The organism is Microcoleus vaginatus FACHB-2002 (assembly GCF_040004035.1).
Taxonomy (GTDB): Bacteria; Cyanobacteriota; Cyanobacteriia; order Cyanobacteriales; family Microcoleaceae; genus Microcoleus; species Microcoleus vaginatus_C.
In genome coordinates this window covers 115,344-171,731 of sequence record NZ_JAMPLN010000011.1, presented here as the reverse complement: position 1 = coordinate 171,731, position 56,388 = coordinate 115,344, and the positions used below count along the sequence as shown (strand labels likewise).

General features: G+C 45.8%; 48 protein-coding genes and 1 pseudogene (1 of these 49 cut by a window edge). 26 read left to right on the top strand and 23 right to left on the bottom strand.

Going from position 1 to position 56,388, the window contains the following annotated elements:
• Positions 1 to 350 precede the first annotated feature (350 nt).
• Positions 351 to 2,579 (bottom strand): formate C-acetyltransferase, encoded by a 2,229-nt coding sequence (gene pflB / locus NDI35_RS12440; protein WP_445313000.1) that lies wholly within the window; start codon positions 2,577 to 2,579, stop codon positions 351 to 353.
• A gap of 267 nt (positions 2,580 to 2,846) precedes the next feature.
• Between pflB and NDI35_RS12435 the strand changes: the two genes are divergently transcribed.
• Positions 2,847 to 2,975 carry a hypothetical protein gene (locus tag NDI35_RS12435; RefSeq protein ID WP_445312999.1) on the top strand — a complete coding sequence of 43 codons (129 nt, stop codon included), beginning with the start codon at positions 2,847 to 2,849 and terminating at the stop codon, positions 2,973 to 2,975.
• Between the two features lie 15 nt (positions 2,976 to 2,990).
• The gene (locus NDI35_RS12430) at positions 2,991 to 5,726 is read left to right on the top strand and encodes a bifunctional acetate--CoA ligase family protein/GNAT family N-acetyltransferase (RefSeq protein ID WP_445312998.1); all 2,736 of its coding nucleotides are present in this window, start codon (positions 2,991 to 2,993) and stop codon (positions 5,724 to 5,726) included.
• Positions 5,727 to 5,828: 102 nt separating this feature from the next.
• Here NDI35_RS12430 and sodB read toward each other — a convergent pair whose 3' ends face one another.
• Entirely contained in the window at positions 5,829 to 6,431 is a 603-nt protein-coding gene (gene sodB, locus NDI35_RS12425; protein WP_445312997.1) for a superoxide dismutase [Fe], read from the bottom strand.
• A gap of 381 nt (positions 6,432 to 6,812) precedes the next feature.
• On the opposite strand from sodB, the gene NDI35_RS12420 reads away from it, so the two are divergent.
• Entirely contained in the window at positions 6,813 to 7,352 is a 540-nt protein-coding gene (locus NDI35_RS12420; RefSeq protein WP_445312996.1) for a phosphate-starvation-inducible PsiE family protein, read from the top strand.
• Positions 7,353 to 7,726: 374 nt separating this feature from the next.
• Here NDI35_RS12420 and NDI35_RS12415 read toward each other — a convergent pair whose 3' ends face one another.
• Entirely contained in the window at positions 7,727 to 8,278 is a 552-nt protein-coding gene (locus tag NDI35_RS12415) for a peroxiredoxin (protein WP_445312995.1), read from the bottom strand.
• 119 nt (positions 8,279 to 8,397) lie between these two features.
• Here NDI35_RS12415 and NDI35_RS12410 point away from each other — a divergent pair, with 119 nt between their 5' ends.
• Positions 8,398 to 9,747 (top strand): peptidylprolyl isomerase, encoded by a 1,350-nt coding sequence (locus NDI35_RS12410; RefSeq protein WP_445312994.1) that lies wholly within the window; start codon positions 8,398 to 8,400, stop codon positions 9,745 to 9,747.
• Positions 9,748 to 9,817: 70 nt separating this feature from the next.
• On the opposite strand, the gene NDI35_RS12405 is transcribed toward NDI35_RS12410, so the two are convergent.
• A complete protein-coding gene (locus NDI35_RS12405) occupies positions 9,818 to 9,997 on the bottom strand; it encodes a hypothetical protein (protein WP_445313002.1) in 180 nt (59 codons plus the stop codon).
• Positions 9,998 to 10,275: 278 nt separating this feature from the next.
• Between NDI35_RS12405 and NDI35_RS12400 the strand changes: the two genes are divergently transcribed.
• A complete protein-coding gene (locus tag NDI35_RS12400) occupies positions 10,276 to 11,616 on the top strand; it encodes a peptidylprolyl isomerase (RefSeq protein WP_445312993.1) in 1,341 nt (446 codons plus the stop codon).
• Between the two features lie 109 nt (positions 11,617 to 11,725).
• Here the strand turns inward: NDI35_RS12400 and NDI35_RS12395 are convergent, their stop codons facing one another.
• Positions 11,726 to 12,457, bottom strand: a complete 732-nt coding sequence (locus tag NDI35_RS12395) for a tetratricopeptide repeat protein (protein ID WP_445312992.1) — start codon at positions 12,455 to 12,457, stop codon at positions 11,726 to 11,728.
• 578 nt (positions 12,458 to 13,035) lie between these two features.
• On the opposite strand from NDI35_RS12395, the gene NDI35_RS12390 reads away from it, so the two are divergent.
• The 3 genes from NDI35_RS12390 to NDI35_RS12380 all read left to right on the top strand — a co-directional run bounded on the left by NDI35_RS12390 (position 13,036) and on the right by NDI35_RS12380 (position 16,796).
• Positions 13,036 to 13,752 carry a pentapeptide repeat-containing protein gene (locus NDI35_RS12390; protein ID WP_445312991.1) on the top strand — a complete coding sequence of 239 codons (717 nt, stop codon included), beginning with the start codon at positions 13,036 to 13,038 and terminating at the stop codon, positions 13,750 to 13,752.
• 566 nt (positions 13,753 to 14,318) lie between these two features.
• The gene (locus tag NDI35_RS12385) at positions 14,319 to 15,050 is read left to right on the top strand and encodes a cytochrome c biogenesis protein CcdA (protein ID WP_445251724.1); all 732 of its coding nucleotides are present in this window, start codon (positions 14,319 to 14,321) and stop codon (positions 15,048 to 15,050) included.
• 345 nt (positions 15,051 to 15,395) lie between these two features.
• The gene (locus NDI35_RS12380) at positions 15,396 to 16,796 is read left to right on the top strand and encodes a cytochrome c biogenesis protein (RefSeq protein WP_445312990.1); all 1,401 of its coding nucleotides are present in this window, start codon (positions 15,396 to 15,398) and stop codon (positions 16,794 to 16,796) included.
• Between the two features lie 486 nt (positions 16,797 to 17,282).
• Here the strand turns inward: NDI35_RS12380 and queF are convergent, their stop codons facing one another.
• Entirely contained in the window at positions 17,283 to 17,702 is a 420-nt protein-coding gene (gene queF, locus NDI35_RS12375) for a preQ(1) synthase (protein ID WP_445312989.1), read from the bottom strand.
• A gap of 145 nt (positions 17,703 to 17,847) precedes the next feature.
• Between queF and NDI35_RS12370 the strand changes: the two genes are divergently transcribed.
• Positions 17,848 to 18,444, top strand: a complete 597-nt coding sequence (locus tag NDI35_RS12370) for a hypothetical protein (RefSeq protein ID WP_445312988.1) — start codon at positions 17,848 to 17,850, stop codon at positions 18,442 to 18,444.
• A gap of 84 nt (positions 18,445 to 18,528) precedes the next feature.
• Here NDI35_RS12370 and speD read toward each other — a convergent pair whose 3' ends face one another.
• The 5 genes from speD to NDI35_RS12345 form a co-directional block, all read right to left on the bottom strand.
• Positions 18,529 to 18,951 (bottom strand): adenosylmethionine decarboxylase, encoded by a 423-nt coding sequence (gene speD, locus NDI35_RS12365; RefSeq protein WP_006633984.1) that lies wholly within the window; start codon positions 18,949 to 18,951, stop codon positions 18,529 to 18,531.
• 388 nt (positions 18,952 to 19,339) lie between these two features.
• Positions 19,340 to 20,401 carry a pentapeptide repeat-containing protein gene (locus NDI35_RS12360; protein ID WP_333077882.1) on the bottom strand — a complete coding sequence of 354 codons (1,062 nt, stop codon included), beginning with the start codon at positions 20,399 to 20,401 and terminating at the stop codon, positions 19,340 to 19,342.
• Positions 20,402 to 21,891: 1,490 nt separating this feature from the next.
• A complete protein-coding gene (locus NDI35_RS12355; RefSeq protein WP_445312987.1) occupies positions 21,892 to 23,118 on the bottom strand; it encodes a histidine kinase in 1,227 nt (408 codons plus the stop codon).
• 405 nt (positions 23,119 to 23,523) lie between these two features.
• Positions 23,524 to 24,012: a BON domain-containing protein gene (locus tag NDI35_RS12350; RefSeq protein WP_445312986.1), complete on the bottom strand. Its 489-nt coding sequence runs from the start codon at positions 24,010 to 24,012 to the stop codon at positions 23,524 to 23,526.
• 476 nt (positions 24,013 to 24,488) lie between these two features.
• Entirely contained in the window at positions 24,489 to 25,043 is a 555-nt protein-coding gene (locus tag NDI35_RS12345; protein WP_445312985.1) for a hypothetical protein, read from the bottom strand.
• A gap of 69 nt (positions 25,044 to 25,112) precedes the next feature.
• Between NDI35_RS12345 and NDI35_RS12340 the strand changes: the two genes are divergently transcribed.
• The 3 genes from NDI35_RS12340 to NDI35_RS12330 all read left to right on the top strand — a co-directional run bounded on the left by NDI35_RS12340 (position 25,113) and on the right by NDI35_RS12330 (position 28,970).
• The gene (locus NDI35_RS12340) at positions 25,113 to 26,519 is read left to right on the top strand and encodes an S-layer homology domain-containing protein (RefSeq protein ID WP_445312984.1); all 1,407 of its coding nucleotides are present in this window, start codon (positions 25,113 to 25,115) and stop codon (positions 26,517 to 26,519) included.
• Positions 26,520 to 27,057: 538 nt separating this feature from the next.
• The gene (locus NDI35_RS12335) at positions 27,058 to 28,092 is read left to right on the top strand and encodes a histidine kinase (protein WP_445312983.1); all 1,035 of its coding nucleotides are present in this window, start codon (positions 27,058 to 27,060) and stop codon (positions 28,090 to 28,092) included.
• A gap of 620 nt (positions 28,093 to 28,712) precedes the next feature.
• A complete protein-coding gene (locus tag NDI35_RS12330) occupies positions 28,713 to 28,970 on the top strand; it encodes a DnaJ C-terminal domain-containing protein (protein WP_445312982.1) in 258 nt (85 codons plus the stop codon).
• Positions 28,971 to 29,202: 232 nt separating this feature from the next.
• Here the strand turns inward: NDI35_RS12330 and NDI35_RS12325 are convergent, their stop codons facing one another.
• Positions 29,203 to 29,448, bottom strand: a complete 246-nt coding sequence (locus NDI35_RS12325; RefSeq protein WP_445312981.1) for a hypothetical protein — start codon at positions 29,446 to 29,448, stop codon at positions 29,203 to 29,205.
• Between the two features lie 17 nt (positions 29,449 to 29,465).
• Complete coding sequence (locus NDI35_RS12320) at positions 29,466 to 29,999, bottom strand: HAD-IIIA family hydrolase (protein WP_445312980.1); 534 nt, start codon at positions 29,997 to 29,999, stop codon at positions 29,466 to 29,468.
• A gap of 825 nt (positions 30,000 to 30,824) precedes the next feature.
• Here NDI35_RS12320 and NDI35_RS12315 point away from each other — a divergent pair.
• The 3 genes from NDI35_RS12315 (at position 30,825) to NDI35_RS12305 (ending at position 35,540) form a co-directional block, all read left to right on the top strand.
• A complete protein-coding gene (locus tag NDI35_RS12315; RefSeq protein ID WP_445312979.1) occupies positions 30,825 to 32,357 on the top strand; it encodes an MFS transporter in 1,533 nt (510 codons plus the stop codon).
• 173 nt (positions 32,358 to 32,530) lie between these two features.
• Positions 32,531 to 33,826: an RNA-guided endonuclease InsQ/TnpB family protein gene (locus tag NDI35_RS12310; protein ID WP_445312978.1), complete on the top strand. Its 1,296-nt coding sequence runs from the start codon at positions 32,531 to 32,533 to the stop codon at positions 33,824 to 33,826.
• Positions 33,827 to 34,058: 232 nt separating this feature from the next.
• Positions 34,059 to 35,540 carry an MFS transporter gene (locus NDI35_RS12305; protein WP_445312977.1) on the top strand — a complete coding sequence of 494 codons (1,482 nt, stop codon included), beginning with the start codon at positions 34,059 to 34,061 and terminating at the stop codon, positions 35,538 to 35,540.
• Positions 35,541 to 35,686: 146 nt separating this feature from the next.
• On the opposite strand, the gene NDI35_RS12300 is transcribed toward NDI35_RS12305, so the two are convergent.
• On the bottom strand, positions 35,687 to 37,855 hold the full coding sequence (locus NDI35_RS12300; RefSeq protein WP_445312976.1) for a KAP family NTPase: 2,169 nt from the start codon (positions 37,853 to 37,855) through the stop codon (positions 35,687 to 35,689).
• Positions 37,856 to 38,562: 707 nt separating this feature from the next.
• On the opposite strand from NDI35_RS12300, the gene NDI35_RS12295 reads away from it, so the two are divergent.
• The 3 genes from NDI35_RS12295 (at position 38,563) to NDI35_RS12285 (ending at position 41,000) form a co-directional block, all read left to right on the top strand.
• Positions 38,563 to 38,919, top strand: a complete 357-nt coding sequence (locus NDI35_RS12295; protein WP_445312975.1) for a hypothetical protein — start codon at positions 38,563 to 38,565, stop codon at positions 38,917 to 38,919.
• 353 nt (positions 38,920 to 39,272) lie between these two features.
• Complete coding sequence (locus NDI35_RS12290) at positions 39,273 to 39,512, top strand: hypothetical protein (protein ID WP_445312974.1); 240 nt, start codon at positions 39,273 to 39,275, stop codon at positions 39,510 to 39,512.
• Positions 39,513 to 39,899: 387 nt separating this feature from the next.
• Complete coding sequence (locus NDI35_RS12285; protein ID WP_445312973.1) at positions 39,900 to 41,000, top strand: SDR family NAD(P)-dependent oxidoreductase; 1,101 nt, start codon at positions 39,900 to 39,902, stop codon at positions 40,998 to 41,000.
• Between the two features lie 469 nt (positions 41,001 to 41,469).
• On the opposite strand, the gene NDI35_RS12280 is transcribed toward NDI35_RS12285, so the two are convergent.
• Complete coding sequence (locus NDI35_RS12280; protein WP_445312972.1) at positions 41,470 to 43,254, bottom strand: ATP-dependent nuclease; 1,785 nt, start codon at positions 43,252 to 43,254, stop codon at positions 41,470 to 41,472.
• A gap of 220 nt (positions 43,255 to 43,474) precedes the next feature.
• Between NDI35_RS12280 and curA the strand changes: the two genes are divergently transcribed.
• Together curA and NDI35_RS12270 are read left to right on the top strand one after the other, a co-directional pair.
• Positions 43,475 to 44,497 (top strand): NADPH-dependent curcumin/dihydrocurcumin reductase, encoded by a 1,023-nt coding sequence (gene curA / locus NDI35_RS12275; RefSeq protein ID WP_445312971.1) that lies wholly within the window; start codon positions 43,475 to 43,477, stop codon positions 44,495 to 44,497.
• Between the two features lie 228 nt (positions 44,498 to 44,725).
• A complete protein-coding gene (locus tag NDI35_RS12270; RefSeq protein WP_445312970.1) occupies positions 44,726 to 45,688 on the top strand; it encodes an aldo/keto reductase in 963 nt (320 codons plus the stop codon).
• A 191-nt stretch (positions 45,689 to 45,879) separates the two neighbouring features.
• Here the strand turns inward: NDI35_RS12270 and NDI35_RS12265 are convergent.
• Positions 45,880 to 46,951: pseudogene (locus NDI35_RS12265) on the bottom strand (IS630 family transposase).
• 50 nt (positions 46,952 to 47,001) lie between these two features.
• On the opposite strand from NDI35_RS12265, the gene NDI35_RS12260 reads away from it, so the two are divergent.
• Positions 47,002 to 47,877, top strand: coding sequence for a histidine kinase (locus NDI35_RS12260; protein ID WP_445312969.1), 876 nt, complete (start codon positions 47,002 to 47,004; stop codon positions 47,875 to 47,877).
• A 70-nt stretch (positions 47,878 to 47,947) separates the two neighbouring features.
• Here the strand turns inward: NDI35_RS12260 and NDI35_RS12255 are convergent, their stop codons facing one another.
• The 3 genes from NDI35_RS12255 to NDI35_RS12245 form a co-directional block, all read right to left on the bottom strand.
• The gene (locus NDI35_RS12255; RefSeq protein WP_445312968.1) at positions 47,948 to 48,082 is read right to left on the bottom strand and encodes a hypothetical protein; all 135 of its coding nucleotides are present in this window, start codon (positions 48,080 to 48,082) and stop codon (positions 47,948 to 47,950) included.
• 342 nt (positions 48,083 to 48,424) lie between these two features.
• Positions 48,425 to 49,195: a class I SAM-dependent methyltransferase gene (locus NDI35_RS12250; RefSeq protein ID WP_445312967.1), complete on the bottom strand. Its 771-nt coding sequence runs from the start codon at positions 49,193 to 49,195 to the stop codon at positions 48,425 to 48,427.
• A gap of 59 nt (positions 49,196 to 49,254) precedes the next feature.
• The gene (locus NDI35_RS12245) at positions 49,255 to 49,743 is read right to left on the bottom strand and encodes a GNAT family N-acetyltransferase (protein WP_445312966.1); all 489 of its coding nucleotides are present in this window, start codon (positions 49,741 to 49,743) and stop codon (positions 49,255 to 49,257) included.
• 111 nt (positions 49,744 to 49,854) lie between these two features.
• On the opposite strand from NDI35_RS12245, the gene NDI35_RS12240 reads away from it, so the two are divergent.
• From NDI35_RS12240 to NDI35_RS12220, 5 genes are all read left to right on the top strand, one after another.
• Positions 49,855 to 50,742, top strand: a complete 888-nt coding sequence (locus NDI35_RS12240; protein WP_445312965.1) for a LysR family transcriptional regulator — start codon at positions 49,855 to 49,857, stop codon at positions 50,740 to 50,742.
• Between the two features lie 190 nt (positions 50,743 to 50,932).
• Positions 50,933 to 51,859: a geranylgeranyl diphosphate synthase CrtE gene (crtE, locus tag NDI35_RS12235; protein ID WP_333179856.1), complete on the top strand. Its 927-nt coding sequence runs from the start codon at positions 50,933 to 50,935 to the stop codon at positions 51,857 to 51,859.
• 14 nt (positions 51,860 to 51,873) lie between these two features.
• The gene (locus NDI35_RS12230; protein WP_190658220.1) at positions 51,874 to 52,332 is read left to right on the top strand and encodes a divergent PAP2 family protein; all 459 of its coding nucleotides are present in this window, start codon (positions 51,874 to 51,876) and stop codon (positions 52,330 to 52,332) included.
• A gap of 216 nt (positions 52,333 to 52,548) precedes the next feature.
• Positions 52,549 to 53,658: an AAA family ATPase gene (locus NDI35_RS12225; protein ID WP_445312964.1), complete on the top strand. Its 1,110-nt coding sequence runs from the start codon at positions 52,549 to 52,551 to the stop codon at positions 53,656 to 53,658.
• Positions 53,655 to 54,143: a hypothetical protein gene (locus NDI35_RS12220; protein WP_445312963.1), complete on the top strand. Its 489-nt coding sequence runs from the start codon at positions 53,655 to 53,657 to the stop codon at positions 54,141 to 54,143. The genes NDI35_RS12225 and NDI35_RS12220 overlap by 4 nt, the downstream gene beginning before the upstream one ends.
• Positions 54,144 to 54,241: 98 nt before the next feature.
• Here the strand turns inward: NDI35_RS12220 and NDI35_RS12215 are convergent, their stop codons facing one another.
• The 4 genes from NDI35_RS12215 to NDI35_RS12200 form a co-directional block, all read right to left on the bottom strand.
• Complete coding sequence (locus NDI35_RS12215; RefSeq protein ID WP_445312962.1) at positions 54,242 to 54,745, bottom strand: YbjN domain-containing protein; 504 nt, start codon at positions 54,743 to 54,745, stop codon at positions 54,242 to 54,244.
• A gap of 176 nt (positions 54,746 to 54,921) precedes the next feature.
• Positions 54,922 to 55,815 (bottom strand): ferritin-like domain-containing protein, encoded by an 894-nt coding sequence (locus NDI35_RS12210; protein WP_445312961.1) that lies wholly within the window; start codon positions 55,813 to 55,815, stop codon positions 54,922 to 54,924.
• Positions 55,816 to 56,117: 302 nt separating this feature from the next.
• Positions 56,118 to 56,351: a hypothetical protein gene (locus NDI35_RS12205; RefSeq protein WP_333084936.1), complete on the bottom strand. Its 234-nt coding sequence runs from the start codon at positions 56,349 to 56,351 to the stop codon at positions 56,118 to 56,120.
• Positions 56,348 to 56,388, bottom strand: the 3' end of a protein-coding gene (locus tag NDI35_RS12200) for a hypothetical protein (RefSeq protein WP_333084935.1). Its footprint extends 286 nt past the window's final position; 41 of the gene's 327 nt are visible here — the last part of the coding sequence; its start codon lies off the right edge, out of view; its stop codon occupies positions 56,348 to 56,350. The genes NDI35_RS12205 and NDI35_RS12200 overlap by 4 nt, the downstream gene beginning before the upstream one ends.

Sequence of the window (56,388 nt, the reverse complement as noted above, 5' to 3'; positions counted from 1 at the left end):
GCCATCAGCCGAGCGCCCGTCATCAGTCGAGCGCCCTGGTGCGACCGAGTGTCAAAATATCTCAAATGGGTTCCATATTACCTCGTTCGTTGTAAAAAACCTACACCTGTCAGAGCGGGAGGGCGGGGTTAACAATAGCCGGAAAAGTTTCGGAGCTCTTGTTTATAGCCGAGACTCGCTCCCCCTGGCATCTCCCTTAAGAAGGGGGATTTTCCGAGTTTCCGGTTCTCCCTTTCTTAAGGCTAGGGGGGATTGAGTTTAATTGTTTAACAGCTTGTTCAGTCCCCCTCTGTTCGGATGAAAGTTTGACTCTTGAGCGGTTTCAACCGCCGAGTTTTTTCTGCTGGGATTTAGACACGTTCGTGGAAAGTCCGTTTAATCACATCTAATTGCTGTTCGCGGGTAAGTTTGATGAAATTAACCGCATAACCGGAGACGCGAACTGTTAGCTGGGGATAGTTTTCTGGATGTTCCATCGCATCTAGTAATGTTTGCCGATCGAGCGCGTTAACATTGATGTGATGGCCGCCATCGTGGAAGTAACCGTCTATAAGACTAACTAGGTTGTTAGTCCGATCGCTCTCCATTCTGCCCAAGGCCTGCGGTAGAATCGAAAAAGTATTCGATATGCCATCTTGACAATCGCTGTAAGGCAGTTTTGCTACAGAAGATAAGGATGCGATCGCCCCACAGGAATCTCGGCCGTGCATCGGGTTAGCACCGGGAGCAAAGGGTTCACCTGCTTTACGTCCGTCGGGAGTGCTACCAGTTTTTTTGCCGTAAACTACGTTAGAGGTAATCGTGAGTACCGATTGAGTCGCTACAGCGCCGCGGTAGGTTTTGTGCTGGCGAATTTCGTTCATGAAGCTTTGCACGAGTTCGATGGCCAAACTGTCTACGCGATCGTCATTATTGCCGTATTTTGGATATTCCCCTTCGATCGAGTAATCTACGGCCAAACCTTGCTCGTTGCGAAGCACTTTAACTTTAGCGTGTTTAATCGCCGATAGGGAGTCCGCCACCACAGACAGTCCGGCAATTCCGCAGGCCATTGTCCGGTAAACATCGCGATCGTGCAGTGCCATTTCCAGGCGTTCGTAGCAGTATTTGTCGTGCATATAGTGAATGACATTCAGCGTATTGATATACGTTTTTGCCAACCACGCCATCATTTCTTGGAACCTGGCTCTTACCTCGTCATAATCGAGATATTCGGTAGTAATTGGTGCGAACTGCGGCGCGATTTGGTCGCCGGACTTCTCATCTTTACCGCCGTTAATCGCATAGAGCAAAGTCTTAGCCAAGTTAACTCGCGCACCGAAAAACTGCATTTGCTTGCCAATTCGCATCGCGGAGACACAACAGGCGATCGCGTAATCATCGCCGTATTGAGGACGCATCAAGTCGTCGTTTTCGTACTGAATCGAACTCGTATCGCTGGATACCTTTGCACAGAATTCTTTGAAGTTTTCCGGCAAGTTTTCCGACCACAAAACCGTGAGATTTGGTTCTGGTGCAGTACCGAGGTTTGAGAGGGTGTGCAAGAATCGGAAACTGTTACGAGTTACCAATGTTCTACCGTCAGTGCTTATACCGCCGATCGCCTCTGTTACCCAAGTTGGATCGCCTGAAAACAGATCGTTATAATCGGGAGTTCGCAAAAACCGCACCATGCGGAGTTTCATGACAAAATGGTCGATCAGTTCTTGCAATTCTTGTTCGGAACTCGCGCCACTTTGCAAATCGCGCTCGAAATAAATGTCTAAAAACGTCGATACGCGACCGAGAGACATCGCTGCCCCGTTTTGTTCTTTCACTGCTCCCAAGTAGCCAAAATACACCCACTGGACAGCTTCTCGTGCATTTGCCGCCGGACGACCAATATCAAAGCCGTAGCTAGCCGCCATTTCTTTTAACTCAAACAATGCCCGAATTTGCTCGGACAACTCTTCGCGCAAACGAATTGTTGCCTCGTCCATCGCGTCTAGTTCGAGTGATTCTTGCTGTGTTTTTTTATCATCAATTAGGCGATCTACACCGTACAAAGCAACGCGCCGATAGTCACCGATGATGCGCCCGCGTCCATAGGCATCTGGCAAACCTGTGATGATACCAGAACGTCTCGCCAGACGCATCGAGCGCGTGTAAACATCGAATACACCATCGTTATGAGTTTTGCGATATTTCGTAAATATTTCTTCTGTTTGCGGATCGAGCTGATAGCCGTAAGCTTCTAAACCGGCCTTGACCACGCGAATCCCGCCAAACGGCATAATCGCGCGTTTCAAAGGTCTATCGGTTTGCAAACCTACTATTTGTTCTAAGTCGCGATCGATGTATCCTGCTGCATGAGCCGTGATAGATGTGGGAACTTTTGTATCAACATCCAATACACCTTTTTCGCGCTCTTGCTTCATTAATTCCAGAACTTTTTGCCAAAGCTGCTGGGTTTTTTCGGTTGGTGCTGTGAGAAATTCTGCATTCCCTTCATAGGGGGTGTAATTCTTTTGGATGAAGTCTCTAACGTTGACTTCGTTTGTCCAGTTACCTTCAGTAAAGCTGTGCCATTCTGCAAACATAGCTGCTTTCACCTCAATCTTTTGTTAGCGATCGATCTTTTTCTCTTCGACCACTACATCTACTATATATTTAATCTCAATATTTTAACTACCCGGTTCGCTATTCGTTACAAAAATTGACTTGCTAATTCCCTGGAAAGAATTAAGATAAATAGTAGGCAGAACATCCTCGTGAATTGTTGAGGAAGCTCTGACCAAATGGGTTCCCGAACTAACACTTTGACAACCGAAATGTTGTTTAAGGGGGGGGTGGGTCGGAAACGCGCAATGAGATTTTTTTTCCGAAACCGCGAACACCCGAAGAAGATGAAGAAAAAGCAGAAAAAAGTAGAAAAAGAGTTCGGATTGGATGCGGTAATTGTTATCGAAAGCAGAGCAATATTAATTGCTGATTAATTGAAGTAGGGTATTATGCAGATAAATTCAAGAAATCAAAGCACTGCGAGCGATCCGGCTCACGATATTTGGAAAGAACAGCGTCATCCGCTCGATCGGATTTTTGCGCCTCGCTCGGTGGCTGTAATCGGCGCAACAGAGAGAGAAGGAAGCGTCGGACGAACTCTCCTGTGGAACTTGATTCGGAATCCGTTTGGCGGAACAGTTTTTCCAGTGAATCCGCAGCGCCGTAGCGTCTTGGGGCTCAAGTCTTATCCTGACATTGCTAGCGTCCCAGAAGTAGTGGATCTGGCAGTGATTGCTACGCCTGCTGCTGGGGTGCCGCAAGTGATCCGCGAATGTATTGCTGCTGGGGTGAAAGGGGCAATTATTGTTTCTGCTGGCTTTAAAGAGATTGGTGCGGCTGGGGAGGCTTTAGAACAGCAAGTTATCGCCCAAGCGCGTCTGGGCGGAATGCGGATTATCGGCCCAAATTGCCTCGGCGTGATGAATCCTGTGCTTGGGCTCAATGCTACTTTTGCAGGTACGATCGCCCGTCCAGGTAATGTCGCCTTCATCAGTCAAAGCGGCGCCCTCTGTACTTCGATTCTCGACTGGAGTTTAGGAGAAAATGTCGGTTTTAGTTCCTTTGTGTCGATCGGCTCTATGCTCGATGTCGGTTGGGGCGATCTGATCGAGTATTTCGGGGACGATCCCCATACTCACAGTATCGTTTTGTACATGGAATCTATGGGTGATGCTCGTTCGTTCCTGTCCGCCGCCCGCCCAGTGGCGATCGACAAACCGATCATCATTCTCAAGGTAGGACGTACCGCCGCCGCCGCCCAAGCCGCCGCTTCCCATACGGGAGCTTTGACCGGCAGCGATGACGTGCTTAACGCTGCTTTCCGCCGCTGTGGCGCGTTGCGCGTACATACGATTTCCGATTTGTTCGACATGGCAGAAATTCTGGCCAAGCAACCGCGACCGCAGGGCAACCGCCTATCGATCGTCACCAATGCAGGAGGCCCAGGGGCGATCGCCACTGATGCCTTAATTAGCGACGGCGGTGCGCTGGCAAATCTGGCACCGGAGACGCTGCAGCAGCTTGATGAGTTTTTGCCACCTCAGTGGAGTCATCACAACCCGATCGATATTTTGGGCGATGCTAGTAGCGATCGTTACGCCCAAACTCTAGAAGTTGTCGCTCCAGATCCCAATAGTGACGGATTGCTGGTCATCCTGACGCCACAAGCGATGACAAATCCCACCCAAACCGCAGAAAAACTCAAGTCTTACAGCCAACTCGGAAAGCCCTTATTAGCAAGCTGGATGGGCGGTGTGGAAGTGTCAGCGGGAACGCAAATTCTCAATCAGGCAAATATTCCGACTTTCCCGTATCCCGATACCGCCGTCAGGTTGTTCAACTATATGTGGCGGTACACGTACAACCTGCGCGCTATCTACGAAACGCCTTCTCTCCCCGCTGATTGCGAAATCGAGACTTCCGGGTGTGCGACTGCTGCGAAGATTTTGACTGCCGCCCGCCAAAACAATCGCACTCTATTAACCGAGTACGAATCAAAACAGTTGCTGGCAGCTTACGGCATTCCCACCGTAGCGACAGAAATTGCAGCGAGTGCGGCCGAAGCTGTGGAAATTGCCGAGATCCTCGGTTATCCAGTGGTGCTAAAACTCCATTCTGAGACGATTACTCACAAAACCGATGTGGGGGGCGTACAACTAAATTTAGGCGATGCTAAGGCTGTAATTAGTGCCTTTGAGGCGATCGCCAAGCGGGTACGGGCGATCGATCCTGCAGCGTTTCTTGGCGTAACTGTGCAGCCGATGGTGCATTTGGAAGGCTATGAACTAATTTTGGGTAGCAGTATCGACCCACAATTTGGGCCGGTGATGCTGTTTGGTTCCGGCGGACAATTAGTGGAAGTCTTTCAAGATCGATCGCTAGCACTTCCGCCTTTAAATACCACCCTAGCGCGGCGGATGATGGAGCAAACTCGCATCTATAAAGCTTTGCAAGGAGTGCGCGGCAGAGCGGCAATTGACCTGGTACAACTCGAACAGTTATTAGTTCGTTTCAGTCAACTGATTGTAGAGCAACCTAAAATTGCCGAGATTGATATTAATCCGCTGTTGGTTTCTCCTGAAGGTGCGATCGCTCTTGATGCCCGCGTTGTTCTCAAGACAACAGAAAACCCGATTTTACCCGCGATTCGCCCCTATCCTACGCAATACGTTCAAACATGGTCAACAAACGGCGATCGTCCCATCACGATCCGTCCGATTCGCCCAGAAGATGAGCCGCTGATGGTGCTGTTCCACAAAGAACTTTCCGAAGAGAGCGTGTATTTGCGCTACGCTCACATGGTAAAGTTAAAGCACCGCATCGCTCACGAACGTTTGACCCGGATTTGTTTTATTGACTACGATCGCGAAATGGTGTTAGTAGCCGATAATCAAGACCCAGAAACCTCAGAACACCGGATTTTGGGAGTAGCGCGTCTGAGCAAACTCCACGGCACAAACGAAGCCGAATTTGCGCTGATCGTTAGCGATAGCTATCAGCAGCACGGTTTGGGAACAGAATTATTGAGGCGGCTGCTGCAAATTGGTCAGGAAGAGAAATTAGAGGCGATCGTCGGCTACATTCTCAATAGCAACTACAAGATGCAGAGCCTCTGTAAAAAACTAGGATTTGAACTCCAACCAGACCGAGGCGAAGGAATGTTGAAAGCTGTTTTTGTTTGCTAATAGCAAGTTTGGTTAAATAATTCTCATTCATCATGACTTTAGTCCTCACTACAAACCGATAAAGTTTGTAGTGAGGACTAAAGTCCTCAAAGTTAGATGCTACTAAGCGGCAGCCAAATTTGCTGCTGCGAAATCCCAGTTAGCCAAATTATCCAAGAAATTAGTAATGTAGTCGGGACGGCGGTTTTGGAAATCCAAATAATAAGCGTGTTCCCAGACATCCAAAGTCAGCAACGGAGTTTGGCCGTGTGCTAGCGGGGTGTCGGCGTTAGCTGTTTTGGTGACTTTCAAAGTGCCGTTGTCCAAAACCAGCCAAGCCCAGCCGCTACCGAACTGAGTTGTCGCAGCAGTCTTGAATTCTTCTTTGAATTTGTCGAAGCTGCCGAAGTCGGCGTTGATTTTGTCAGCTAAAGCTCCTGTCGGAGTGCCGCCGCCACCCGGTTTGAGGGAATTCCAGAAAAAATTGTGGTTCCAAACTTGACCTGCATTGTTGAAAATGCCGGCTTTGGATGGGTCTTTAGCAGATGCCTTGACAATTTCTTCAAGGGATTTGCTGGCCATTTCAGTCCCTTCAATCAGTTTATTCAGATTGGTGACGTAAGCAGCGTGGTGCTTGTCGTGGTGGAACGAAAACGTGTTGGCCGACATATGAGCTGGTTCTAGGGCGTCAGCGGCGAAGGGTAATGGTGCAAGTTCAAATGCCATTGTGTTCAATCCTCTCTGGATTACTTTTGGTTTTTCGGTTGACTTTCCGGCTTTTGTATGATTAAAGCCGAGACTCACTAGCTTGAGTTTATCAAGCTGTGGTAAATAATTCTTTACAATTTTCCTATTTTATAGCAGTTGCAGCATTTCAGCATTCAGACTTCTATTTTTTAGATATCAAAGCTACTTATTGCAGGCTTCAAATAGCATAAAGGCTTGCTAAATGTCAAGCCACCTGGGAGGCAAATAAAAGGGTGTGTGAAATTGTCAACCGATCAAAATTTTATGAGACTGATAAATAGATTAAACCTGTAAATGGTCAAAGATTAACCTAAGTTCAATTAAGCTGTAAGAAAGCCAAAAAAGTTGCAGGATATGTCAATGGAAAAGCGTTTAAACAACTCGTCCAGTAACCCCCCTCAATGGTTAAATCTGCAATTAATCGTCACCGCTCTGGAAACAGTCCAAGACTTAATTGTAATTTCCCTATGTATTGGTTTGTTTTGTTTCATGGTGCTAGAACTGCGAGAAATGTTCTTCTCGCTGCTACCTCCTTTGAATTTCCAGGAAGTGACAGCAGATATTTTATTTCTATTAGTTTTAGTGGAATTATTTCGCTTGCTAATTATTTACTTGCAAGAAAAAAGAGTTTCGATAGGCGTAGCTGTGGAAGTTTGTATTGTATCAGTTTTGCGAGAAGTGATAGTGCGGGGATTCCTGGAAACTCCCTCGGTTCAAATATTATCCACAGGCGCATTTTTGCGGGTTTTGGCAGTGTTGTTGGTAGTCCGAGTTTGGTTGCCGCCAACCTTCGAGGGAATTGACCCGGAACGCCGCATGGCTAGCAGAAAGAGAAATTTTTCAGAGCCTGAATCTTCTTCCGAGCCTGTTGCAGTCAATAGCAAGTTTAATTTTCACTGAGTATGGCAGCACAGGCGATTTTAGATTTTAGATTTTAGATTTACTCTTATATCGCTTGTCACGTTACCAGCTATCATTTCCCGTAAAACTGAGATTTTGCACCATTGTCAAGAACGGGCTCTCCGGCCCGTTCCACAAAGAGTAGATTTTCTTGTGGGGAGTAGGGTTGGGCAGGAGAATCCACCCAAAAAAGGATTATTGAGAATGGTGCAAGATGTGAGTTCAAATCAACCTGATAACGTTTGCAGTGAAGACTACATTCCTCTGAAAATACAGAGGAATGTAGTCTTCACTACCAAGACTAAGGTTCATCAGTCATTCCCAATTATTCAAATCTAAAATCTAAAATCTAAAATCTAAAATCTAAAATGGTATTACCCGTTAGCCTGCAATTCCCCCAAACGAGCCAACACTTCTTTAGAATGAATCGCCGGATTAATCTTCACAAAAGTTTCGCGCAAAATCCCTTCAGGGTCAATAATAAAACTGTGTCGCGCCGAGATAAAACTCATCCAAGAACCGTAAGCTTTACTCACTTTACCATCCGTATCAGCTAACAGCGGAAACTTCAAACCTTCCGAATCGCAAAATTCCGCATGGGAATCGACATCATCAGCGCTAATGCCGATAATTTGAGTATTCTTTGCCAAGTATTTCGGCAAGTCTTGCTGAAATCTCCGTGCTTCGATCGTACAACCCGATGTAAAGTCTTTCGGATAGAAATAGACTACCAGCCACTTACCGCGATAATCGGACAGGGACACTTGTCCGTCGCCGCTGTTTGTCGGCAAACTAAAATCCGGTGCGGCTTCATTCAGCGTCGGAAGCTTGCCACCCAGGGCCAATGCAGGTGCGGCAAAATTGAAACTTAGAACAACTAGACAAATTGCCAATAAAGTGCTAAAAAACTTGCGACGGGACATCATAAATTTAGAAGTAGAACTGTACTTAAGACAAGTTTACAGTTTTCTGATTAAATGGGTAAGGGCAATTCGCGGATTGCTTCTAAAACCCAAAGCTCACTCACTCAAATAGCAATTTACCCATGAGCGCTGCACTCCCGTTAACAGGCAAAGCTATAGTAGTCCAGATAATTAACGGTCAACCCGTTACGATCGAAGTAGACGGCACTAATGCCCCGATTACTGGGGGAAATTTTGTTGACTTAGTTGAACGTGGCATTTACGACGGGGTGATGTTTCACCGAGTTGTGCGCCAGCCAGAGCCTTTTGTGGTGCAAGGAGGCGATCCGCGCAGCAGAGATACTACAATTCCAGCAAGTCAATTGGGAACAGGTAGTTTTATAGATCCGGATACCAATCAGCCGCGTTTTATTCCTTTGGAAATCAAGCCGCAAGGGGCCGCGCAACCTGTTTACAACCAAATTGTAACCCAGACGCCGCAGTTGCAGCACACTCGCGGGGCCGTGGCAATGGCTCGTTCTAATGCTTTGGATTCGGCTTCTTCGCAGTTTTATTTTGCTTTGGATGAGTTGCCATTTTTGGACGGTAGTTATGCTGTTTTTGGCAACGTTATTGGAGGTTTTGAAACGGTGAATGCGGTGCAGCAGGGCGATCGCATTTCGACTGCAAAAGTCATTGACGGAATCGTCCCCAGCCGGGTTTCTAGCATCATTACCGATGTTAATGTACTCAACGATTTAATTAATAGTACCAATTTCGTAAATCTATCTTTGCGAGCGCTCAGATTGCCAAACACCCCCAACAACTATCAAGTCACTCCCCAAGACTCTCAGCAAAATCCCAGTGGCGTACTCGGAGGTAGCGCAAACGATCGCATCCTCGGTGCACCGACGGATGATGCAATTAACGGCAGCCAAGGCAACGATACCATCACGGGCGAAGCAGGCGACGACTTTCTAAGAGGCGGCAAAGGTAACGACTCCATTAGCGGCGGTGTTGGCAACGATATTCTGATTGGCAATTTCGCTGACGATACTCTCAATGGTGATGCTGGTAACGACTTTTTGCGAGGCGGTCAAGGGAATGATATCTTAATTGGTGGTGATGGCAATGATATTTTGATTGGAGATACAGGCGACAATACTCTCACAGGAGGTAGTGGTGCAGATACTTTTGTTTTGCTCGGAGTAGATCCTGCTTCTCTTCCTTTTATTCTCCTACCCATAACAAGTCATACAATAGTTGATTTTAGACCAGAGGAAGGCGATCGCATTGCTTTGACAGGAAATTTATCCGATACTACATTCACTCAATCTGGAAGCAATAGTGTCATTAACTTGGCAGGGGCTTATACTGTGGTACAAAATTCTACTGTCGCCTCTGTTCAAAATGCAGCCTTTGCAATTCCTTTATCTAGGATTCCTAGTGATCCTAACCCTCAACCTGCCGATGCAGCCTTGAGAATTGGCTAACATTAACTATAGGTGTAGGGTGCTTATGGCGCACCTTACAAATTCCCCAATTCCTCATTCCTAAATTCAACTAATACCATAGCTGTCTAATTTTAGAAACCGCTTCTCGGGAATAATCTATGTGCCCCTGCAGCTTAAACAGCCCTGGCGCCTTCTGAAAATCCTCAAATGCTCCCTGAACCTCTCTCAATTTATATCTAATCACTCCTCGGTTGAAGTAAGTTTTAGCAAAATCGCGATCGAGACGAATTGCTGACTCAAAATCAGCGAGTGCTGCAGGGAATTTTCCACTTGCAGGCGGATAGCACCTCGGTTAAAGTAAGCTTGGGTTAAATTGAGGCGAAGCAGCAGTGCCGAGTTGTAATCCGCTTGCCAATAAAGTGCTAAAAAACTTGCGACGGGACATCATAAATTTAGAAGTAGAACTGTACTTAAGACAAGTTTACAGTTTTCTGATTAAATGGGTAAGGGCAATTCGCGGATTGCTTCTAAAACCCAAAGCTCACTCACTCAAATAGCAATTTACCCATGAGCGCTGCACTCCCGTTAACAGGCAAAGCTATAGTAGTCCAGATAATTAACGGTCAACCCGTTACGATCGAAGTAGACGGCACTAATGCCCCGATTACTGGGGGAAATTTTGTTGACTTAGTTGAACGTGGCATTTACGACGGGGTGATGTTTCACCGAGTTGTGCGCCAGCCAGAGCCTTTTGTGGTGCAAGGAGGCGATCCGCGCAGCAGAGATACTACAATTCCAGCAAGTCAATTGGGAACAGGTAGTTTTATAGATCCGGATACCAATCAGCCGCGTTTTATTCCTTTGGAAATCAAGCCGCAAGGGGCCGCGCAACCTGTTTACAACCAAATTGTAACCCAGACGCCGCAGTTGCAGCACACTCGCGGGGCCGTGGCAATGGCTCGTTCTAATGCTTTGGATTCGGCTTCTTCGCAGTTTTATTTTGCTTTGGATGAGTTGCCATTTTTGGACGGTAGTTATGCTGTTTTTGGCAACGTTATTGGAGGTTTTGAAACGGTGAATGCGGTGCAGCAGGGCGATCGCATTTCGACTGCAAAAGTCATTGACGGAATCGTCCCCAGCCGGGTTTCTAGCATCATTACCGATGTTGATTTCCTTAACGATTCCATTAACATTACCAATTTGGCAAATCTGCCTTTGCGACCCCTCAGATTGGCCAACACCCCGAACAACTATCAAGTCACTCCCCAAGACTATGAGCAAAATCCCGGCGGTGTAGTGGGAGGTAGCGCAAACGATCGCATCCTCGGTGAAGCCACGTATGGTGATGGAATTAACGGCAGCCAAGGCAACGATACCATCACGGGCGAAGAAGGCGACGACTTTCTCAGAGGCGGCAAAGGTAACGACTCCATTAGCGGCGGTGTTGACAACGATATTATCAACGGAAATCTCGGCGACGATAATCTCAATGGCGATGCTGGTGACGACTTTTTGCGAGGTGGCAGAGGAAATGATGTTTTAATCGGCGGCGATGGTAACGATGTTTTAATCGGCGATAGTGACAGCGATACTCTCACTGGTGGCGCAGGTGCAGATACTTTTGTTCGGCTTACGGGTGAAATTCTGGAGTTGGATGGGACGAGCGATATAATTCTTGATTTTAGGCCGGGAGATGGCGATCGTATTGGCTTAACCAGCCCTTTATCCAACACCTCATTCACGCAATCTGGCAGCAACACACTCATTCAATTTGGAGGAGTCACTTTGGCTGTGGTTCAAAATGCCACTCCTGCAGCAGTTCAAAATGCTGCTTTTGAAATTAACTTTTCTAGTGCTTACCTTTTGGATAACTTGCCTTCCAGAGACGCCGCCTTGAGTATTGGCTAACTTTAACAAGACTGACGCAATAATTATAGGTGTAGGGTGCTCTTCGGTGCACCTTACCTGATTATTAATTGCCAATTCCCAATTCCCAATTCCCAATTGCCAAATTCAACTAACACCATAGCTTTGTAATTTTAGAAACGGCCTCTTGATAATAATCCATTCTCCCCTGCAGCTTAAAAAGGCCTGCCGCTTTCTGAAAATCCTCAAATGCTCCCTGAACCTCTCTCAATTTATATCTAGTCAGTCCTCGGTTAAAGTAAGCTTTAGCAAAATCGCGATCGAGGCGAATTGCGGACTCAAAATCCGCTAGTGCTGCGAGGGAATTTTCCATTTGCAGGCGGATAGCGCCTCGGTTAAAGTAAGCTTGGGTTAAATTGGGGTTGAGCAGGAGTGCCGAGGTGTAATCTGCGATCGCCGCAGTATAATCTTTTAAACGAGTCAGCATAAACCCCCGATTGCTGTAATACTTGGCTCGGTAAGGATTGAGTTCGATGGCGGTAGTTAAATCTTCGATCGCCGATTGCTTGTAGCCTAATTTGTAGCGGGCCACACCGCGATCGTTGTAAGCTGACGCGAATTGCGGATTAATGTTAATTGTGGCAGTAAAATTTTTAATAGCGCCGTGCAAGTCTTGTTGTTCGAGATTTTTTAAACCCTGAGTGTAAAACTTTTTGGTACTAACTTTTAAATTTGCTTCTTGTCGGGATTCAGCTTGCTCACCCGAAAATACTTTGCCTGCAATATTAGTGAATCCCAAAGATTCGATCGAATTGAAAATAGTTGTGACAACTAATTGGCTTGGGAGAAGGGGGATAGTAGGCATGGGAGGAGTGGTGTTCAACTGTATGCTCTTATTTTCCTCCATACTTCAGCTACTGACAGTGATATCCGTAGTCTCAGGAACGTGATAAGTTTGATGCGATGTCGTGATGCTGGGGCTTGACTTGTGTGATGAAAGTTGGGCTTAGTTAGTGATGCCGATCGCAATTAACAAAAATTGTTGCGTCTAGAACCCTTTAAATATAAGGCTTGTAGGCTAGAGGAGCGGTTTTTTGATTCCTATATTGAGCAGTTTATACCACGATTGTTTGCAGGTATGCCCCTGGGGAAGCGATCGCAACTGCCTGCTGCAAGTATTACTTTTTAGCGATATTCTGTCGGTAAATCGCGCTCGAACTTGCGGTCATCTTATACCGGGTTTTTAGGAAAAAAATTAGTTTGGCAGCGAGGCATCTGTGAAGCAACCGGGTTTCTAGCTCAAAGCGCGTCTAAGACTGGCTGAGTTAAGTTTGTGCCTGCGCCAACCCTGATTAACCTTTCACTACACTAATATTTTTGAGTAATCTTGCTGAGGGAAGTTGCAGATTATTTGCTATGCTTTGATTAGACATCAATAATTTATGGCGCAACTTAGTGTCAATGAAAAGAGTTATGAGGTTGAAAACTTTCTTCGCGGCGGTGTTGGCGATCGTCCTGTTCACTCTCTACTTAACTCCTCCTGTCATGGCCGCAAATTCGGAGGATCTGAGTCAGCTATTAAAAGATAATTGGTGCGTCAGCTTTCTGTGGAAGCAATGCGATTTGAGCGCTGTCGATTTGCGGGGCGCTAATCTCCAAGAAGCCAATTTGAGCGGCGCTAATTTGTCCGGGGCTAATCTGTCCGGTGCTAACTTAAAAGATGCGGATCTTTCTGACGCAGATCTCACCGGCGCTAATTTAGCAAATGCTGATATTTTAGGCACGGATCTCAGTCGCTCTAATTTGACCGAAGCTAATTTCAACAGCACGAAGTTGTGGGATGCTAATCTGACTTTGGCAAATCTGAGCCGCGCCAATTTACAGGATGCTAATGTCTTAGATTCTCGACTTTGGGGAAGCAATCTTTCCCAAGCTAATTTAATGGATGCGACGCTGCACGGTGCTGACTTGCAATATGCTAATTTGGCAGACACTAATTTAACAGGTGCTGACTTGCACAGCTTCTTTTTCCGAGGTTCCAAACAAGTCACAAATTTGAGCAATGCTAATTTAGAAGGCGCTATTTTAACGGGAGCAAATCTCAGAGGTGCGGTGCTGGCAGGGGCAATAATGCCGGACGGGTCTATTAATGAAGAAAGTGGCTTTAATTTAAAGTAGAGTAAAATTAAAGTCTGTTTGAATAATTTCCACAACAGGCTTTCGGGCCGATTTCGCAGTCAAGGAATTATCGGGTGTAGCTGCGCCCGTTGCCAACAGCTTGTTGAGGATGCTGTCAAGATATCAATTTAAACCAGGGTGCGATCGACCTTTTAACTCCCAAGCTGCGCCCGTTGCCAACAGCTTGTTGAGGATGCTGTCAAGATATTAATTTCAACCAGGGTGCGATCGACCTTTCAACTCCCAACCAGTAAATATCGCTAAAATCTTAAATCTCAAACCGAACCTGCGCGCATCTGTTACAATTTTCAACAAAGCCAGAACAGCCCCGAACCTGAAGTCACCTGCCTAGGGGTACAAGCCCCCGACAGGAGTCGTGAAGAGCAAAAATATTAGATATTTAGTTTAAACTCCCAGATTCATCTGTAGAGTCTCTCTAAAATCTAAAATCTAAAATTTAAAATCGATAGACTGTGGAGTCAATCTAAAATCTAAAATCTAAAATTGATCGACTGTGGAGTCAATCTAAAATCTAAAATCTAAAATCTAAAATCTAAAATCGACTGATGGAAACCCTGCAAACTCAACTTTACCAACTCGCACAATTTGCTAATAATTTAGTCAATACTCAACTGACAAACCTCAGTTTAGTCAGCGTCGGAGTCATCTTTCTGGCAGGGTTGCTAACGAGCTTAACGCCCTGTATGCTTTCAATGTTGCCGATCACGATCGGCTACATCGGTGGATACGAAGCAAAAAGCCGCCTGCAAGCTGCCGCCCAGTCTGCGTGGTTTTCCCTGGGATTGGCCACAACCCTTGCGGGTTTAGGCATTGTAGCATCATTCGCCGGACAAGTTTACGGCAAAATTGGCCTGGGTTTGCCAATTCTTGTCAGCATTATTGCTATTCTAATGGGGCTGAATTTACTCGAAGCTTTACCCTTGCAAATGCCATCTTTCGATGCTGTGGGGTGGGTGCCGAAAGATTTGCCGGCTGGCGTGCGATCGTACTTATTGGGCTTAACTTTTGGTTTAGTAGCGTCTCCCTGCAGCACTCCGGTTTTAGCTACACTCTTAGCTTGGGTTTCCAAAACGGGGGATACAGTTTTAGGTGGTGTATTGCTGCTGTTTTATGCTGCTGGCTACGTCGCTCCGCTGATTATAGCAGGTACTTTCACTGCTAGCATTAAAAAGTTGTTAGAATTACGTCGGTGGTCGAGTTGGATTACGCCTGTTAGCGGCGTTTTGCTAGTAGGATTTGGCGTTTTCTCTCTGCTTTCCCGCATCCTTCCCGCGTAACTTTCGTTCTCAGGACTTCAGTCCTTATTTAGAGATATAGCAATCACTATGGAATGCGTGAATTAAGTTTTTTTTAACGAACCGCGAAGACGCGAAGAACACGAAGGAAGGAAGGAAGGAAGGAAGGAAGGAAGGAAGGAAGAAAAGAGAAAGACTTCAAAATTGATTGAGACTTGCTCGATAAAAATAATAATATTTTCTTCATTTTTTGTTGTTCCCTCCTCTTTCTTTCTTTCTTCTTCCTTCTTCCATCCGTTACATCCGTTACAAAATCCGTTGCCGAACTTCCTTCCATCCGTTACATCCGTTACAAAATCCGTTGCCGAACTTCCTTCATAATTACCAATGACATCAAAAGAAGTATTTCTATCTAAACTATCAAACTGGGCGACTGCCCCTCAAAGGTTTTTCAAGCGAGAAATCTTGCCGGTGCTAGCAGATTTGCGGCTGGCAATTATCTTGCTGCTGGCGATCGCATTTTTCAGCATTTCCGGCACTGTCATCGAACAAGGTCAATCAGTACCCTTTTACCAATCTAACTATCCAGAACACCCCGCTTTGTTCGGCTTCCTAACGTGGAAAGTTGTGCTAATTGCAGGACTAGACCATGTGTACCGCACTTGGTGGTTTTTGTCAATTCTAATTTTGTTCGGAAGCAGCTTAACAGCTTGTACATTTACCCGACAATTTCCAGCATTAAAAGCCGCCCGCCGCTGGAAATTTTATGAAGAACCAAAGCAGTTTGAAAAATTAGCTCTCAGTGCGGAATTAGAAACAGTTGGTTTAAGTTCGTTAGAACCACTTTTGCAGCAAAAAAACTACCGCATATTTCGAGAAGGCGAAAAAGTTTATGCCCGCAAGGGAATAATTGGCAAAATCGGCCCGATTATTGTTCACGCCAGTATGCTAATTATTTTAGCTGGGTCGATGTGGGGCGCGATGACGGGATTTCTCGGTCAAGAAATGGTTCCCAGCGGCGAAACATTTCAGGTGCAGAATATCCTGGATGCGGGGCCTTGGGCGGGGCCACAAATACCGAAGGATTGGTCGATGCGAGTTAATCGGTTTTGGATTGATTATACTCCCGAAGGCGGCATCGACCAATTTTACTCTGACCTGTCAGTTTTGGACAAAACAGGCCAAGAAGTCGATCGCAAAACCATTCACGTTAACGAGCCCCTCAGATACCGGGGAGTCACATTTTATCAAGCAGATTGGGCAATAGCCGCCGTGCGAGTTCGCCTCAACAAAAGCCCGGTTTTACAATTACCAATGGCTCAGCTAGACACTCAAGGTAAAGGCCGGATTTGGGGTGCTTGGATTCCGACAAAACCAGATTTGAGTGCGGGAGTTTCTCTGCTAGCAAAAGACTTGCAAGGAACGATGTTAGTGTACGGTACAGATGGCAAATTGTTAACTACAGTTCGCGCAGGAACGGCCGTAGAAGTTAATGGAGTCATGCTGACAATTGACGAAGTTGTAGGCAGTACGGGATTGCAAATTAAAGCCGATCCGGGCATTCCCATCGTTTATACTGGCTTCGGGTTGCTGATGCTGAGCGTGCTGATGAGCTATCTGTCTCACTCGCAGATTTGGGCTTTGGAAAAGGACGGCAAACTATACGTCGGCGGGCGCACAAATCGCGCTCAGGTGAGTTTTGAAAGAGAAGTTGTGGAGATTTTGGACAAGTTGGCAGAATCGAAAACAGCAGAGGAAAAAAGTGCGTTAAGCGAAGCTATCCCGTAGGGAATCGCCCCGACTTCTGTGGCAAGTCAAAGCTAACCGTAGGGTGCGCCTAGCGCACCTTACACCAACTATAAATATCAACAAGATTAGTTGAGTTTGTAGCGTGCGCGTTGCCAGATATGTCGAGGTGGTTAATGTGAAGCTGAGAACAACCATAAAACCGCTATTTCACGTTCGGATTTTTCAAATTTCAAGTAATGAAAATTGCTAGACGGAGTTTGGGTTTAAAAATCAAAATGCTGAAACGCCGGTAAATCGGTGATCTTCGGTGGGCGACAAACTCAACCGATACTTAGTGTACACCCTACCAACTACGAGATTTTAAGCGTTTGAACGACTTTTTGACTCGCTTGAGAGGGCTGCCCTGACGCAGCCTACAATTACTTACTAATTTTATTAACAATCCTATTTCTTAAAACTATTGTGGGGTGCGCTTCAACGCCACCCCACAATTAAATCTCAATGCCACAACAGCTAATACCCACCCTACTTCTGGTGCGACACCTCAATCACGGTGTGGACGTTCCCCCGCGGCGAAAAATCGCCCTTAATCGTCGCTTCTAGGGGCGCGCAAGCCGCCACAAAATCGTCTAAAATTTGATTGATCGATTCTTCGTGAGAAATGTAGCGATCGCGATAACTGTTAACGTACAGTTTCAGCGCCTTTAACTCTACCACCCGCTCGTCTGGCACGTAAGTAACGTGAATTGTCGCAAAATCTGGATAGCCAGAAAATGGACACTTGCAAGTAAACTCCGGCAAAGTAATGTTAATTGAGTAGCGCCGCCCGACTCGCGGATTCGGGAAAGTAATTAACTCCCCTTCCAATATCTGGCGTTCGCCGTATTTCATTTCCTCGGTGCTTGACTTTTGCGACATACTTTGTTCCGGTGCGTAGTTGTTCATAGCGATTGACTAAAAACTTGTAACATTAAATTAAATTTACGTTCAATATCTGTAACAAATATCTTGACGAATTGTGTTGCGATCGATCTAATTGCAAATACTCTCAGGCTAAACTAAAACAAGTTCACCCTCGCCATCTACAATTATGCAAAATACTACCTTATCTGACAATACTTCCCCTGAAAACTCAAATAGTTACTCTCCATCAGTACCGATTTCCCTCTATCGAGAAGTCACGGCAGAGCTGCAAGCAGCCCAAGCGATGGTGGACTCCCTCAAAACCCACAATCAGCAATTAGTCCAACAAAATCAACAACTGCGGCGAGAAGTAGAAACAGTAGTTCAAGTATCCCAACAGTTACAGCAAGTAGTCAACTCGGCTCAGAGCGTCACCCAGACAGGGATGCCTCAAATGCCGTCAGTCAAATTCAATTTCAGCATTGAACCTCCGCCCTCACCACCTGCAACCTCGCAGACTAACTCTGCCATACCTCAACCACCTCAGACAGTGGCTTTCCCCTTCCCACTACCGGACCCGGAGCCCATACCCGCCTCGATGTCGCAGCCACTTCCCGAAAAATTATTTACAGAGGTGCCGGAAACTCCTTACCGTGTGCGCTCTCAACCCAAAAAAGCCTCAGACTTAAGCGGATTGTGGTTGGCCATCGCGATTTTTCTGATTGTGATTGCAGCTTTCGGTGCAGGTTATTTAGTTGTCCGCCCTTTATTAATGAAAAAGTAAATTCCAACAAGAATCCCACGGCTCAAGCCGTGGGATTTTAAACAAAACCTAGCATAAATTGTTCAAAGTTACGCTAATTGGCCATCATCCTCTGGCGGCACTCGTTTCTACTGAACGAGGGGCATACTGCTCTTCACAAGCAGAACCTACGATTCCCACCCCTGGCTCGAAACCGCGCGTGAACTCAGTGAGTTTTACCTGTTTAGCTTCCAAAGCAGTCTGTAGCACCTTCATGGCTCGGTGAGGGTCGCCGGCTCCGCAGAAAAATAAGTCTGCAGCAAAATAACCGTGTTCAGGCCAAGTATGGATTGCTATATGAGACTCGGCCAAAGTAGCAGTAGCCGTCACTCCGTGAGGACTAAACTGGTGTACGCACAAATCGATGAGAGTAGCTCCTCCGGCTTCGATCGCATCGAGTATGGCGCGGCGGATACGTTCCGGATCGTTAAGCAGGTCTCCAGGAGACTGCCAAGCATCAGCGACCAGATGGGTTCCCAATTGTTTCATTCTGCGGGGTTTTACCTCTAACTCATAATGTCTCAAACCTTTTGACTATAGCACGCAGTTCAGGAATTTTCAAGTATATTTCCCAAAAAAATCAAAAATAGTGGGATCGCTGGCGCACAGGGGTTTTTGGGCGCTTTGGCCAGGGTCGATGGCAGGTTGAGTTTGATTGGAGTTCGATACGCGCGATCGATATTTCCTGCCACCATCGGCTTTCGCTAGAATGCGGTTAAAGCCCAACCGCCTTAATTTGCTCCAGGCGAGGGAGAGGCTAGAAACCCGGAAGGGCCGGCACTCTTGGCACCGCCCATACAAAAATCGGGTTTCTCGGTGTTCGGTTTTTTGAGGTTGACCTACTTAATTAGGGTTAATTAAATGGTTAATCAACTTATCAATCCCGGCTGTGAGTAGCTCCATTGGGCAAAATTGCCCCGCTCAAAGCCGCTTCATTCAAATTATCAACATTCAAGCTGGCCCCAATCAAATTAGCCTCCGACAAATTAGTTCCTGTCAAATTCGCCCCTGTCAGAGAACTCAACAGCAAACCTGCTCCCGACAAATTGGCGTGACTCAAATTCGCCCCCCGCAAATCCGCTTCCAGTAAGCTAGCACCTGCCAAATTTGCACCGCTCAAGTTAGCTCCCCGCAAAGAAGCTTTGTTCAAATTCGCAGCCCTCAAATCAGCATTGTGCAGAATCAAACCATTTAAATTAGCTTTACTCAAATTAGCTCCCTGCAAGTCGGCACCGCTCAAATTAGAGCCATTTAGATTGGCGGATTGCAAGTCAGCACCGCTCAAGTCAGCACCGCTCAAATTAGCAGCGCAAATAGAAGCCTCCCGCAGACTTGCTTCGCTCAAAGAAGCCCCAACCAAATTGACGCCGCTGAGATTTCCGCGATTGAGATGAGCCCGAGTTAAAGTTGCTCCGCTCAGGTTCGCCCCGTTCAAATCTACCTCGCTGAGAATCGCTCTCGTCAGATTTGCTCTGCTTAAGTCAACCCCGCTCATAATTGCTCGGCTCAGCGTCGCCCCGCTCAAATTAGCCTCAGTTAGTTTTGAGCCGCTTAGCAAACAAGCTCCTACTAAACTCGCTCCCGTCATCACAGCTTTGCTCAAGTCACCCTGAGACAATATTGCTCCGCTGAGATTTGCCCCGCTAAAATCTGCTCCGATCGCCACAGTTCCAGTTAAACTAGAACTTCCTAGGTTAGCTTCAATTAATTTCGCCTTAGACAAATTAGCCCCGCTCAAGTCGGCACCGTTTAAATTAGCTCCAATCAGTTTGCTTCTAATTAAGTTGGCGCCTTTCAAATTAGCGCTGCTCAAATTTGTTCGACTGAGATTAGCTTCACTCAAATGAGCTTCAATGAGGTTAGCCCCTCGAAAATCTCGTTCCCCGTTTCTATGTCTAATTAAAAGTTCATCGGCACTTAAAATTTCAGTGAAATTCATAAAAAAAGTTGAGTGAGTTTCCTTAATTTCTCGATGTTCTCTGTTGTCGGAAAGTTGGTACTATCGTGTTTGCCAGTCAGTTTTTTAAACCAAAACTGCCACACTAACAATTGTCAAAACTGCTTGATTCATAGCATCACCCTGCTAACCTAGTTATCACTTAGGAAAAGAAACCGGGTTCGGGGAAAATGTGAAGTTTGCCCGCGCGGAAGTCCTGAAAAAACCGAGTTTATCGCCGCGTGTAAGCCCTGTAAGTCTTATTTTGCTAGTAATTAGTTGGCGGTTAATATTAGTTGTTAATTGTTAGGTGGATTTATACTAACTGCTAATCACTAACTATTAACTGCTAACCATTTACCAAAAAAATACCAAGAGGTTTTCGATCAATCTTGTCAAGGTTGATCGAATATTTGGGGTATTGCTGGCGGCATCCGCGCCGCATTCTGACCCGAAAAATTGCTAGTACAGGCGATCGGATTTATTAGTGCAATCAAGAAACAAGATATCGGAGCTTCTACCCCTAATGCCTTCTACATAAGTGCCTTCAATCTTCGATCGCCCATGAAAGCAGAGCCCGGTCAGCTCAGCTAGTCTCACCTCCCCCCACTGTGCTCGATGCCAGTGAAAACCAACAGGAAGGCTGTTTCCGTCGGAGTGATGGAGTCGCAGGCGAAGCAAGCAATACGCTGCCATTAGCCTGAGATTTCGCGAAAAAATGAACCGCGAGCCGTTCCGGTATTCTCGCGCTGCTGTGCTTGCTGTTAATCTTTACTCGATCCATGAGCGCTTGCGGTTCTAATTAACAGAACACCCGACACCAGACGCGCTCCCGAACATAAAAGCTGTTCCTGGGCTTCTCAAATGCTTCGCTGAGGCATTCCCAGAAAAAGTGCATTCCTGTAGCAGGTCCTGCCAACGGCAATTGGGCTGCTACAGCCAACTAATGACCAGCCTAAGTCTTGCCGGAAGGTGACGACAATATTATTATTCTAATATTTGCCGACCACCGCAGGCTTTTCTGAGCGCGTGGGACTGGCTACTTCACCTGTATAAGTTGCTGAAATTAGCTACCCATAATTAAAGATAGTCGCTCTTTGACTAACTGGGCAATATCTGTCGTAATTTAGGTCATTAAATTTGATAATACTGCGGGGTTTAAAATCGAGCAGTAGTGAGTGTTACAGACTAAAAAACCGCTGCAGATTTCTGCTGTAAAAATTCAGGGAGCCGATCGATCCTCCGGCGCCAAGCCCACCTCACCGACTAGGCCCCCAATCAAAATTAAACTTTTGAGAGGTGGCTTTTTTAAGTTTCCAGAACAAAACAAAAGCCGGCTTTCAGAGAAAAAGCCGACTTTTGAGATAATTTTACCGACGAAGCGTAAAACCGCTAGCTCGCCGGTGTTGGTTGGATCACTTTCCACAATCCGAGTGCGCGAGTGCGACTACCCTGCAGGAAATAGAAACAATACCCAAACAAAGTCTTAATTATTAAACCCGACGGTTGCCGGTAAGGCCCTGATTGGGATCGTAAATACCAGGCGTAGTATCAACCCCTGGAGTGCCAGGAGCGCCGTAATCAGCCCGAGCAGTATCGACGCTGGGATAGTCGTAGGTGTTCCAATGTTGAATACCTCCGCGACTCAGAATGCTTTCGGCTTGAGCGACTTCTGCTTCGCTACCGTCAACCAGTACCAAGTAATCTCCTCTTGCCACGCGATCGTTGTATACTTTAGCTTCCTCTTCGGGAATTCCCATACCGACTAAAGCTCCGATCAAGCTGCCTGCTGCCGCACCCAAAGCCGTACCGGCAAGTGTAGTGGCGATCGCCGTAGCTGAGGCTCCTGCCAGCATAATCGGCCCGATGCCCGGAATAGCCACTAAGCCCAGACCTACCAACAAGCCTGTCAAACCGCCCAAAGTGCCACCTGTGAGGGCGCCTTTTGTGGCTCCTTCATCGGCCTTGTTGTCTGTGCTGTCGTGCACGTCAATGCCTGCGATGTCCCCTTTCGAGTCAGCATCCTTAGCGATAACCGAAACCCGGTTCATGTCGAAACCGGCAGTTCTCAGTTCTCCCAGTGCGTGTTCCGTCTCGCGACGGGTTGAAAATACTCCCACGGCGCGCTTCTGGCGACCCGAAGCTCTGCGGCCGGTGTCTGCGGGCACATCGTAAATGCCCCAATTCTGAATGCCCCGCACGCTCATAATTCCTTCGGCTGTGGCAAGTTCGGCATCTGTTCCTTCTACGAATACCAAATATTCTCCGCGCGAGACGTGATCGTTATAAACTTTAGCTTGTTCTTCGGGAACTCCCAAACCGACCAAACCGCCGACCAAACCGCCTGCTGCTGCCCCAATCGCGCCTCCAATTACAGTATCGGCCAGCAGAGTTGCGATCGCGCCCCCCGCCATCACCGGGCCAACTCCCGGAATCGCTAGCGCTCCAATGCTTCCGAGTAACCCAATCAAACCGCCCGTCACGACTCCCGCTGTCGCGCCTGCTTTTGCGCCGCCGCCCACTTGGTCGTCGGTACCCTTACCAGTACCCTTCCCCGTACCAGTGCTAGCGCCCGCAATTTCGCTGCGATCGAGATTTTCGCCAACTACCGAAACTTTATTCATCGGAAATCCGGTACTTTGCAGCTCCATTAGGGCTAGTTCCGTATCTCGGTAATTAGAAAATGCTCCTACAGCTCGCTTGTGTTGACCTAAAGCCATTTTTTTTCTCCTGCAAAATATACTACTTTTTCACAACCACAGAATTTATGCTCTGCTTGCTGCCATCAATCACATTTAGTCATTCTTTCCCAACATTTTTCATCGGTCGCTGGGAATAACCTCTGTCTCTATCTTCAGGCTGGTTTCCCACTAATTCTCCGGGATGGGAAATCGGAAATTGGGAAGGGGAAGTTGCAGGTATTGGGCGAGTTTTGAGTGCGTGAATTTTAAATGCAATTTACACTCTTTAACTTAAAACCCCGCTCTCCCTAGAGAGTCACCTAAGCGTTGCGATCCGCTCCCAAAGCAATCTTACAAGACCCAACTTTACCCTCTTCCCTCAGACTTCTCTCCTAGATAACTACATCCTTCTTCCTACCTTCCCTGGGATTTCTTCCTTCTAATTTATTGATTGCTGCTAGGCGATGCGGGTGCAGCGGGGGCGACAACAGCGGTAACATTCACCTGTTTGACACCCTTAATCTCTTTAGCTAGCGGCTCAATTTTAGCTAAATCAGTTTGATTGGGAACTGTGCCACCTACGGTGACAAGCCCGTCTTTTGCCTCCACAGTTAGCTGACCTTTAGTGATGTTTACTTCTAATTTAGATCGGACTTCACTTTGGAGGTCGCCATCGGCTCTTATGGCATCGCCGCCCGTCACATTGTTGCGCTGTTCTCTGGCCCTGATATCAGAATTTGCTTGGTTTTGGCGAATCTGGCTAGTGGCGTCACCCTGAGTTTTTTGAACTGTATCGGCTGGGGGTGGGCTAGTGGTATTTCCTGTGGCAGAACTAGGAGAATCAGCGCTAGTTTTAGCCACGTCGCTGCTGCAAGCAGCACCTCCAAATAATAGGATGCTGCTGAGGAGAATTGGTGTTAGTTTGTTCATCATAGGTTAATACCCTCCGGGTAAGCTTTCAATGAGGCTGACTTGGTTGAGCCAGGTGGGAGCCAGATGAAGCAAGACAGCATCTTTGTTTGTGCTTTCTGGTTTGTGCTTTCTGCGCATTTAAAAATCCTTATATCAAATATATAAACTTGAGCAAGGATCTACATCGCTCCACGGGTGTAAAATTTATCTATGTCGTTAGATAGAGTACAAAAAAGAAAAAAAGATCTTAAGTCAAATTTAGCGTAATTTAGTTCTGACCACATTATTACTCAGAAACAGGTTTGAGCCCGCCTTTTTGCTGCCCAAGTCAATATTTTCATAGACACCAAGTTTAAAAGCGTAAGTTTTATGAATAAATTCGATCGCCACTCCCAACAAATTTTTCCCTCGAACCTCGAACCTGGGACTTCTTGCCTCAACATCCATCCATTAAATCGGTTAAAGCCCATACATTGCTGGTTGCCGAACCTCCTGCTTCAAAACAAACGAAAAGAGTCGAGAAATTTTTGAGCATTTTCTGGTTCTGGGGTAGTGGCAACCAGCCCGTAAACGCGGGTTTCCACCAAAAAAACTTGACCTACACCTACAGGTTCATCGGGGTAAAGTGTCTGAAACTCAAACTCTTTTCCCGGATAGCCTCCGAGGGAAATATCCCGCACTTGCAAGAGTTTAGCATTCGCTGCCACGACGAAAAAATCAACGGCACTATTTAAAGTTATTCTGATATTATTGATATTATTGTTCCTCAGCCGCAAATCTAGATCTAAGTATTGAAGCAAATAAGTTTCTTTGTTTTTTAAGTTCAAGCGGTATGTATGAGCAATAATTTGATTTGAAAAAATTTCGGAATTAATTTTGGGATTTCCCGGCATATCGATCGCAAATTGACCAATCGCCGAGCAAAATGGCTGCCACTCTGGCGTCTGAAGTGCTTCCGGCAGCGGGGCTTGTTGAGCTTTTGCGGGACTGGCAAACTTGACAGGCGAGATAAGCAATGTAGCAGTAACTAGGAGTAAATACAGTAATTTCATTTTGGTAAAAATTATATTGACCCGATCGATCTGCGCTAGCCTAGAAATATATCCGCAAAGGGGGGATTTATGCTGAATATTATATTTACTCAACGGCGAGGCAACTCGATCGGCCGATCGCCAGCTAAAACCAGTAAAACCAATAAAACCAATATACTCGCTGCTGTAAATACTTGGCTGGCTGTATGTCTGCTGGCTGCTGTCACAGCTTGTGCAAACAGCCCCAACAGCAAGGCCCTCGAAGAAGCCTTAGCCGCCGATCCAAAATTAAAACAAAACCCAGTAGTTTTCTCTTCCCCGCCACCAGCGACAGCAATTGAGACAAACTCTATCGCCAAACTTCCTCCCGATTTCCCGACAGAGATTCCACTCTATCCTAATGCTGAGTTAATCGAAGTTGGTGGGCAAACCGATCCGTCGCAAAAAAATGTGCGGCTGCGCTGGGAAAGCACTGATCCTGTTAATTCGGTTCAGAACTTTTACTCGACAGAGTTTGGGCGTCGCAACTGGGAAATAGTCAGCCGCCCCACCGCCGAGGGACAAGGTTCTTTGGTAGCAACGCGAGATAATTTACGGGTAACTGTGTCGCTTTCTCCTACTCAGAAAGTAGGGGGTTCTACAGAATTTGCGATCGACTACAGCAAAGAAAGCCCCGAAATTGCCGCCAGTCCCCAACCTAACAATTCCGAGTCTAGCGCATCTCCAACCGCTTCACCAACTCCATCTAATTCAGAGGGAACTACTTCCACACCATCCGCCTCGCCAAAATCAGCAAAAGTTAGCCAACTAGACACCCAAATTCCTCAACAGTTGCGGCAGTATGTGGCTGATTTAAGTCAGTTGGAAGTGCTGAAAGTGCGATCGACAGAAAATGCTAATTTAGAAACAGCCAGCACTTTGCCCAAACCCAACAAAATTGTCACTCGCCGCGAATACGCCCGCTGGTTAGTAGGCGCTAACAATCAGATTTATGCTAGCCGTCAAGCCAAACAAATTAGATTAGCAGTAGACTCTAGCGAACCCGCCTTTTCTGATATACCTAAAACTGACCCGGATTTTTCAGCAATTCAAGGTTTAGCAGAAGCCGGTGTAATTCCGAGTTCGCTTTCGGGAGAAACTAAAGATGTGAAATTTCGCCCAGATGCACCTTTAACTCGCGAAACAATGATTCTTTGGAAAGTACCTTTAGACACTCGTCAAGTTTTGCCCACAGCTAACATTGACGGAGTGAAAGAAAAGTGGGGTTTTCAAGATGCTTCTAAGATTGATTCCCAGGCATCGCGGGCAGTTTTAGCTGATTTTAACAATGGAGATTTGGCGAATATTCGCCGCGTTTTTGGTTTTACTACTCTGTTTCAGCCGAAGAAATCGGTGACTCGCGCCGAAGCTGCTGCTAGTTTGTGGTATTTTGGCGTTCAAGATCAGGGATTGTCTGCTAAAGATGCCCTGGAAGCAAAGTCTCAACCAGCTCAATAGAGGTGTTTGGGGTGGTTAAAAGTTTTGAACACACCCTCTACTTACCAATACCCAAGAAACCGGGTTTTTTCTCTGTAAGCAAACCAGGTTTCTGCGTCCAAGACTGCCGAAATTTTACCAAATTTTGATTAATCGGCGTGCGATCGCCCGCCACAAAAATTGCAGCTTGAGTTTCTAAGATTTCGGTGAATATGGCTTACGCAGAAACCGACTTTTATCTACGAAAATGCCATGTAAAACGCGAGGCATATCCGGTGAAAAACCCCGTTTCTTTAATTCCTCTGGGGAGTTCTCGTAAAAAACCATTTTACAAATTAACAACCGGCTTTCTGTCCTTGTGGTCTATCCTAGGGGATAGATTTTTTTTTATTTAATCTTAATTTCTGTATACTGCCATACAACTGCTGCATTTGGCGGGCAAATTTTATACACATTTTAACTAACACTTTGTTCAAAACTCTCAGTAGGATTCCGGATGCCGTAGCGGCCTTAACGATAAATGAACAAGAGTGTTTGAGCTCTTGGAGAGCATTTTTTCATGTACGATATTACCTTATTTACCCCGCAAGACATGGCTAAATGCAGCTTAGTCCTGCGCCACTTAGGTCGAAATACTGCTAGTATGGAAGCCAGCAGCCAGAAGATTGTTAACTATATTTACCAACATTTTTGCGATTCGCAAACTGGAGAAAATACCTGTGCCTTAGTGCGTTTGTTCAAAACTCATCCCTACGGGGAATTAGAAGACTCATTGCAACAATCCGCCCGCCGCTTGATCAAGGGCAATTCCCCCGCCGCCGACATGAAATGTTGGACTCTGCTAGCAGCCGCAGGCACACAACCGCAGTGGAATTCTCGGCACACAGCAGCAGAAAATACAGCTATTCCATTAGTTAGCACAAAATTAGTGGCTCAAATGCCGGCGATTTCGGAAATAATCCGGCAGTTTGGTTTAGATATTCCTACATTCCTCGGAATTGAGCCAGAAAGGTTCCTGCAATTAGAGCCTGCAGTATTAAATATTTTTCACGTATCAGAGGCAAAAGGCAGCCGCTTTATTCCTGAGCAAAATTCTTTAATTATCCCCTACAATGTCAAGTCTGTCTTGGGATTTGGGGGACTTCTGCCGTCAGGAAGTTTGTTTGCGGTAGTGATGTTCCTGAAAGTTAAAATTCCCCAAAGCAGGGCTGAAATGTTTAAAGATTTGGCACTTAGTGTCAAAACAGCATTGTCTATCCCCGACGAAAATAGTGTTTTTGAATATTCAAAAAATCCTAAAAATTTTGTTACTAATAACAATTTAGCCGAAACCCAATTACTGGAAGATCAAGTTGCTAATTTAATTCAAATGCTGGATTTTTCCGAACAAGAAATGCTCAGACAAGCCTCTGGGTTTCAACAGACAATTGACAACTTACAGCGCGAACTGGCAGAGTACAAAAATAAGGAACAAGCTTTGAAAGCAAGCCAGAATTCGTTTACAGGCATCCTCAATATTCCCAAAGAGGCTATTGGTAGTCTAGAGGAAAATCAAGGAATTCAGCATTTTAATCAAGGGGAAGAACAGATTTAAACCAAGCTCTGTGTTTAGCAACCCGGTTTATCAAAGAAACCGGGTTGTTGCTGTGTTTGTTCAGTGAATTTTACTTTTATAGGAAGGAGTGCGAGCATCCGGCTCGCTGTATATACCTGTAAAGAATGAAAAATAAATAAGGTGACTAATAGAGCAATAGTTTACCTTGGATCAAGGCTTCTGGGGTTTAATTGTGCAAGTTATTGATTTTTCATTCCTAAGTAGGTCGGCAGAAAAAAAATAGGTAAATAAATGAATTTTAATGCCCGTTCCCCAAAATAATACTACAAAAACGCTGAGAGTTTGAGAAATATTTTATGCACGTAAACTACCAAGAAAAAATTGATTTAACCCCAGAGGAGTTAAAAATAATTTTGTCGCAGACCCGTGAACTATAATTAATCGGCCACAAATTCAGACACCGAGATTGTTAAAGGCTGGATATAACCAAAGCTTTACAGATGTAGTGAACCTGCGAGATATAAAGAGAATTACTGTAAATAGATGGTTAAAACAATATAGTGCTGGCGGTCTGCAAAAACTGTTAAAAATACGGCACGTAACTGGTAGACCCGGAGTCATACTCTCCCCTGACACAGCCACGCCTATTAACGATTAATGTGCGAATTCAACCAGGGCCTAAACCCGGAAGCCGCATCTGTGTCAAAGGTAAGCGTCGTCCCAGTCCATTCTCGCAAGCTAGGAGAGATTTATACCTGACTATCGAGCTACTGCCCCATCCATTTTTCCGGTTTAAAGGTGATGATATTATCAGTGAAATTCCGATTAGACCTGATGAAGCTGTATTGGGTTCTCAAATAAAAGTACCAACGCCTGACGGCACCCAGAGTTCATCGAGTGTTCAAGCTAGCGTGTAACTAGAATACTTTCGCCAAGTAGAGAAAGGGTTCTCATGCTTACGGCTGGAAATTATTTTATCTGCGCTCCTTGGCACTTATTTTAGGATGCAAAAATAGTCTTACAATGGCTACTTTTTTTTGCGCCCACATAGAGCGAATTTTGCGGGGTGTGTTTGTCTCGGACATTGCTAGTTGCAGCATACCCGATCGCGGTTTGCGGTATTGTCGGGACCACTTAGTTTGGCTGTGGTCATTCCCCCTGCTGTGCTTGAATTTCATTGAGCAACATCTCATCAGAGTAGGATTTTTCCCATTCGCCCTGAAGCTTGAGCCGCACTGACTTTGCGCCACCACTAGGCGTACAGACTACCCAGTAGCTATCTTCTTGTCCTTTAACCTGAGCGGCATCCTGGTTTTCTGCATTGTGGGAAATCCCAGAATAGGCTTGAATACATACCCAGGTAATGCCGTTGCTATCTGTAATCTCTCGTTCCATGACTATCCTATCGATTACTATACTTCTGTAAGGTTGGGGACGATCGCCTCTTGATGTTGCTCGATCCAGTCCCATGCCCATTGAAAGGGTATACCTGCTCCTTGCGCCGCTTGTTCATCTTCGGGGCGATCGCCCACATACAGCGAATTTTGCGGGGTGTGTTTGTGTCTGACCATTGCTAGTTGCAACATACCCGATCGCGGTTTGCGGTACTGTCGGGACCACTTAGTTTGGCTGTGGTTATAAACATTGTGATCGGTGACGCGGAAACACTTTTTACCCTCAAAGTCTGGGCAGAAGTAGATTTCTCTCAACTCTGGGAATAACTCAAGCGTGTATTGCTGTTCCTTGATGCACTCTTGCATAGACTTATGACCGGCGGCAACTCCACCTTGGTTGGTGATGCCGACAATTATCCAATCCTCCTTGAAGGTGCCAATGGCAATCTGGGCACCTTCAATAATGCGTTGATCTTTGGGATGTTGGAAGTATTGTTGTCCGCTGAGCGGTTCACGGAGCGTACCATCCATATCTATTAGTAATAAGCTCATCGTTCCCTAGAAAATTTCCTGTTTTATTAAACATCCTAAGCTGGGATGGTTTCCCTCTCCTCTAGCTAATGGAATGTACTGCTAGGGCGATCGACCTATCTTGAAACGAAAGGGGTTGCCTCACCGCCAGAGATACAAATCTCGCCCACCAAAGAATTTAGCCTCACCTCAGTGCTAGCAGAGACAACCCCTTCCTTTTGCCCCTCCTTCCTGAAACCAAGTTGATGATTACCTCAAGTCCGATGCCCCTCGAAGCCCAACAACGCCAACCACCTGTAATTTATTGGCTTCAATCGAGCCTACTCCTTAAAATCCTAATTAAAAATTCTTGCGCTTGAAGATGAAGTCACTCTAGGAAAGTTTGGTCGAGTTGAAATCTACGAGTTCAACTTCTAACTGCATATACCTTGGAGGTGGCATATCTGCATCCTCCTCAGAGTTTAGAAATAAATCTATCTTGAGAAATAACCTCTAATGATTAACTTTAAACTAATTTAAGTAAATATTGTAACTAACAACTTAAAATTTGTTTACAAAAAACAATTATTTTTTATAAAGCTTTTTGTCAAATTATTAAAGTTCTACTATACTAGAATAGAGAGTATTTTTATATGAATTCTGTAAAAAAAGCCTGACTATTTGAGACAGGTTGTGGTTATATTTCTGAAATACTTTATGGCGTCTAATAATTAACGCTCAGCAGGTAAGGGGTTGCCATTACAGGATTTAAATAAAGCATTTTTTAGGACATTTGTCTTTAGAAAGGCACTCAGAGCAAAGCAGTAATGTAGTTCCGATTAAGTCTTTAAGTATTGTCTAGATAATATGCTCAGTCCACACGAAGATAGCATTTTAGTAGAAACGAATCCTCTGACCCCTCTGGTCATTGAGAAAAGCTCAGACAATAAAGCATTATCAGAGACAGTATTTACTACAAACCCGCATCTTAAAATTCCCAAGGCAGAAATTCGGAAAAGCCTGAAGGCATTAACTACCGAAGGTAGCTTCGCTACGGTATTTTACAGTATAATTGGCGGCGCCTTGCTTAGTAATTTCTTGCTGGATCTCGGTGCCAGTACAGTGGAAATTGGTCTGCTCGCCTCAATCCCTCAGCTAACCAATTTGCTGCAACCGCTGGGAGCCTATCTGGGAGACCGCCTCAAGAGCCGCCACTGGTATTCCCTGTTGATTTTCGGCTCGTCGCGGCTGCCGTGGTTGCTGATTGTGCCTGGGATTTGGTTGGTGGGCTCATCTCGTATCCAGCCGCGCCAGTTGGTGCTGTTGACATTGGCAATTATCTGCCTGAGTAATTTCATGGAAGCTTTGGGCCGTGCTTCCTTTCTTAGCTGGATGGCTGTGTTAGTACCAGACCGATTGCGGGGGCGGTATTTTGGCTTTCGCAATAGTGTGGTGACATTAACCAATCTCATCGGCGTGCCGCTTCTGGGTCTAGCGGTATCGAAGTGGCCGGGTGGTTCGCTCTCTGGCTTCGGTGTGGTCTTGGTTGTGGGAGTTGTGTTCGCAATACTCAGTCTGATCTTTCAGTTCTGGATAACCGATGTCAACCCGCAGCTAGTACACGCCGCCGATTCCGATACAGACCACGGGTCGCCCTTGAAGAAAGTTTTTAGCTTCTTTAAAAATGCCAATTTTTTGAGGTTTCTGCTTTACTCTGGCTTGTGGAGCTTTGCGGTTAACGTCAGCGCTCCCTTCTTTAACCTCTACTTGCTGGGGGACCTCAACCTAGATGTCAGCGTGGTAACGCTCTATAACAGCTTGGGAGCTGGTGCTAACTTGCTGATGCTGATGTTCTGGGGCAGACTGGCTGACCGGATTGGCAATCGTCCACTGATGATAATGGTAGGCATCTTGGTGGCTCTGACGCCTCTACTGTGGCTAGAATCTGGAACTTCTCCCATTTTCCTTTGGGCTTGGTTCCCCTTGTTGCACATACTCGGCGGTGCGACTTGGGCAGCGATTGACCTGTGCAGTGGCAATCTGATGATGTCGGTGACGCCCCTACGCAATCAGTCGATTTATTTTGCTGTTGCTGCGGCGGTTCCTGGAATCACTGGGGCGATCGGAATTAGTGTTGGTGGCTTTGTCGCAACTCTGACTGATTTTGGTGGCTTGCCAATGGTGTTTGCTCTCTCAGCCGTCCTGCGGGTGTTGGCCCTCCTGCCATTGGTGTTTGTTCACGAGCAGCGCTCTGTGCGTGTGAGTGAGCTCATGCGAGTCCTGATCCCAACACTCAAGCGTCAAGCAGCGGCTATTCAAGCAGGACGCACCACTTTGAAACCATTACCATTAATAGAAGAACTTGAGGATGAAGGTCCACCTGCAAGCTCATCCACTTAGTCTTGAAATGGCGAATTGACGAACCCTCCCCGTTCAGGGGGAGGGATTTTTATAAAGAATACCCTGAAAACCCTGTGGCTTTAGCCCAGGGATGAAAGGGCGTTGCAGGATTTATTTTGCCTACTATCAAGATTGCCAGATGCGGTAAAATAAATCAAAGGAGGTGAAATCAAATGTATGCAGTACAAAAAGATATTTGGCATTTAAAGGGACTCCACAAAACCATTGTTGAGCAACTACTGAGATGGTCGAACAATCTGTTTAATGTTGGCACTTACGAAAGTCGCCAACGATACTTTAAGGATAAAAGAGCTGTCAAATATCTTGACTTGTACAAAATTACTAAAACCAACGAGAATTACGGTTTACTCTATTCTCAGGTAGCTCAACAATCCCTTAAATCTGTTGCCGAATCTTTTAGCTCTTTTCGAGCCTTGGAAAGGTTAGCCAAAAAAGGAGAGATTAATCAAAAACCGAGGCTGCCTAAATATAGAGCAAAAGGCGCTATGTACCAAGTCTCCTATCCAGGGCAAGCCTTAAAAATAGTTGGCAATCGAGTGAGGCTACCTCTGGGAACCAAAGGGAAAGGACACTTTGGGACAGATGCTCTCTGGGTTCCATTGCCAGAAAGGTTAAAAGATTGCCAGCTCAAAGAACTTAGGCTGAGTCCTAAAAACGGTCAGGTCTGGATTGAGTATGTCCACGAAAGTCTAACTGAACAGCCTCGCCTGTGCAGTCTCGAAGTAACAGGAGTTTTGGGCATCGATCATGGCATCAACAATTGGTTGACCTGTGTCTCTAGCAATGCCAACCCTTTCATTATTGATGGTCATAAGTTGAAGTCTTGGAATCAATGGTTTAACAAACAAAAAGCTTTTCTTCAATCTGAACACGCCCGACATAAATTACCTCAAGGCTTTTCGTCAAAAAGACTGCAACAGTTATCGGAGACTCGCGCCCGAAGAATGAGGGATGCGGTTAATAAAGCAGTCAGAACAATCGTAAATTATTGCAAAAACAACCAAATTAACGTCATAGTTTTTGGCTGGAATAAAGGACAAAAGCAAGAAGTTAATATGGGAGGTAAGATTAATCAGAGTTTTGTTCAAATTCCTACCGCTAAAGTCAAGGAAAGATTGCAGCAAGAATGCGACTTAAGGGGATGGCGATTTGTAGAGCAAGATGAATCTTACACATCAAAATCGAGTTTTTTAGACCGAGATTTTCTGCCAGTGAAAGTCGGTGAAAAACCCGACAATTGGCAGCCATCGGGCAAAAGAATCAAAAGAGGATTGTACCGTTCTAGCACTGGATTGTTGATCAATGCAGATACTAACGGTGCAGGGAACATCATTCGGAAATCAAAAGTAGCCACAGACTTAATTATTAAGCGAGTGGGTAGTGGGCTGCTGACGAACCCTTTAAGAATTAAACTTTGGCGGGATTCATCCCCCAAAGTTTGTCCTTAAGAATCCCCGCGTATGCGAGACCGGGGAGTGTCAATCATAGTTCATTGCAATAAACTACTGCGGGGACAAGAGCCGCCTTGTACCATTTCTGAAAATTCAACTATTAAGTATAATTGCTTATTACAAAAGCTTTTCTACAGATCTATCCTAGTGGGGATGTGCCAAAAAACGAAATGATAATTGGTTTTCTGCTTATCATATGTTAATGTAGCGGATATTACCAAGAAAGCTCATGAATCCTCTACTGACAGGATTACTAAACTTGCAAGGAGTAATAGTTGAAGATTTTCAACACACCGAGAAAAATTTAGTATTAAAAGTCGAATCTGAGAATAGGGCATTATCAGAGACGGTATTTCCTCCAAAGCCGCCTCAAAAAATTTCCAAGCGAGAAATTCGGACAAGCCTCAAGGCATTAACTAGCGAAGGAGGCTTCGCTACAGTCTTTTCCAGTATCATTGGCGGCGCGTTGCTCAGTAATTTCTTGCTGGATATCGGTGCCAGTACAGTAGAAATTGGTTTGCTCGCCTCAATTCCTCAGCTAACCAATTTGCTGCAACCGCTGGGAGCCTATCTGGGAGACCGCACTAACAGCCGCAATTGGTATTCCCTGTTGATTTTTGGATCCTCGCGGCTGCTGTGGTTGCTGATTGTGCCTGGGATTTGGTTGGTGGGCTCATCTCGTATGGCTGGACACCAGTTGGTAGTGTTGACACTGGCAATTATCTGGGTGACTAATATCATGGAAGCTTTGGGCCGTGCTTCCTTTTTTAGCTGGATGGCTGTGTTAGTACCAGACCGATTGCGGGGGCGGTATTTTGGCTTTCGCAATAGTGTGGTGACTTTAACCAATCTCATCGCTGTGCCACTTCTGGGTCTAGCGGTATCGAAGTGGCCCGGTGGCTCGCTCTCTGGCTTCGGTGCGGTCTTGGTTGTGGGAATCGTGCTGGGGATAATCAGTCTGGGCTTTCACTTCTGGATGACTGATGTCAACCCGCAGCTATTACAGGCCGCCGATTCGGATACAGACCACGGCTCGCCTTGGGCGGCAGTTTTTAGCTTCTTTAAAAATGCCAATTTTTTGAGGTTTCTGTTTTACTCTGGCTTGTGGAGCTTTGCGGTTAACGTCAGCGCTCCCTTCTTTAACCTCTACTTGCTGGGGAACCTCAACCTAGATGTCAGCGTGGTAACGCTCTATAACAGCTTGGGAGCTGGTGCTAACTTGCTGATGCTGATGTTCTGGGGCAAATTGGCTGACCGGATTGGCAATCGCCCGCTGATGATAATGGTAGGCATCTTGGTGGCTCTGACGCCTCTACTGTGGCTAGAAGCTGGAACTACTCCATTTTTCCTTTGGGTCTGGTTCCCCTTGTTGCATATAGTGGCCGGGGGGACTTGGGCAGCGATCGACCTGTGCAGTGGCAATCTGATGATGTCGGTGACGCCCCTACGCAATCAGTCGATTTATTTTGCTATTGCGGCGGCGGTTCCTGGAATCACTGGGGCGATCGGAATCACTGTTGGTGGCTTTGTCGCGAGTCTGACTGGTTTTGGTGGCTTGCCCATGGCGTTTGCTCTCTCAGCCGTCCTGCGGCTGTTTGCCTTGCTGCCCTTGGTGTTTGTTCGCGAGCCGCGTTCTGTGCCTGTGGGTCAGCTAATACGCACCCTATTCCCCGCCAGACAACCAATAGAGCTGATTGAAGCAAAGGAATAGCAATAAATTTATGGCCTAGCCCTGGTTGCTTCCCTGAACGATGAGTTTCTAACGTTCGCCGCCAGTCAGTTGCGTCATACCCTCCACATCATTTTGATTACCGGATCGAGGCTCTAGCAGTGCTATTCAACCGCCTAAATCCTTGCCTAATCCGAGCCTTGTCCCTGCTGGTGCATCTCATATTCTTGGATAAATTGGGCGATCGCATTTTTCCCATCTTCTGTTAACTCGCTCGTTTCAGCGAGACTACTCATTCGCTCAACGATCGCGGATGGTTCGAGATAGGGTTCGAGCCAGCTAAGGTCAAGTTTGTAGCCTGTTTTTTGAGTTTCGTTTGACCCATCCTCACTAAAATCTTTTGGCAGCAAATTCTCCAAGAAATTAACTAGCCCTTCGTCATCCTCAATAATCTTTTCAACCCATTGCTTGACTTCCTCTTCTCCTGCCCAACTTTGCCAATAGTGTAAATTTTCAGATAGCTTTGGGGATTGCAGTAGGGAGTTTTGTTGTGCAGCATCTCGCAGCCGCTTCAAGGCTATTCCTTCAAGTTCTTTCAGGTGTTCTACACTCTGGAGCCATTCCTCTGCGGGGATAAATTCCTCTGCTCCATACTTACCTTGTTCCTGACCAAAGGCTGCTACTTCGCGCACAATTATGGATAAGGCGTTACCGTTTGATATTGCCTCTTTCAAGGTTTCAAACCGTGCTTGTTCGTCAATCCGATGCAACAGTTGTGAGATCAGGCGTTCAATTCTAATGTCATTGCCAAAATCAAACATTCCATGCGGTTCGTCTTCCGGAGGCAAAAGCTGGTCGCCGACATCAAACAAAGCTTTCACAAGTGAAGGAATGCAATCGGTAGGAATTTCTTTTTCAGGGTAATCCTCAAGCCGTTCAAGAAATGCCCGAATTTGTGTCGTGCCATCAGAGCGTTTTTGATGAGCAAGTTCTACAAGATTTTTACCAAATGCCTTTGCATCTTTTGCCAAGGCAAAAATTGTTTTTATCTCAGCCTCCGAGAATTCATCTTGTGTTAAGACTAAACGGAAGTAGTTGGGAAATATATCTAAGCTGCAAATACGTAATTGCTTGCCCCATATTGACTCGTCTTGGGCAGGGGAATAGGTATTATACCAAACACCTTCTAATTTAGGGAAAAGGTGCAATAGCAGCCGTTTTATTGGTTCTTTATCCTCATATTTAAACTGAGCCAGCCACGAAGAATGAAAATCTTTGATTTCGTCCCATGTCGGAATTAGAGAACCTTCCACATCCACACTTCCTGCAAAGAATTTAGGATTTTTGCGGATTATGTCATATATCATTGGGCGAAAGGCTCGCAGGGACTCAATAGCAATTAAATCAACTGGGTTCACTTTACCTTTCACCGCTGGGTATGTCACGGTTAAGAGGTTGGTTAGACGAGTAATGTCGCGAGGGTTGGTAATAAAGTGGTCTATCCCTTGTAAATAAACATTGCCCCAGCGATTTTGATTGAGTAATGGCTTTGGTGCGTCAGCCACTATGCCATTGAGTTTTTCAAAAAGTAGCTTGCGGAGTGAGGTTTTATCTGGGAGAGGTAACTCAAAAGAAGCTTGAACAATCTGATTGAGATAGGTGTCTCCGGGTAAAGGTTGTTTATCGGCGAGGGTTTTGATGACAACTTCTTGATCGAAAACGAGCAAATAGACAACGTTAGTAAAGTTGGGAATTGATTTAACAAGATAAAATAATTGACTAATTTCTTTAGCGGAGAGCCTGTCAATATCGTCAATGGTTACTACGATTCGCGGATGCTGCTTTTCTAGTGTATCTTCAACTTCTTCTTTTAAGTCCGAAGTCTCCTTTTCTTGATCATCAAATAATTTTACAATTGCCTTACTAGCTTGAGCGTAAGGAATAGGAATTTCAGAAACTGCTTTAGCCAGATTGCTTATTCGACCTAGGAAGCCTTTGGGGACAGCTTTAAATTGACTCAAAACAGCCTGCAATTGACCAATAAAGCGCCTTGTGATGTCTTCCCCCCCAGAAAATAACCAGGGATTAAAAGGCACAATAATAGGTTGCTCGCTCTCTGGCTTTTGCTTGAGATAGTACGTTAAAAAGTTCAATAGTGTGGATTTGCCAAAACCGGAGGAACCGTAAACTGCAATAACGAACCCTTCAGGAAAGTTCATTTGGCAAATACTGTCTGCAAGATGTTGGGCGAAGGGTGCATATCCTAATCGGTCTTGTTTCGGCTCGATTAAGGCATTATCTGCAGATGGGTCACTAAAATCATCAGGCAAGATTTCTGAATCGTTCTTTGTTGCCATACAGCCTCTCTCTTTCTTAGGTAAGGTAATCTTACCGTACAACGTTTGTTTTAATAATTAACACCCCCTTAGCGTGCTGAGTTTTGGGTGTTGAATTACGTTTTAATTATGGGACTGCTTATCTTTATAGATGCTCATAGATTATCATCAATGAAGCTCTGTTTTGGTCTACTGCTAGATAGATTTTAAGGTTAAGCTAGGTTGTGTAGAAGGAACTGAGTTGCCAAAATAAAACACCGGTTTGCACGCGCCTAAGTGGGCGATCGCCGCAAACGAAGGCATCGTGGTGAGGCAGAACACCAGGATGGGTTTTTCTACGATCGCACCTTAAGCTAATCGAAAATTGTTGGAGGAAGGTTTCGCTGCACTTTATTGCTGACGTACATCCCGATGTGCCCAACTAAGAAGGAGCGCAAGGTGTAGTCTTCGCTAGCAATGTATGTCTTAAGAGCTAAGGAAGATGCTGGTGGAGGAACGAGAGGATCTTGCTAGGTGTAAATGTTCAAAATCGGGATGCGGATGTTTCCCAGATCCACTCGCTTGTTGCCAATCTCAACCTAATCTTGAATCAGTTTGTTTCGCTTTCATTGAAACGCTTCGTGTATGGCTGATGCGATCGTTAACGCCTACGTTATTATTATTGAGAATTTCGCTTTATGGACCCAAAACAACTGAGTGAGGAGCTGCGTCAAGGAAAGAACCCTCACATGACCCGTCGGCGATGGATTATCGGCTTATCTATGCTTGGGGGTTCGATGGGACAAGCGGTCACCCTCTACCAGACTGGGATCGTTAATCACCTAACCGATCCGCCGGGACAAAAGCTCTTCGATGCAGACCGGGTTGATGCTTCTAATTACGCTTACAACAAATTCAACTCACCCGACGGGCCAATAATGGTGGCTAATTATGCCATCACTGCTTGGCTAGCTGATGCTGGTGGTCTAGACCGCGCTAGGCGCAAGCCTTTGCTACCAATTGCAATGGGTATCAAGCTCGTGTTGGACGGAGTGACCAATGTCGAGTTAGCTCGTGAGGAATGGAGCGAGAACAAGGCGTTTTAGTGAATACTTCCAAGTTGCGACGGTTTGCTCGATCGCGTCCATTGTACTCGCCGTGCCGGAGGTTCTTACCGCTGTTGGCACCCTGCTGGGACGCCGTAACCAGGACACCAAAGCACAGAGGAACACACGCTAATCGATACAACGGGGAAAAGTACGGACGATTTTCTACAGCGGTGTTGGGCGTACAGCAAATGTTAAGCCCGATCGAGAATGATTGCACATATTTTATGCAATTATTCTCGCTCAATATTCCCTCGGTAATTAGTGATAGAACGAGTCATGTCTGAGGATAGAGCGCATACTTGAAACTGAATGATAGCCTTGTATAGTAAGGTCAAAAACAGGTGCAAATCATGACATCAGATAGTCCTCCAGACACTCGGCAAGATAATGCCAAATATGACCCTCAAGATAATCCTGGAACTCAAACAAGTATACCGACCACAGAAGAGGGTGACACTCCAGTTGATGAGAGATATCGCATGACCGGTCAACAATCCGGTACTGACGTTAGTCCGGGTAGTGAACCTGAAGCTCCTGGAGCGGCTCCCAAGGTTGTTGGTAGTCCAAATCAAGGAACTGACTCCCGTTAAAAAGATTCTGGAAAATCACGCAAATGTGCGATAGAGATGAACGGTAGCTCAGCAAATAAGGTGGTAGAGACACTGCCTTATTTGCAAATAATGCCCAGCAGAAATTGCTGAGCCAACCGGATAACAATAAATATCAATCAGATTATTTTAATCCAGGATAAGTAAACAGGGTTACAACGTTAGAGGATATCAAACGGCTTCCGATTGGCGAAAGATTGGCAGACCTGAAAGCCTTGCAAAATTTAATTATCTCGAAGGATCAAAAGCTAATAGATGCGTGTCCTGATGACAACCTATTACTCAGAGGAGAATTTTAAGATTTTAGTATCAGATTCAGGTAACAGCGTAGACGGCGCTTCACAATACATCAGCATTTGAGTTTTAACCATGAATTTCTATATAGATAATCCGAATCCTCTTATCCTTTTTGCAGTGGGCGTAGGCGCTTGGCTCGTCGTGCTTTGGGTGGTGCGATCGTGGCGCGAACGTCAATACGATCTCACAGGCAAGACGGTGCTGCTTACGGGGGGTTCTCGCGGACTTGGTTTGGTTATGGCACGGCAGTTGGTGCAGCAAGGAGCGCGTTTGGCAATTTGTGCCCGCGATCGCGCCGAACTCGAAAGGGCGCGTGTCGAGCTGCAGCAGCGCGGTGGAGAGGTGCTGACTGTTCCCTGTGATGTCACCGATCGCTCTCAAGTTGACCAGATGGTGCAGCAAGTGCGCGATCGCTTCGGTCAGATCGATATCCTCATTAACAACGCAGGCACCGACCTTGTGGGGCCAATGGACGTATTGACGATCGAGGACTACGACGATTTGATGAAGCTGCATTTCTGGGCACCGCTATACACTACTTATGCGGTTTTCCCGGAAATGCGTCAACGACATGCTGGACGCATCGTTAATATCTCTTCCATCGGCGGCAAGGTAGTTTCTCCGCATATGTTGGCGTATTGCGCGAGCAAATTTGCCTTAACCGGTTTCTCGGAAGGGATGCGGACAGAACTGGCAAAGGACGGGATTGCTGTCACAACGGTATGTCCCGGTTTCATCCGCACGGGCGTGATAGACCACGCTATGTTTAAAGGTCAGCACCGCAAGGAGTTTACCTGGTTCAGCATTGCTGATTCGTTGCCCTTGATCTCGACGAGTACCGAAAAAGTTGCTCGTGAGACGATTGCTGGATTTCGACGGGGTGATGCAGAGGTAATTGTGCCACTTTGGACTTGGTTTAGTGCCAGACTCTATGCTCTTTTTCCAGGGCTTTCTACTACTGCGATCGGTTGGTTTAATCGGTTGTTACCTGCAACAGGTGGCATTGGTACCGAACGCGCTTTTGGAAAAGACAGCCACTCATCTTTATCGCCTTCGCTGTTAACCTCTTTGAGTGACAAAGCGGCACGGCAAAACAATGAGATGGGGATCGAGAAGGCAAATGGTGCGGCAGCAGATAAGCAGGTTGAAACTGGATCGAATGGACAGGTATAAGCACAACTCTCCGCTAAAGATGTTCAGTCCTCTGGAATCACGGCACAAATGCCAGCGCCTGAACGAGCGATTTCAGTGATGCCGCGCCCAATAATCCCTGTTCCACCGAATACTGCCAGCTTCTGCATCGCTTTGACTGGCTGTTTTCGCGATCGTTACCATAAACAGTATTAGATGAAGTTTATTGTGCCTGTATCCTTGTATAGAACTACAAGGATTGGGCATTTGTATTGGATTTGTATTGGAAGTGTAATGTAGCTACATAACGGTTGAGCTAACCCGACGGAGATAACCTTTGCAACTCAACCGAGCAGATTGGTATGTTCCGGTGCAGCGACAGATTGTGTGAAAACTCTATACGATTAATGCAGTAATGCAATAGGTGGGGTAAAAAAGCAATCTAAGAGCTAATCTGTGGTATGTTGTCGAGTTTTCAGACACTTTGAGGATGTGTTAGACCTCGGTGTCATTATTGATGTTCTAAGCCAATAAGATACTCCTGAATTCCTTTGATAAACTGCCAGGGATCTTCCTCATCATTAACCTCCAGCTTAGGAAGCAGTCGCAGCGCTGTTATGATCCATCCTCGTTTGTCTGTTGTGTACGGAATACCGCAGTGTGCCAGCATTGACTCTAGCTCACCAAACCGATTAATAAATAGTCCTTTTTGGGAACAGATTTGCCATAGCTCGTCAAATTTTGGTTGTAGCTCTGTTGGTAAGGCTGCTCTCCCTTTCTCCTTGAACTTCTTCCAATTTTTTGTCGAGGCTGCAATCTCGCTTCCTCCCCTTTCAATCTCTTTTAATAATTTTTCTTTTGCAGATTTTGCTTTTTCGTCAGAAGCAAATTGCTTAGCTTGTATGTCATTGACAGAGGTTAACAATTTTGTCATTTGCTCTCTGACATTATCTAGCCTCTCTTCAGGAGGAAGTTCATTTGCTGCTTTTGCAATCTCTTCACGGATAGCCAGCATTGTAGCAATTTGTTCTTCGCCAAGTTTTAACGCCTCTAGCTGCTTCTTGAATTCTTCCTGATTATTCAAAACATCGAAATCAACAATACCTGCAGAGCGTACACCCATATCTCGATACAATGCAGTAATCCGTGGAACAGTTTGCTTGTTGTCCGCGTTAACGAAATGCAAGTCGATGTCATTCTTACGCTTGTTAGAAGCAGTCTGGTAGAAACGTGCATCACTATCAGCCTCTACCACAACCACACCGGAATAAAAAAGTCCATCAAGAACACGAGCTGAACTCAGTAGAGGGTCACTTACCAATTCCTGCAAGCGCTTTGGATCAAGAGTATGGAAATAGTTGGTCTCATCTCTGCGGTCAATTCTGAGAATTGTTACATCAGTTGTCTTGCTTAAAAGACCACGTAGTAAGTCGGCACTGTGAGTAGCTAAAATAATTTGACGTGCACTGTTTGCTTGTTCTGCAACAAATTCGCCTATCCGAAAAGCTTGGGGCGGATGAAGAAATGCTTCCGGTTCGTCAATCAGGAACAGATTTCGATTGATCGCTAGTAGCGCCGTGATAATTCCGACAAAACTCCTTATTCCGTCACCTTGATCATCCAATTTGCTGTGCTGATGCATGATGTCTCTAGCATCTCTGGGATCAGGGGGAACTGCGCTAAAGTCATCTCCGACTCGGAGAAGTAATCGCTGGGGGACTGTAAAGTCCAACTTTATTTCTTTGCCAAAAGCACGTTTTACTAATTCTTGTATCTGCTTTTCTATAGAACTTCCTGCATTGTAAAGAGCTTGCAGCAAGTTTGCCTCTTGTCTTTCATGGCCTGAACTAGCAGACTCTTTCACCAATTGCAGTCGGTTTTCTGTTGTCAGGAATGCAACCATAGCGCTACCCAATTGACCAGCAAAAGCAGCCTTATTCATCAAGTAAGGCAGAAAATTCTGCTGTTCGTCCCAGTTAGACCAATGCTGTGCGTTAATTTGATATTCTTGGTGAAGTTCAGGAGCTAATGCGCGAAATATCCAGTTTCCGTTTTCATCTTGATATCGCTTCAGATTGTAGGCTTCACGTAGCTCTTGAAATTTTTGTGGGAGAGTCCACTCAACCTCGTTAATAATGATTCTTTGGGATAGTGTTTCTTTTGTAGTTGTCCAGGCAATATCCTTCAAAGCACGGCTTTTACCAGCATTATTGGGTCCAATTATGACCGTAAGGTTTCCTGGGGAAATTTTTAATCCGTTGTTGAGTCCTACACTGGTTAGTTTGTACGTATACATTAAAGATTAATCTAATTTAATAATAAATACCTAAATACTGTAACAGCTACTTAGTTTTGATTGCCAATCACATTTGAGAACGCTCTCTGATTATGCCTAATGAAAGATGTTGGATCAGCGATCATCAACTGCAATCGTTAGTAGGCTTGTTAAGATGATTGTCCAGCTTAGTATAGCACTAATCGATGCTCCACCCATTGGAAAAAAATAGGAACCATCAATGCCTAATTCAATTAACCAACAAATCTTACTCAAAAGTCGCCCAGTTGGCGAACCCAAGGAGAGTAATTTCGCCCTAGTCGAAACCCCAATCCCAGAACCAGGGGAAGGCGAAGTTCTCAACCGCACGATTTACCTGTCCCTCGACCCCTATATGCGCGGACGCATGAGCGACAATCGCGAATCTTATGCTTCTCCGGCAGAATTGGGTTCCGTGATGGTCGGTGGCACAGTCAGCCAAGTGGTGAAATCGAACCATCCCCAATTCTCAGCCGGAGATTTTGTGCTGGGTTATGACGGCTGGCAAGCTTATGGCGTATCGAAAGGCGAAACCTTGCGCAAGCTTGACCCCAATCAAGCACCCATCTCCTATGCGTTGGGCATAACGGGGATGCCGGGAATGACGGCATATTTTGCGCTGCTTGATATTGGGCAACCACAAGCAGGCGAAACGGTTGTCGTTTCTGCTGCCTCTGGCGCAGTCGGTTCTGTAGTCGGCCAAATCGCTAAAATCAAAGGCTGTCGGGCAGTGGGGGTGGCTGGGAGTGAGGATAAAAGCGATTACGTAGTGAAAGAGTTAGGGTTTGATGCCTGCATTAACCGCAAAACTCAAGACCTCAGTTCAGCACTGAAAGCTGCTTGTCCTAACGGAATCGATGTTTACTTTGACAATACGGCGGGTCCAATTTTAGAAGCCGTGTTGCAGCAGATTAATCTTGGGGCAAGAATACCACTGGTTGGTTTAATCTCGCAGTACAACGCAGAAACTCCTCCTCCCGGTCCTAATTTGATGCCATTGTTGGTTAAACGAGCGTTAATCAAAGGTTTTCTTGTGGCAGATTACCAACACCGTCAGGCAGAGTTTGTAAACGATGTTTCTCAGTGGTTGCAGGAAGGGAAGCTCAAGTATAAAGAAGACGTTGTAGATGGTTTGGAAAATGCTCCCCACGCCTTCATTGGTTTACTGCTGGGGAAAAACTTTGGCAAGCTGATTGTTAAGGTAAGTGACGATCCAACGCGATGAGCGTGGATTATGAATCAGTTGAGATGCCCGACTTCTTAGAGAAGTCGGGCATCTCCTCTTCACGAGCGATCGCATAACGCATCAACTCAACCCTGTACCTCACACCTCCTAAATTGCCAATACTCACTTTTAGTGTGTCTCCAGCAAGATGTGGTAAACGTTTCCTTGCGTTTGAATTTGCTCATAGCTATATGCACTTAAGCAATAGCTGCCAAACAAGGAGAACAGATGTCAGAAAGTACGTCAAACTCAGAAATGGTATACCGAACTCTTGGCAGCACAGGAGAGAGGGTTTCTGCGATCGGATTGGGTGGTTGGCACATCGGATTGAAGTATGTTGATGAGCAACTGGGTATCCGGATTGTTCGCACTGCGATCGACCGTGGCATCACTTTTATGGATAACAGTTGGGATTACAACGGTGGCGCCAGCGAGATTCGCATGGGGAAAGCTCTCCGCGATGGCTACCGAGACAAAGTATTCCTGATGACGAAAATTGACGGTCGCTCCAAGAAAGAAGCCACAAGACAGCTAGACGAATCACTGCAACGCCTGCAAGTTGATTGCATCGATCTCGTCCAGCACCACGAAATCCTCCGGTTCGAGGACCCGCATCGAGTTTTCGATCCAGAAGGGGCAAATGCCGCCTTAATTGAGGCGCGGGAAGCTGGCAAACTCCGATATATTGGCTTCACCGGACACAAAGACCCCCAGATTCATCTGCATATGCTGGAAGTTGCAGCTAGTTATGGGTTTAAGTTTGATGCGGCTCAGTTGCCGCTGAATGTGATGGATGCACACTACCGAAGCTTTGGGAAGCTGGTTGTGCCAGAACTGGTTAAACAGGACATCGGCATTCTTGGCATGAAAAGCATGGCAAACGGGATTTTGTTACGGTCAAATACGGTAACGCCAATAGAGTGTCTGCACTATGCGCTGAATCTACCTACATCGGTTGTGGTTACCGGAATTGACAGCATGGAAATTCTCGATCAAGCGTTTGAGGCGGTGCGGACGTTCCAGCCAATGAATGACGAGCAAGTGCGATCGCTGTTAGCAAAAACGGCAGAAGCCGCATCGCGCGGCGAGTTTGAGCCATTCAAAACTTCATCAATTTTCGATAGCACTGCCCAGAATCTAGATTGGCTGGGAGAGGAGCCACAGCGCATTCAGCAACTGATGCGAACGTGATCGAATAGATCGAATCGACTGATATGTCATGCAAGAGCAACGCAGCATATAAGATTGGAGATGCACTGCCAACCAATTGTTAGGCAGATTTTTCCAGCGGATTAACTAGGCTTACTGTTAAAGTCATTGAGACTCTTTATGGCCTCAAGAAACGCTCTTTGGTCTTCATTCTCCCGAGTACTACCATTTTTTTAAAGATGTGATAGAGATAAAGAATGTAAAATCCAAGACCATCCGGTGAGAAAACCAATGACGCGATCGGTGAAAGATGCCAAAATTTCCTTGACTTTTGTGCGGAGTTCGTCAAGATTACTAAACACCGACTTTCGCTAAAAAATCTTTCAGATATTCCCACACTCTTTCTGTCGGATTTACTTCGGGACAAGCCGGAGGCTGAAATAGTAAAATAACATTGTCTGGTAATTCAGATGAGCTTAAATTATGAGCGGGTGCGTTATCTACTTGAATGATGTGTAATTCATGAGGATATTGTATTGACAAAAGTTGTAAATCGGCTTCAAAACAAACTTTGTCTAAATGCGAAAACTCCCAAAAAAAACTCTTTCCAGTAGGGATTGATACTGCCCCATACAGCCAAAAACACTCAAATTTCCATTGATGCTTCCCCAGGGGCTTTACGCCTGAAAGCGTCAGCTTGCGCCGACGAATTGTATGCAGCCCTATCCGCGTTTCATCACTACACCAATAACTCACATTTTTATATTTGTTTACTTGAGGTAAAGCTTTGTCTAGTAAAGCTTTTATCTGTTGATGCAAGTTATTTTTAAATTCATTAATTGCCGTAGATTTCTGAGAAATACTGCGAGGTCTTGGAATTTTTAATTTACTTTTTAATTCCCCTCTAACTAAAGAATATACAGCCGGGTACCTACTGGCTATTCCTTTAATCAACCATAGCAAAAGATGAACTTCTTTATAACTCTTAAATCCTTCGGGCTCTCTCAACTCTTGTTGCAAGGTCGCTGCTATTTCAACTGAGAACTTTTTTGGGCGACCGAAAACCTGCCTATTTTTTAACAAATTTTCCAGACCGCCCTTTCTATATTGGGAGAGCCAGCGATGAATCGTTGCCTCACTTTTACCTAAAACTGCGGATACTTCCCGCACAGTTTCTACTTGTTTTGACTGAAATAAATAAAGCATTTGGACTTTATTATAAGCTAGGATTATTTTTTGTTTTTTGAGTATTTCTCGCAAATTTTCTCCAGATTCGGTAATCTTTATATGAGGACGACCAGACATTGTAATTCTCTCCTTTACTTTTTACACAAGTCTATCACATCTTTAAAAAAATGGTATTAGTGCGTTTGTTCAAAACTCATCCCTACGGGGAATTAGAAGACTCATTGCAACAATCCGCCCGCCGCTTGATCGAGGGCAATTCCCCCGCCGCCGACATGAAATGTTGGACTCTGCTAGCAGCCGCAGGCACACAACCGCAGTGGAATTCTCGGCACACAGCAGCAGAAGATACAGCTATTCCATTAGTTAGCACAAAATTAGTGGCTCAAATGCCGGCGATTTCGGAAATAATCCGGCAGTTTGGTTTAGATATTCCTACATTCCTCGGAATTGAGCCAGAAAGGTTCCTGCAATTAGAGCCTGCAGTATTAAATATTTTTCACGTATCAGAGGCAAAAGGCAGCCGCTTTATTCCTGAGCAAAATTCTTTAATTATCCCCTACAATGTCAAGTCTGTCTTGGGATTTGGGGGACTTCTGCCGTCAGGAAGTTTGTTTGCGGTAGTGATGTTCCTGAAAGTTAAAATTCCCCAAAGCAGGGCTGAAATGTTTAAAGATTTGGCACTTAGTGTCAAAACAGCATTGTCTATCCCCGACGAAAATAGTGTTTTTGAATATTCAGAAAATCCTAAAAATTTTGTTACTAATAACAATAATTGCGAAACCCAATTACTGGAATATCAAGTGGCTACTCTGATGCAATTGCTGGACTTTGCCGTACAAGAAATGCTGAGACAAGCGGCTCGGTTTCAACAAATTATTGACAATTTACAGCAAGAACTTGCCGAACACAAAAATAAGGAACAAGTTTTGAAAGTAAGCCAAAATTCATTTACAGGCATTCTCACTATTCCCAATGATACTATTTTACAAGTCGAGGAAAATCCCGTAATTCAGCGTTTTAATCAAGGGGAAGAACAGATTTAAACTAAGGTCTGTGTTTAGCAACCCGGTTTATCCTAGAAACCGAGTTGTTGGGGTGTTTGCGGATACGAATTTACGATCGCACATTTTCCCGATCGAGTTTTTCGCTATCAGCCAACTTACAAATGGCTACCGGCGCGCCTTTCTGCGGGAAATTGGTCGCACTGGCGAGAAGGGCTAAACGCTTTGAGCGTAACTTTTGTAGCATTTGCTATTTCCTTAAGTGTTAGTTCGTTTTTGCTTCCGGCTCCCTATGGAAGCGCCAACTTAGATTATTATTTGTTAAGGAGGAGTCTATTTTGGTTGAGGCTAATTATCATGCCAACAATATTTTTTATTGGGCCGGCTTACCCCTACAAATATGACTGTAAAATTCTACATCCGAAAAGCCTGAGTCGTAAGTTTTTGGCAGGGGAGAATTGATGGGGCTCTACACAAAAGCGCAGTTACAATAGGAAAAGAAAATAACTGCTGGGACTAACGTGCGGCGCGATGGGGATACTGAGTGAACGAAGGCTACAAATCTCCCCGATTTGAAGCCTTATATTTGTCAATAGGAATTTTTGACAGCAACAACGCGAATTCGGCGATAATCTGCAATCCAATTACCATCGCGGTACAGCGCCGATCGCAAACGCTCTTCAACTGCGTTAATTACCTGCGATCGCACATCATCAGACAACCCCGACAAAAACCCGCCAGCAAACATCTCAATCCAATTTACCATACCCGCGCTGCCACCTTCTAGGGGAGTCGGTCGATCAAACAAAACCGCATAACCCACATCAAAACCCTGCTTTTCCAAAAGCCCAGCATACTCACCAATACTCGGAAAATACCAAGGATTAAGCGCTTCAGGCTCCTGGCAGCCAATTTCCGACAAAACACTCAAAAGCGCCCGGACGATCGCCCCCACATTCCCCTTACCACCAAACTCAGCCACAAAACGCCCTCCCGGCTTCAGCGCTTTTTCCACACAATTAATCACAGCATCCGGCTGCTTAATCCAGTGCAAAACCGCATTAGAAAACACAGCATCTAACGGCTCTTCTACTTGGAAACTCCTCGCATCCGCAGCCGCGAAATTAATGTGAGGATAGTTAACTTTTGCCGTGGAAATCATCGACAAAGACGAATCAATACCTTGCACAAAAGCACCACTTTGACCAATCTTTTCAGTTAACTGCCCCGTACCGCAGCCCAAATCCAGAATTTGTTCACCAGCCTTCGGAGCCAGCAACTCCAAAAGCGATTCACCGTACTGCCAAACAAAAGCATGATTTTTCTCATAAAGCACTGAATTCCAAAAATCTTGTGACATCTCTTCTCTTCTCTCCTCTTCTCTTCGCGTTCTTCGCGCCTTCGCGGTTCGTTATTAAATCATTTGCCAGCAAGCAGATTAATTCCATCCCCATCAATACGGCAAACCCTAATATTTTCCAAAATCCGTGCTCCCTGCTTTTGGTAAAAAGCAATTCCCGGCGCATTGGCAGTATTAACAGTCCATTCAATCCGCCCGCAATTTGTGGACTCAGCAATTTGTGCCAAATACTTTAACAGCGCTGTCCCGACTCCCATACCGCGCATAGGAGCTTGCACAAATAAATCATCAAGCCAAAGACACGGCTGCGTCAATAAACTTGAGTAGGAGGAATAAAAAAGAGCAAATCCTACCGCTTTTCCGGCAACTTCAGCCAACAAAACCCGCACTAGCGGAGGCTGGCAAAATAACGTTTGCTGCAATTTATCGGCTGTTGCTGTCAACAGATTTTTACATCCATCAAACTCGCTTTTTTGTGAAATAAAATCCACAATTAATTCCAAATCTGCCAGCTTTGCTTCTCTAATTCTGATATCCAAATTAGCCATTGTTTAATTCTCAATCTCGCCTATTAATCACTGTATTAAATGCCAGCATTAATGTCCAATATATGTTTAACTAACAACTTATACTTTTAAGATATTAATGATTGGGGAGCTATGGAACTTCGGCATTTGCGTTATTTCATTGCAGTTGCAGAGGAACTGAATTTCACTCGCGCAGCCGAAAAACTGCATATTGCCCAACCTCCGCTGAGCCAACAAATCCAGCATTTAGAGGCAGAGTTGGGGTTTCAACTGTTTCGCCGCACCAAGCGGACGGTGCATTTAACGGCTGCGGGACAGGTTTTTTTCGAGGAGGCCGGGAAAATTCTGCAGCAAGTCGATCGAGCAATTCAACTCGGCCGACAAACCAGTCGGGGCGAACTCGGCCAACTGACGATCGGCTTTGTGAGTTCTGCTGCACACAACGTGGTTCCAGCCATTTTGCAGGCGTTTCGCACTCGGTGTCCCGCCGTCAAGCTCGAACTGCACGAACTGACGACAAACGAACAGTTGCAGCGGTTGCGGTTCGGGCAAATTGATATCGGCTTCGTGCGCCCTCCGGTTGAGGAAGAGGGGATAAATTCTGAAATCGTTTTTCGAGAACCGCTGATCGTGGCACTGCCAGAAACGCATCCGGCGGCAGATCGCACGCATCTTGAATTACGCGAACTTTCCACCGAACCGTTCATTTTATTTCCGCGTTCCCAGGCTCCGGGATTGTACGATGCGATCGTCAGTCTTTGTCAACAAGCAGGTTTTAGCCCGATCGCAGCTCAAGAAGCAATTCAAATGCAAACCATTGTGAGTCTGGTAGCCGCCGAGATGGGAGTGGCGATCGTCCCTGAGTCGATGGAAAATTTCCAGCGCAGCGGGGTTGTTTACAAAGCGCTGCCAGAATCAACCTGCATTGTCGCGATCGCTCTAATTTGGCGCAGCGATCCAACGGCGGCGGTGCAGCGGTTTTTGGAAGTTGCCAGACAAATCAGCGGATTTGATATTTGAGATTGTAAATTTTAGATTGACTGGTAATTTGACAAAGTTATCAAAACTCAAAGATTTTCTGTGCAACAACACCCGTAGAATGATTAATTGATGCTCGGAGTTCGAGCAACTACTGCCGTAAAAGTCGGCACGATGCGACCTGAACGGCTCACAATATCCCACATAACTATTCAGTACAAGAGAGCAAGGGATGGTATTGGCAACAGAAATGGGTTCGTCCCAACCGGAATCCTCTTTCGACCTATCTACTTATCTAGTCAATCGAAAAGAGGCGATCGAGGTAGCTCTCGACAGTGCACTCCCGGTCATCTACCCAGAGAAAATTTACGAAGCAATGCGCTACTCGCTGCTAGCGGGGGGCAAGCGCCTGCGTCCGATCCTGTGTCTCGCTAGCTGCGAACTGGCCGGCGGCACTACATCTATGGCAATTCCGACAGCTTGCGCTTTGGAAATGATCCACACCATGTCGCTGATCCACGACGATTTGCCGGCAATGGATAATGACGACTACCGGCGCGGCAAACTGACGAACCACAAAGTCTACGGCGAGGATATCGCCATTTTGGCGGGCGATGGTTTGCTGACCTATGCTTTTGAATTTATCGCCACTAAAACTGAGAACGTACCCCCCCAACAGGTGTTGCAGACGATCGCCCATTTGGCGCGGGCATCGGGTGCTGCTGGACTTGTAGGCGGTCAGGTGGTTGATTTGGAATCGGAAGGAAAGACAGATGTTTCTCTGGAAACTTTGAATTACATTCACGCTCACAAAACAGGCGCGCTGTTAGAGGCTTGCGTAGTTTGTGGGGCAATTCTGGCTGGGGCGTCTGCTGCAGATTTGCAGCGGCTGTCTCGTTTCGCTCAAAATATTGGGCTGGCTTTCCAGATAATTGACGACATTCTGGATATTACTGCTACCCAAGAAGAACTGGGCAAAACTGCTGGCAAAGATGTTCAAGCAGGGAAAGTCACTTATCCGAGTTTGTGGGGAATTGAGGAGTCTCGGCGCCAAGCTTCGCAGCTTGTTGCTGATGCTAAGGCTCAATTGGCAGTGTTTGGGAGCAAAGCTCTACCGCTGCTGGCGATCGCCGATTTTATTACCAGCCGCAGTAACTAGAAATACCAAACACTATGCAGGAAATTTGCAGCGGCATATTCAACAATCATGTACTCGTGGTTGCTTTGCTCGCTTGTCTGGCGGCTCAGATCATGAAGTTGCCGATCGAGTTGGTCAAAAATCGCAAGTTTAATCTTCAGTATTTGGTAACAACGGGGGGAATGCCCAGCGCTCACTCGTCTTTTGTGGGCGCTTTGGCTGCTGGAGTCGGACAAACGATGGGATGGGAAAGTCCGGACTTTGCGATCGCAGCGATCTTTGCAATTATTGTGATGTACGACGCAGCAGGCGTCCGCCAAGCTGCAGGCAAGCAAGCTCGCATCCTCAACCAAATTATTGACGAGTTTTTTGAGGAAGATCACAACCTTAATGAGGCTCGCCTGAAAGAGTTGCTGGGACACACCCCTTTTCAAGTGCTTGTCGGTTTGGGGCTGGGAATCACTATTGCTTGGATCGCAGGGCCTGCATATTAAGTTTTAAGTACGGAGTAAAATTGGGGCAGTGGTGTTTTTTGACGAGTTGGAGGTAAAAGTTGGCGGCGGGGATTAATTGTTCGGCAACTCATCCGTCTATAGCTCAGAAAAGCACCCGAACTTTTTGGAAGTTTATGGCAATGCCTATTCCCTAATTAAGCACTTCAAAAAGTTCAAAAAGTTTTTTCACCTCCCACTCCTTGGAATTGTTTTGCTATGCTCCAAAGACTATATGTACACAACTTCAGATGTCTAGAAAACTTTGAACTGCCCATAAAGGGGATGCCATCTGCTCTCTTGATTGGAAAAAATGGTGCCGGTAAATCAACTACTTCTGTTGTCTTACAGGTATTTCAGTCCATCAGTCGAGGCATAAATAGAGTTCGCGATCTTGTCAATGCAAAAGATTTTGCTCGTGGCAGGTCGGATGTCCCCATCCGGTTTGAAATAGAAGTCTTACTTAACGAGAAATTATACAAATATGTCCTTGCCTTCGAGTTGCCAGAAAAATTTAAAGACCTTCGAGTTTTTGAAGAGCAATTGCTAGTTGGAGGAGATCCAATCTACTCTCGAAAAGAAGCCCAAGTCACTCTTTATAAGACCTCACAAAATCGTGAGGCTCAGTTTCTTGTGGATTGGCATCTTGTTGCTCTTCCAGTAATTCAGGAGCAATCAGAGACTGACCCACTTCGTATTTTCAAGACCTGGCTTGCTCGCACGATCATTTTAGCCCCGATTCCCAGCTTGATGACTGGAGACTCAAACGGTGAAACTTTGGAGCCAAAGCGAGATGGTTCAAACTTCGGGGAGTGGGTTTCTGGGTTACTCAGTCGCTATCCTGCCGCCTATACACAGGTTTATAAATATCTCCAAGAAGTTATGCCTGACTTTCAGGATTTTCTGAATGAGCAGATCGGTAAAGACTCTAAAAGTATGATTGTTCGGTTTGAAGCCAATAATGCGAATCTGAGTGTTGACTTTAAAGACTTATCGGATGGTGAGAAATGCTTTTTTGTTTGTGCTGTCGTCTTAGCGGCAAACAAATCTTATGGCCCACTTTTTTGCTTCTGGGACGAGCCGGACAACTATATCTCCTTATCAGAGGTTGGAGATTTTGTCATGTCATTGCGACGCTTATTTCAGGGTAACAGTCAAATTTTAGTAACATCTCATAATCCTGAAGCGATACGAAAGTTTTCCAATGAAAATACCTTTGTACTCGATCGAAAAACCCACTTGGAGCCAACTTTAGTCAGATTACTCAGTGATATACCTGTACCAGGCGACCTTATAACGACTTTAATCCTGGGCGATATAGAACTATGAAAGTAAATAGGGAGAAGGAACACTTTCTTGTATTGCCCGAAGATGATGCTAATCGCCAGATTGTCCTTGGATTTATTAAAGACCTTAACGTTGATAAAAATGCAATTCAAGTCCTACCGATTGCTGATGGTTGGAAAAAAGCTGTGGATCAATTGACGATTGATGATGGACTTCGCCTGCGACAATATCCACAAAGAAGGATTATTTTGATCATTGATTTTGATAAAAAGGAAAATCGGTGGAGTTATGTGAATGAGCAGATTCCAGAAGAGTTCAAAGAAAGAGTCTTCGTTCTGGGAGTGCAATCTAACCCACAAGATCTAAAGAATGCCACCAACAAAAAAAGTTTTGAAGAGATCGGAAAAGCTCTGGCACAAGATTGCTCTGATGATACGAATGAATTATGGGGGCATAAACTCCTCACACACAACAAAGGAGAATTAGAGCGTATGGCTTCATCTGTAAAACCATTTCTCTTTAAATAAATAAACCCAAAAGTCGCGCACGCTACTTAAATGTCAGGTGCGCGACTGCCAATAATTTAGCGGAGTGGGGATCTCTCAAAAGTCGCGCACCCTAATGACTACTGACTGAATTCTGCTTGCAACACGTCATCGTTATCATCGGCGATCGTAGCCACAATAGTAATAACCCGAGAAATTTCCCCGGCCGAGATTTCCGCCATCGTCCGAGTCGATACTACGGCAACTTGATTATCAACAATGGCAAAATGAGATTCTAAAGTAGACAGCCAATTCATTTCTAGAATTTTCCGCATTAATTGAGCTTCATTCTTCGCTGGCAACTGCAGTACAAAAGCCCAAACAGCCAAAGTATCATCTTCGGTTTCGCCCGTAAGTTGCACGAACACTTCGACACTGCCGTACTTGAACTTCCAAAGATGTCCGCCAGCTTCACTTTGACCGACCATCACTTTTTGGTCTACAGCCATGCTGGCGATGACAGTTTCAATTTCTTCTGCATAGGTGACGGCTGTGGCTTTTTCGACCTGCTCGGAGGCGATCGCACTTTCACTTGAGAGGCTTTCTGTGGAAGCTGTTTGTATGTTCGGCTCGCTGGTAGTCATGATTATATTTAGATGGAAAACTATTCCAATAATCAGTTTACTGGCTAAAGCTTAAAATTATGACTTTAAATAACTGGTTCCCAGGCTATGCCTGGGAACCAGTATATCTCGCTTGTTTGCGAAGGCAGACGCAAGTTTGACTTGCACAGCGGTTTCAACCGGATTCGCGATCGTATTTAAGGCTTGGGCTTAGTCGCCGGCTTCTTCTCAATGGTATTCAAGCCGTTGAGGAACATGGGTACTAATTTCTCCATAAATGCCTGCGGGTCGCGGTTCCAGGCGCGCTGAGCTACATCGACTCTGGTCATTTGCAGGTCGGGGGCCAGCAGGCTTGCGGGCAAGCGTTCCATCAGGTATTGCGGGCGTTCCCACATCGGCATGGTGTTGGCAATATCCACGAGGCGCGTGACGCGGCGCAGTTCTGCCCCCAACATGATATCCATTCCCGATTCAAAAGCTGCTTGTTCGATCGCCACATACTTGCGCTTTGCCTGTTCCACCTTCTGGCGGTGTTCCGGGCTTTTGTCGGCGATTTGGGCCAGCCAGCGGTTGCCCCAGCGGACGTGACCAGCTTCTTCGGGAAAAATCTTTTCGATGGTTTCGCGGATTTTGACGTTTTCTGCGGTTTGGGGAGCCTGTTTGAGGGCGTGGATGTGCGCTGAAAAGTATTCGCAGCCCCGCTTTTCGGTGACATTGATTGCGGCTAAAACTGCAATTATACCGTCATCGAGGTTGCGGTATTGTTCTTTGTTCAGCAGGCGGTCAAATTCGTCAATGTAGGAAATTCCCGGCGGCGTTCCCACATTTTGGCCGAGGTCTACCAGCAAGTCGGTGAGCCACATCGCGTGTCGCGCTTCGTCGGAAATGTGCCGGGACAGGTCGCGCACGAGTTCGGCCGGTTCCCCGTCTAGCCGTTCGATCACGTCGGTGAGGTCTTTGCAACTACGCTGTTCGCTGTAGCGGTAGCGGTTGAGGGTGATCAAGTGAATTTCGCGATCGCGCACTACATTAGCTAAAATTTCGCGCGCTCCCATAGCGTTGCGAAGCTTGCGGGGATAGGCAACAGTCATGCTTTTATGTTGTTTTGTAAAGATACCTATATAAGTGTAACGCAGTTTTTTCGACAACGAATTACCTCGCAAGGCAGAAAGTTATTGTTTAGCACGGAGATTCAATTTTATACAGACAATTTTTTTACTAGCTCAACAAATGACAATAGTTTTGAGTTGCGAGCCATACCATTTTAGATTTTAGACTTTAGATTAAAAATGACTGATGACTATCAGGGTTGGGAGCTTTTATACAGTTAGATTATTTTTTAAACTGCTATCACGCAAGGGTGGCGCGGATCGCAGAAAGCAATCTCACGCACTCAAAACTCTTCAGGTTCCGTCGAGTCTGAAGCCTCAACACTAGCAGACTCTTGTTGAAATTTTCGCGCCTCTTCTACTTCTAATCTAGCCAGAGTTGTCGCCACATCAGCTAACTGTAAAGCCAGATTCATCCGACAAACCGGGTTTTTTTCCCTCCAGAGGTCTTTTGCCAAGAAATGTACTCGATAGCGAAACATTTTAATTGAATTGGGCGGAGTAACTTTCACGGTCATAGTCTTTCTTCTGTTGAAGTTTGAATGCGGAGCAGCA

Bases quoted from the DNA above. Each gene is read 5' to 3' on its own strand.
- pflB (WP_445313000.1), bottom strand. From the start codon at position 2,579: ATGTTTGCAGAATGGCACAGCTTTACTGAAGGTAACTGGACAAACGAA.
- NDI35_RS12435 (WP_445312999.1), top strand. From the start codon at position 2,847: ATGAGATTTTTTTTCCGAAACCGCGAACACCCGAAGAAGATGAAGAAA.
- NDI35_RS12430 (WP_445312998.1), top strand. From the start codon at position 2,991: ATGCAGATAAATTCAAGAAATCAAAGCACTGCGAGCGATCCGGCTCAC.
- sodB (WP_445312997.1), bottom strand. From the start codon at position 6,431: ATGGCATTTGAACTTGCACCATTACCCTTCGCCGCTGACGCCCTAGAA.
- NDI35_RS12420 (WP_445312996.1), top strand. From the start codon at position 6,813: ATGGAAAAGCGTTTAAACAACTCGTCCAGTAACCCCCCTCAATGGTTA.
- NDI35_RS12415 (WP_445312995.1), bottom strand. From the start codon at position 8,278: ATGATGTCCCGTCGCAAGTTTTTTAGCACTTTATTGGCAATTTGTCTA.
- NDI35_RS12410 (WP_445312994.1), top strand. From the start codon at position 8,398: ATGAGCGCTGCACTCCCGTTAACAGGCAAAGCTATAGTAGTCCAGATA.
- NDI35_RS12400 (WP_445312993.1), top strand. From the start codon at position 10,276: ATGAGCGCTGCACTCCCGTTAACAGGCAAAGCTATAGTAGTCCAGATA.
- NDI35_RS12390 (WP_445312991.1), top strand. From the start codon at position 13,036: ATGAAAAGAGTTATGAGGTTGAAAACTTTCTTCGCGGCGGTGTTGGCG.
- NDI35_RS12385 (WP_445251724.1), top strand. From the start codon at position 14,319: ATGGAAACCCTGCAAACTCAACTTTACCAACTCGCACAATTTGCTAAT.
- NDI35_RS12380 (WP_445312990.1), top strand. From the start codon at position 15,396: ATGACATCAAAAGAAGTATTTCTATCTAAACTATCAAACTGGGCGACT.
- queF (WP_445312989.1), bottom strand. From the start codon at position 17,702: ATGAACAACTACGCACCGGAACAAAGTATGTCGCAAAAGTCAAGCACC.
- NDI35_RS12370 (WP_445312988.1), top strand. From the start codon at position 17,848: ATGCAAAATACTACCTTATCTGACAATACTTCCCCTGAAAACTCAAAT.
- speD (WP_006633984.1), bottom strand. From the start codon at position 18,951: ATGAAACAATTGGGAACCCATCTGGTCGCTGATGCTTGGCAGTCTCCT.
- NDI35_RS12360 (WP_333077882.1), bottom strand. From the start codon at position 20,401: ATGAATTTCACTGAAATTTTAAGTGCCGATGAACTTTTAATTAGACAT.
- NDI35_RS12355 (WP_445312987.1), bottom strand. From the start codon at position 23,118: ATGGCTTTAGGTCAACACAAGCGAGCTGTAGGAGCATTTTCTAATTAC.
- NDI35_RS12350 (WP_445312986.1), bottom strand. From the start codon at position 24,012: ATGATGAACAAACTAACACCAATTCTCCTCAGCAGCATCCTATTATTT.
- NDI35_RS12345 (WP_445312985.1), bottom strand. From the start codon at position 25,043: ATGAAATTACTGTATTTACTCCTAGTTACTGCTACATTGCTTATCTCG.
- NDI35_RS12340 (WP_445312984.1), top strand. From the start codon at position 25,113: ATGCTGAATATTATATTTACTCAACGGCGAGGCAACTCGATCGGCCGA.
- NDI35_RS12335 (WP_445312983.1), top strand. From the start codon at position 27,058: ATGTACGATATTACCTTATTTACCCCGCAAGACATGGCTAAATGCAGC.
- NDI35_RS12325 (WP_445312981.1), bottom strand. From the start codon at position 29,448: ATGGAACGAGAGATTACAGATAGCAACGGCATTACCTGGGTATGTATT.
- NDI35_RS12320 (WP_445312980.1), bottom strand. From the start codon at position 29,999: ATGAGCTTATTACTAATAGATATGGATGGTACGCTCCGTGAACCGCTC.
- NDI35_RS12315 (WP_445312979.1), top strand. From the start codon at position 30,825: ATGCTCAGTCCACACGAAGATAGCATTTTAGTAGAAACGAATCCTCTG.
- NDI35_RS12310 (WP_445312978.1), top strand. From the start codon at position 32,531: ATGTATGCAGTACAAAAAGATATTTGGCATTTAAAGGGACTCCACAAA.
- NDI35_RS12305 (WP_445312977.1), top strand. From the start codon at position 34,059: ATGAATCCTCTACTGACAGGATTACTAAACTTGCAAGGAGTAATAGTT.
- NDI35_RS12300 (WP_445312976.1), bottom strand. From the start codon at position 37,855: ATGGCAACAAAGAACGATTCAGAAATCTTGCCTGATGATTTTAGTGAC.
- NDI35_RS12295 (WP_445312975.1), top strand. From the start codon at position 38,563: ATGACCCGTCGGCGATGGATTATCGGCTTATCTATGCTTGGGGGTTCG.
- NDI35_RS12290 (WP_445312974.1), top strand. From the start codon at position 39,273: ATGACATCAGATAGTCCTCCAGACACTCGGCAAGATAATGCCAAATAT.
- NDI35_RS12285 (WP_445312973.1), top strand. From the start codon at position 39,900: ATGAATTTCTATATAGATAATCCGAATCCTCTTATCCTTTTTGCAGTG.
- NDI35_RS12280 (WP_445312972.1), bottom strand. From the start codon at position 43,254: ATGTATACGTACAAACTAACCAGTGTAGGACTCAACAACGGATTAAAA.
- curA (WP_445312971.1), top strand. From the start codon at position 43,475: ATGCCTAATTCAATTAACCAACAAATCTTACTCAAAAGTCGCCCAGTT.
- NDI35_RS12270 (WP_445312970.1), top strand. From the start codon at position 44,726: ATGTCAGAAAGTACGTCAAACTCAGAAATGGTATACCGAACTCTTGGC.
- NDI35_RS12260 (WP_445312969.1), top strand. From the start codon at position 47,002: ATGGTATTAGTGCGTTTGTTCAAAACTCATCCCTACGGGGAATTAGAA.
- NDI35_RS12255 (WP_445312968.1), bottom strand. From the start codon at position 48,082: ATGCTACAAAAGTTACGCTCAAAGCGTTTAGCCCTTCTCGCCAGTGCG.
- NDI35_RS12250 (WP_445312967.1), bottom strand. From the start codon at position 49,195: ATGTCACAAGATTTTTGGAATTCAGTGCTTTATGAGAAAAATCATGCT.
- NDI35_RS12245 (WP_445312966.1), bottom strand. From the start codon at position 49,743: ATGGCTAATTTGGATATCAGAATTAGAGAAGCAAAGCTGGCAGATTTG.
- NDI35_RS12240 (WP_445312965.1), top strand. From the start codon at position 49,855: ATGGAACTTCGGCATTTGCGTTATTTCATTGCAGTTGCAGAGGAACTG.
- crtE (WP_333179856.1), top strand. From the start codon at position 50,933: ATGGTATTGGCAACAGAAATGGGTTCGTCCCAACCGGAATCCTCTTTC.
- NDI35_RS12230 (WP_190658220.1), top strand. From the start codon at position 51,874: ATGCAGGAAATTTGCAGCGGCATATTCAACAATCATGTACTCGTGGTT.
- NDI35_RS12225 (WP_445312964.1), top strand. From the start codon at position 52,549: ATGCTCCAAAGACTATATGTACACAACTTCAGATGTCTAGAAAACTTT.
- NDI35_RS12220 (WP_445312963.1), top strand. From the start codon at position 53,655: ATGAAAGTAAATAGGGAGAAGGAACACTTTCTTGTATTGCCCGAAGAT.
- NDI35_RS12215 (WP_445312962.1), bottom strand. From the start codon at position 54,745: ATGACTACCAGCGAGCCGAACATACAAACAGCTTCCACAGAAAGCCTC.
- NDI35_RS12210 (WP_445312961.1), bottom strand. From the start codon at position 55,815: ATGACTGTTGCCTATCCCCGCAAGCTTCGCAACGCTATGGGAGCGCGC.
- NDI35_RS12205 (WP_333084936.1), bottom strand. From the start codon at position 56,351: ATGACCGTGAAAGTTACTCCGCCCAATTCAATTAAAATGTTTCGCTAT.